The organism is Streptomyces sp. NPDC057939 (genome assembly GCF_042887545.1).
Taxonomy (GTDB): Bacteria; Actinomycetota; Actinomycetes; order Streptomycetales; family Streptomycetaceae; genus Streptomyces.
The window spans coordinates 41,880-98,254 of record NZ_JBHVPG010000026.1 but is presented as its reverse complement, the minus strand read 5'-3'; the positions used below and the strand labels follow the sequence as shown (position 1 = coordinate 98,254).

49 protein-coding genes and 1 pseudogene are annotated in these 56,375 nt (G+C 74.0%); 23 read left to right on the top strand and 27 right to left on the bottom strand.

The window, feature by feature from the left end; translation table 11 throughout:
- Window positions 1-28 precede the first annotated feature (28 nt).
- The 4 genes from ACFVS6_RS25910 to ACFVS6_RS25895 form a co-directional block, all read right to left on the bottom strand.
- On the bottom strand, window positions 29-1,153 hold the full coding sequence (locus ACFVS6_RS25910; protein ID WP_389707329.1) for a cation diffusion facilitator family transporter: 1,125 nt from the start codon (window positions 1,151-1,153) through the stop codon (window positions 29-31).
- A 148-nt stretch (window positions 1,154-1,301) separates the two neighbouring features.
- A complete protein-coding gene (locus ACFVS6_RS25905; RefSeq protein WP_389707327.1) occupies window positions 1,302-2,153 on the bottom strand; it encodes a hypothetical protein in 852 nt (283 codons plus the stop codon).
- Between the two features lie 153 nt (window positions 2,154-2,306).
- Window positions 2,307-2,831: a GNAT family N-acetyltransferase gene (locus ACFVS6_RS25900; protein ID WP_389707325.1), complete on the bottom strand. Its 525-nt coding sequence runs from the start codon at window positions 2,829-2,831 to the stop codon at window positions 2,307-2,309.
- A 142-nt stretch (window positions 2,832-2,973) separates the two neighbouring features.
- Entirely contained in the window at window positions 2,974-3,507 is a 534-nt protein-coding gene (locus ACFVS6_RS25895; protein ID WP_281206863.1) for a hypothetical protein, read from the bottom strand.
- Between the two features lie 380 nt (window positions 3,508-3,887).
- Here ACFVS6_RS25895 and ACFVS6_RS25890 point away from each other — a divergent pair, with 380 nt between their 5' ends.
- Entirely contained in the window at window positions 3,888-5,459 is a 1,572-nt protein-coding gene (locus tag ACFVS6_RS25890) for an alpha/beta hydrolase (protein WP_389707323.1), read from the top strand.
- A gap of 63 nt (window positions 5,460-5,522) precedes the next feature.
- Here the strand turns inward: ACFVS6_RS25890 and ACFVS6_RS25885 are convergent, their stop codons facing one another.
- Window positions 5,523-6,038 (bottom strand): DoxX family membrane protein, encoded by a 516-nt coding sequence (locus ACFVS6_RS25885; RefSeq protein WP_389707321.1) that lies wholly within the window; start codon window positions 6,036-6,038, stop codon window positions 5,523-5,525.
- A gap of 226 nt (window positions 6,039-6,264) precedes the next feature.
- Between ACFVS6_RS25885 and ACFVS6_RS25880 the strand changes: the two genes are divergently transcribed.
- The gene (locus ACFVS6_RS25880) at window positions 6,265-7,467 is read left to right on the top strand and encodes a serine hydrolase domain-containing protein (protein WP_389707319.1); all 1,203 of its coding nucleotides are present in this window, start codon (window positions 6,265-6,267) and stop codon (window positions 7,465-7,467) included.
- Window positions 7,468-7,610: 143 nt separating this feature from the next.
- On the opposite strand, the gene ACFVS6_RS25875 is transcribed toward ACFVS6_RS25880, so the two are convergent.
- Window positions 7,611-8,270 carry a DUF4360 domain-containing protein gene (locus ACFVS6_RS25875; RefSeq protein ID WP_389707317.1) on the bottom strand — a complete coding sequence of 220 codons (660 nt, stop codon included), beginning with the start codon at window positions 8,268-8,270 and terminating at the stop codon, window positions 7,611-7,613.
- A 312-nt stretch (window positions 8,271-8,582) separates the two neighbouring features.
- Here ACFVS6_RS25875 and ACFVS6_RS25870 point away from each other — a divergent pair, with 312 nt between their 5' ends.
- Window positions 8,583-9,953 (top strand): FAD-binding oxidoreductase, encoded by a 1,371-nt coding sequence (locus tag ACFVS6_RS25870; protein ID WP_389707315.1) that lies wholly within the window; start codon window positions 8,583-8,585, stop codon window positions 9,951-9,953.
- A gap of 18 nt (window positions 9,954-9,971) precedes the next feature.
- Here the strand turns inward: ACFVS6_RS25870 and ACFVS6_RS25865 are convergent, their stop codons facing one another.
- Window positions 9,972-11,498, bottom strand: a complete 1,527-nt coding sequence (locus ACFVS6_RS25865) for an MFS transporter (RefSeq protein WP_389707313.1) — start codon at window positions 11,496-11,498, stop codon at window positions 9,972-9,974.
- A gap of 53 nt (window positions 11,499-11,551) precedes the next feature.
- Between ACFVS6_RS25865 and ACFVS6_RS25860 the strand changes: the two genes are divergently transcribed.
- A complete protein-coding gene (locus ACFVS6_RS25860; protein WP_389707311.1) occupies window positions 11,552-12,421 on the top strand; it encodes a helix-turn-helix domain-containing protein in 870 nt (289 codons plus the stop codon).
- A gap of 101 nt (window positions 12,422-12,522) precedes the next feature.
- Complete coding sequence (locus tag ACFVS6_RS25855; protein ID WP_389707309.1) at window positions 12,523-13,374, top strand: oxaloacetate decarboxylase; 852 nt, start codon at window positions 12,523-12,525, stop codon at window positions 13,372-13,374.
- A gap of 30 nt (window positions 13,375-13,404) precedes the next feature.
- On the opposite strand, the gene ACFVS6_RS25850 is transcribed toward ACFVS6_RS25855, so the two are convergent.
- Window positions 13,405-14,463, bottom strand: coding sequence for a polyprenyl synthetase family protein (locus ACFVS6_RS25850; RefSeq protein WP_389707376.1), 1,059 nt, complete (start codon window positions 14,461-14,463; stop codon window positions 13,405-13,407).
- Window positions 14,464-14,733: 270 nt separating this feature from the next.
- Here ACFVS6_RS25850 and ACFVS6_RS25845 point away from each other — a divergent pair, with 270 nt between their 5' ends.
- From ACFVS6_RS25845 to ACFVS6_RS25835, 3 genes are all read left to right on the top strand, one after another.
- Complete coding sequence (locus ACFVS6_RS25845; RefSeq protein WP_389707307.1) at window positions 14,734-15,591, top strand: peptidoglycan recognition family protein; 858 nt, start codon at window positions 14,734-14,736, stop codon at window positions 15,589-15,591.
- Window positions 15,592-15,696: 105 nt separating this feature from the next.
- Complete coding sequence (locus tag ACFVS6_RS25840; RefSeq protein WP_389707305.1) at window positions 15,697-16,239, top strand: FABP family protein; 543 nt, start codon at window positions 15,697-15,699, stop codon at window positions 16,237-16,239.
- Window positions 16,240-16,361: 122 nt separating this feature from the next.
- Window positions 16,362-17,036: a DUF2278 family protein gene (locus ACFVS6_RS25835; protein ID WP_389707303.1), complete on the top strand. Its 675-nt coding sequence runs from the start codon at window positions 16,362-16,364 to the stop codon at window positions 17,034-17,036.
- Window positions 17,037-17,084: 48 nt separating this feature from the next.
- On the opposite strand, the gene ACFVS6_RS25830 is transcribed toward ACFVS6_RS25835, so the two are convergent.
- From ACFVS6_RS25830 to ACFVS6_RS25790, 9 genes are all read right to left on the bottom strand, one after another.
- The gene (locus ACFVS6_RS25830; protein WP_389707301.1) at window positions 17,085-18,338 is read right to left on the bottom strand and encodes a pyridoxal-phosphate dependent enzyme; all 1,254 of its coding nucleotides are present in this window, start codon (window positions 18,336-18,338) and stop codon (window positions 17,085-17,087) included.
- Between the two features lie 82 nt (window positions 18,339-18,420).
- A complete protein-coding gene (locus tag ACFVS6_RS25825; RefSeq protein ID WP_389707299.1) occupies window positions 18,421-19,212 on the bottom strand; it encodes a class I SAM-dependent methyltransferase in 792 nt (263 codons plus the stop codon).
- Window positions 19,213-19,269: 57 nt separating this feature from the next.
- A complete protein-coding gene (locus tag ACFVS6_RS25820; RefSeq protein WP_389707297.1) occupies window positions 19,270-20,232 on the bottom strand; it encodes an aldo/keto reductase family oxidoreductase in 963 nt (320 codons plus the stop codon).
- Between the two features lie 144 nt (window positions 20,233-20,376).
- Complete coding sequence (locus tag ACFVS6_RS25815) at window positions 20,377-20,739, bottom strand: hypothetical protein (RefSeq protein ID WP_389707295.1); 363 nt, start codon at window positions 20,737-20,739, stop codon at window positions 20,377-20,379.
- Between the two features lie 85 nt (window positions 20,740-20,824).
- Entirely contained in the window at window positions 20,825-22,909 is a 2,085-nt protein-coding gene (locus ACFVS6_RS25810; RefSeq protein WP_389707293.1) for a SpoIIE family protein phosphatase, read from the bottom strand.
- Between the two features lie 114 nt (window positions 22,910-23,023).
- Window positions 23,024-23,869 (bottom strand): RICIN domain-containing protein, encoded by an 846-nt coding sequence (locus tag ACFVS6_RS25805; protein WP_389707291.1) that lies wholly within the window; start codon window positions 23,867-23,869, stop codon window positions 23,024-23,026.
- Window positions 23,870-23,904: 35 nt separating this feature from the next.
- The gene (locus tag ACFVS6_RS25800) at window positions 23,905-25,128 is read right to left on the bottom strand and encodes an anhydro-N-acetylmuramic acid kinase (RefSeq protein ID WP_389707289.1); all 1,224 of its coding nucleotides are present in this window, start codon (window positions 25,126-25,128) and stop codon (window positions 23,905-23,907) included.
- Entirely contained in the window at window positions 25,125-26,597 is a 1,473-nt protein-coding gene (locus ACFVS6_RS25795) for an MFS transporter (RefSeq protein WP_389707287.1), read from the bottom strand. Before ACFVS6_RS25795 ends, ACFVS6_RS25800 begins: the two co-directional genes overlap by 4 nt.
- Before the next feature lie 104 nt (window positions 26,598-26,701).
- Complete coding sequence (locus ACFVS6_RS25790) at window positions 26,702-28,150, bottom strand: Ig-like domain-containing protein (RefSeq protein WP_389707374.1); 1,449 nt, start codon at window positions 28,148-28,150, stop codon at window positions 26,702-26,704.
- Window positions 28,151-28,377: 227 nt separating this feature from the next.
- On the opposite strand from ACFVS6_RS25790, the gene ACFVS6_RS25785 reads away from it, so the two are divergent.
- From ACFVS6_RS25785 to ACFVS6_RS25735, 11 genes are all read left to right on the top strand, one after another.
- Window positions 28,378-28,998 carry an L-threonylcarbamoyladenylate synthase gene (locus ACFVS6_RS25785; RefSeq protein WP_389707285.1) on the top strand — a complete coding sequence of 207 codons (621 nt, stop codon included), beginning with the start codon at window positions 28,378-28,380 and terminating at the stop codon, window positions 28,996-28,998.
- Between the two features lie 509 nt (window positions 28,999-29,507).
- Window positions 29,508-31,160 (top strand): BTAD domain-containing putative transcriptional regulator, encoded by a 1,653-nt coding sequence (locus tag ACFVS6_RS25780; RefSeq protein WP_389707283.1) that lies wholly within the window; start codon window positions 29,508-29,510, stop codon window positions 31,158-31,160.
- Between the two features lie 109 nt (window positions 31,161-31,269).
- Window positions 31,270-33,468 (top strand): TOMM precursor leader peptide-binding protein, encoded by a 2,199-nt coding sequence (locus ACFVS6_RS25775; RefSeq protein ID WP_389707281.1) that lies wholly within the window; start codon window positions 31,270-31,272, stop codon window positions 33,466-33,468.
- The gene (locus ACFVS6_RS25770; RefSeq protein WP_389707279.1) at window positions 33,458-35,422 is read left to right on the top strand and encodes a TOMM precursor leader peptide-binding protein; all 1,965 of its coding nucleotides are present in this window, start codon (window positions 33,458-33,460) and stop codon (window positions 35,420-35,422) included. The genes ACFVS6_RS25775 and ACFVS6_RS25770 overlap by 11 nt, the downstream gene beginning before the upstream one ends.
- A 40-nt stretch (window positions 35,423-35,462) precedes the next feature.
- Window positions 35,463-37,025, top strand: coding sequence for a SagB family peptide dehydrogenase (locus tag ACFVS6_RS25765; RefSeq protein WP_389707277.1), 1,563 nt, complete (start codon window positions 35,463-35,465; stop codon window positions 37,023-37,025).
- A 30-nt stretch (window positions 37,026-37,055) separates the two neighbouring features.
- Window positions 37,056-39,854, top strand: a complete 2,799-nt coding sequence (locus ACFVS6_RS25760) for a lantibiotic dehydratase (RefSeq protein WP_389707275.1) — start codon at window positions 37,056-37,058, stop codon at window positions 39,852-39,854.
- The gene (locus tag ACFVS6_RS25755) at window positions 39,851-40,924 is read left to right on the top strand and encodes a lantibiotic dehydratase C-terminal domain-containing protein (protein ID WP_389707372.1); all 1,074 of its coding nucleotides are present in this window, start codon (window positions 39,851-39,853) and stop codon (window positions 40,922-40,924) included. Before ACFVS6_RS25760 ends, ACFVS6_RS25755 begins: the two co-directional genes overlap by 4 nt.
- Window positions 40,921-42,048, top strand: coding sequence for a peptidase M50 (locus ACFVS6_RS25750; RefSeq protein WP_389707273.1), 1,128 nt, complete (start codon window positions 40,921-40,923; stop codon window positions 42,046-42,048). The genes ACFVS6_RS25755 and ACFVS6_RS25750 overlap by 4 nt, the downstream gene beginning before the upstream one ends.
- 145 nt (window positions 42,049-42,193) lie before the next feature.
- Window positions 42,194-43,153: an ABC transporter ATP-binding protein gene (locus tag ACFVS6_RS25745; protein WP_389707271.1), complete on the top strand. Its 960-nt coding sequence runs from the start codon at window positions 42,194-42,196 to the stop codon at window positions 43,151-43,153.
- Window positions 43,150-43,905, top strand: a complete 756-nt coding sequence (locus ACFVS6_RS25740) for an ABC transporter permease (protein WP_281206827.1) — start codon at window positions 43,150-43,152, stop codon at window positions 43,903-43,905. The genes ACFVS6_RS25745 and ACFVS6_RS25740 overlap by 4 nt, the downstream gene beginning before the upstream one ends.
- Window positions 43,902-45,863 carry a TOMM precursor leader peptide-binding protein gene (locus ACFVS6_RS25735; protein ID WP_389707269.1) on the top strand — a complete coding sequence of 654 codons (1,962 nt, stop codon included), beginning with the start codon at window positions 43,902-43,904 and terminating at the stop codon, window positions 45,861-45,863. The genes ACFVS6_RS25740 and ACFVS6_RS25735 overlap by 4 nt, the downstream gene beginning before the upstream one ends.
- A 68-nt stretch (window positions 45,864-45,931) precedes the next feature.
- On the opposite strand, the gene ACFVS6_RS25730 is transcribed toward ACFVS6_RS25735, so the two are convergent.
- Window positions 45,932-46,105, bottom strand: coding sequence for a thiazolylpeptide-type bacteriocin (locus ACFVS6_RS25730; protein WP_037917023.1), 174 nt, complete (start codon window positions 46,103-46,105; stop codon window positions 45,932-45,934).
- Between the two features lie 175 nt (window positions 46,106-46,280).
- Between ACFVS6_RS25730 and ACFVS6_RS25725 the strand changes: the two genes are divergently transcribed.
- Complete coding sequence (locus tag ACFVS6_RS25725) at window positions 46,281-47,555, top strand: amidohydrolase (protein WP_389707266.1); 1,275 nt, start codon at window positions 46,281-46,283, stop codon at window positions 47,553-47,555.
- Between the two features lie 67 nt (window positions 47,556-47,622).
- Here ACFVS6_RS25725 and cynS read toward each other — a convergent pair whose 3' ends face one another.
- Both cynS and ACFVS6_RS25715 read right to left on the bottom strand, forming a co-directional pair.
- Window positions 47,623-48,093: a cyanase gene (cynS, locus tag ACFVS6_RS25720; protein ID WP_389707265.1), complete on the bottom strand. Its 471-nt coding sequence runs from the start codon at window positions 48,091-48,093 to the stop codon at window positions 47,623-47,625.
- A 151-nt stretch (window positions 48,094-48,244) separates the two neighbouring features.
- Window positions 48,245-48,814, bottom strand: coding sequence for a carbonic anhydrase (locus ACFVS6_RS25715; protein ID WP_389707263.1), 570 nt, complete (start codon window positions 48,812-48,814; stop codon window positions 48,245-48,247).
- A gap of 125 nt (window positions 48,815-48,939) precedes the next feature.
- Here ACFVS6_RS25715 and cynR point away from each other — a divergent pair, with 125 nt between their 5' ends.
- The gene (gene cynR, locus ACFVS6_RS25710) at window positions 48,940-49,863 is read left to right on the top strand and encodes a transcriptional regulator CynR (protein ID WP_389707261.1); all 924 of its coding nucleotides are present in this window, start codon (window positions 48,940-48,942) and stop codon (window positions 49,861-49,863) included.
- A gap of 7 nt (window positions 49,864-49,870) precedes the next feature.
- Here cynR and ACFVS6_RS25705 read toward each other — a convergent pair whose 3' ends face one another.
- Entirely contained in the window at window positions 49,871-50,515 is a 645-nt protein-coding gene (locus ACFVS6_RS25705; protein WP_389707259.1) for a MerR family transcriptional regulator, read from the bottom strand.
- Window positions 50,516-50,616: 101 nt separating this feature from the next.
- Between ACFVS6_RS25705 and ACFVS6_RS25700 the strand changes: the two genes are divergently transcribed.
- Window positions 50,617-51,180 carry a DUF4188 domain-containing protein gene (locus tag ACFVS6_RS25700; protein ID WP_389707257.1) on the top strand — a complete coding sequence of 188 codons (564 nt, stop codon included), beginning with the start codon at window positions 50,617-50,619 and terminating at the stop codon, window positions 51,178-51,180.
- A gap of 67 nt (window positions 51,181-51,247) precedes the next feature.
- Here ACFVS6_RS25700 and ACFVS6_RS25695 read toward each other — a convergent pair whose 3' ends face one another.
- Together ACFVS6_RS25695 and ACFVS6_RS25690 are read right to left on the bottom strand one after the other, a co-directional pair.
- Complete coding sequence (locus ACFVS6_RS25695) at window positions 51,248-51,655, bottom strand: MmpS family transport accessory protein (RefSeq protein ID WP_389707255.1); 408 nt, start codon at window positions 51,653-51,655, stop codon at window positions 51,248-51,250.
- A 65-nt stretch (window positions 51,656-51,720) separates the two neighbouring features.
- On the bottom strand, window positions 51,721-51,960 hold the full coding sequence (locus ACFVS6_RS25690; protein WP_389707253.1) for a DUF6296 family protein: 240 nt from the start codon (window positions 51,958-51,960) through the stop codon (window positions 51,721-51,723).
- Window positions 51,961-52,155: 195 nt separating this feature from the next.
- Here ACFVS6_RS25690 and ACFVS6_RS25685 point away from each other — a divergent pair.
- A pseudogene (locus ACFVS6_RS25685) lies at window positions 52,156-52,296 on the top strand (OmdA domain containing protein); the annotation flags it as partial.
- An 18-nt stretch (window positions 52,297-52,314) separates the two neighbouring features.
- Here ACFVS6_RS25685 and ACFVS6_RS25680 read toward each other — a convergent pair.
- From ACFVS6_RS25680 to ACFVS6_RS25665, 4 genes are all read right to left on the bottom strand, one after another.
- Entirely contained in the window at window positions 52,315-53,205 is an 891-nt protein-coding gene (locus tag ACFVS6_RS25680; RefSeq protein WP_389707251.1) for an RNA polymerase sigma-70 factor, read from the bottom strand.
- 107 nt (window positions 53,206-53,312) lie between these two features.
- Window positions 53,313-53,903, bottom strand: coding sequence for a HutD family protein (locus ACFVS6_RS25675; RefSeq protein ID WP_389707249.1), 591 nt, complete (start codon window positions 53,901-53,903; stop codon window positions 53,313-53,315).
- Between the two features lie 31 nt (window positions 53,904-53,934).
- Window positions 53,935-55,368 (bottom strand): VWA domain-containing protein, encoded by a 1,434-nt coding sequence (locus tag ACFVS6_RS25670; protein ID WP_389707247.1) that lies wholly within the window; start codon window positions 55,366-55,368, stop codon window positions 53,935-53,937.
- Window positions 55,369-55,415: 47 nt separating this feature from the next.
- Entirely contained in the window at window positions 55,416-56,174 is a 759-nt protein-coding gene (locus tag ACFVS6_RS25665; protein WP_389707245.1) for a hypothetical protein, read from the bottom strand.
- Window positions 56,175-56,375: the final 201 nt, after the last annotated feature.

Genomic DNA, 56,375 nt, shown 5'->3' with positions numbered 1-56,375 from the left:
CGAGCGAAAGTAGAACTCACACCCGATATCAGCCCATTTGTTCGAGCATCTCCGGCGGGGCCTGGGCGTGGTGGGCGAGCGCCGCGTGCGGGTCGGGGGCCGTCGGGTCGGGCCGGGCGTGGTCGGTGTGGACCGTGGCCGCCGTCAGTCGGGGGATGGCGTGGATCAACGCGTGCTCCGCCGCGAGCGCGAGCGCGTGGGCCCGGACCACGGTGAGCCGCGGATCGACGACGATGTCGGCCTCCGCCCGCAGGGTGTGCCCGATCCAGCGCAGTCGGACGCGGCCCGTGCCGAGGACACCGTCCACCTGCCCCAGCGCGTGTTCGGCGGCGTCCACCAGGGCCGGGTCGACCGCGTCCATCAGCCGTCGGCAGACCTCTCGGGCTGCCGCGGCCAGGACGTACAGGATGGCGAGGGTGATCAGGAGGCCGACGACCGGGTCGGCCGCGGGCACCCCGAGGGCCGTGCCCGCGGCGCCGAGGAGCACGGCCAGGGAGCCGAACCCGTCGGTGCGGGCGTGCAGTCCGTCGGCCACCAGCGCGGCCGAGCCGATGCGCCGACCCGTGCGGATGCGGTATCGGGCCACCCACTCGTTGCCCACGAAGCCGACCAGGGCGGCCGCGGAAACCGCCCACAGGTGGGTGATCCCGCGCGGGTTGACCAGCCGGTCGACGGCCACGTAGGCCGCGAGGGCGGCGGAGGCGGCGATGGTGGCCACGATGACGATCCCCGCGAGGTCCTCCGCGCGGCCGTAGCCGTACGTGTAGCGGCGGTTGGCGGCCCGCCTCCCGAGGACGAAGGCGACGGCCAGGGGTACGGAGGTCAACGCGTCGGCGGCGTTGTGGACGGTGTCGCCGAGCAGGGCGACCGACCCCGAGAGGGCGACGACCAGGGCCTGGATCAGGGTCGTCGCCCCCAGGACGGCCAGCGAGATCCAGAGCGTGCGCATCCCGTCGCGGGATGCCGTCATGGCCGCGTCGACCTTGTCGGCGGCCTCGTGCCGGTGGGGCCTGAGCAGGTGGCCGATCCGGTGCCGGAGCCGCCGGACGGGGCGCGATCCGTCGGAGCTCCGGCCCGGGCCGGGGGCGTGGTCGTGACCGTGGTGGGGGTGGTGTGGGTGGTCGGCTTTCCGCGTGTGCTGATTCGCCTCCATGGAGCCCACCGTGACATACGGAACGCATTGCGGCTACGGCCGTCATACCGGCTCCGACCAGGTGCGATTCACGTGCAACTGCGCGCGGACACCGGCAGCGGGACGGTCTCGGTCGGCCGGTCCCCGCGGGCGGGCCGCGGGGCGGGGTCTACGGGGTCTCGTAGTGGGCGACGTTCTCCACGATCGCCTCCCGCAGGGGTTCGAGCCGGTCGACCAACTGCTGGAAGTCGGCCGTGCGGCCGTCGGACCACTGCCCCAGGCCGACGACCATGACGCGGTCGTACATGCTGAACAACTGCACCATGCCGCTGTCCGGCGGCAGGGTCGGCAGACCCGAGGCGGGCGGCGGGGCCTGCGCCGCGACCTGGTAGTCGTCGTAGGCCGTGCCCAGTTCGTTCACCAGGGTGAAGGTGTCCCGGGGGTCCTTCATGGTGAACAGGACCACGTTGAACTGGTTGTCGCGGGCGTCCTTGTAGAGCGCGACGTGTTGGCCGAGGCACCCCTTGCCGCCGGCGATCAGGTCCGCCAGGCGCGGGCCGACCGTGCCCGGTTGGGCGCACGAGGCGAGTGCGGCGGAACCGACCTTGGTGTAGGTGCCGCCGGCTCCGTCCGGTACGGAGGCCGGAAAGGCGTCGGCCGGCGGGATCGGCGGGCGGGCCGCGACGCCGGCGGGCATCGCGGGTGCCCCTGGCGCGGAGGACGTGGCGGGTGTTGCCGGTGTTCCCGAAGCGGCCGGTGAGGCAGGAGCCGCCGGTGAGGCAGGAGCTGCCGTCGGCCTCCCCGTGCCCTCCTCGGACGCGTATCCCGCGAGCTTCAGGACTCCGAGGGCGACCACCGCCGCCGACAGGGCCATCACGGTGTTGCGCACCCACACCCGTCGGAGTGCGGGATGCTCGGGTTCGGGGGCCGCGCCGCCGCGCTCGTATTCCGCGAGCAATGCGTTCCACTTGTCGTCGTCCGGTGTGTTCCGGCCCGGCGGTATCTCATCGTTGTGCGCCACGGTGGCACCGTAGCGATCACCGTGGCCGAAAAGAACAGCCGCAGGTCACAGCCTCATCACTTTGATCCGACGACTGTCCGGCGGTCATTCGGCGGGTGGTCGGCGGGGATTCGGCGGGACGCGGGCCGCTCCTCGTAGGACCCCGACGGGGTCCTACAGGTCGATCCAGTACCTGCGCTTGGGCCCGATGAGGGTGTCGCGGACGTCTTCCAGTACGCCGCCCGCCCGCTCGATGGTCCTGATCGAGGCGGTGTTGTCGGGGTCGCAGGTGAGCAGGACCCGGTCCATGCCGAGCACCCGCGCCTCGTGCAGCACCGCGGTCAGGGCCCGCCCGGCCACTCCGCGTCCGCGTGCCGAGGGGCGCACGCTGTAGCCGATGTGTCCGCCCGCGTCGAGCAGGAAGGCGTTCAGGTAGTGCCGCAGGTCGATGGCGCCGAGGTAGGTGTCGCCCTCGACGATCCACCAGTACGTGGCGTGGACACGGCCCTGTTCGATCGGCAGCGTGCGGTCCGCGTAGCCGCGCAACCGCTCGACCCACGCCGCGAATCCCTCGGGGGTCTCGACGTCGTCGTCGGAGCCGAGACCGGCTCCGTCCATGTGCGCGTCGTCGCCCCATTCGGCGCGTGCGGCGAGCCAGGAGGAGTGCAGCCCGGCGGTGGGTGCGATCAGTTCGGGCATGCCCCGCACGATAACAGCCGGTCATCCTGCCTGGTCGCGGCGGCCCTGGGGCCTGTCGTCGAAGTCCCGTTGTCGACCGGAGGGCGAGCGAGGCGGACGGGACCTCGACGACAGGTCCTGGGGCGCGGGCGGGCCACGGACGTCAGCGTGCGCGCCGGGGGCCGCCGCGTTGTGGCCGACGGCGGGCGGGCGAGGCCTCGGGGGCGGCCTGCGGCGAGGAGAAGCCGCCCGGCACCGCCGTACGGGACTGCTGGGCGACGGCGGGGGCGGCGACCGGGGCCCCTGCGGCGGCGGGGCGTTGGGCCCGGCCGAGGACCGAGAGGTTGCCGATCAGGGGCGCGCAGGACTGGCAGACCTCCGCGAGGGTCCACACCTGACCCACGGCCGGATTGTGGACGAGGACGAGCAGCGGGGTGCCCGCGCAGGAGGCCCTGCTGCCCTCGTGGTAGGCGCATTCCGCGGCTCCGCAGGCGCACGCGGCGTTGGGGCGCACGGTCGCGAGGCGGGCGTGCGCGCGGGCGTGCTCGGCGGCGAAGCGTCTCATGGCGCCGGTGTCCTTGGACCGGGGCGGCATCCGGCAGGCCTCGACGCTGCAGGTGACGGAGACGCTGTGGTCGCCGTGGCCGATCAACCGGACGGTCCAGGTCCGACCGGGTACGCGGGATCCGGGAATCATCGTCAAGGGTGGGCCGTCCGTTCACGTATGCGGTGGTGTGCCGGGTTTTTGACGTCTTCACGACCGGGGACGGCGGGCTTCGCGCCGAGCGGCCTCGCTCCGGGGCGCAGCGCGGGGGCGGGCAGGTCGCGAGGTGAACGTCACATCGAGGCGAAGACGGTCGGGGAGATGGGGCACTTCGGCCGAACACGGCCTCAATGTCTTTGTCGCACGCGGCCGGGCGCACTGTCAACGGGACGTCACCGCGTACGTCACCACACCGTTCGACCGGCCGGTGGGTCCCCGGCGAACCGGAGTGGGCCGTTCGGTGGTCCTGAGCTCAGTCAGTAGCGCTTATCGTCTGCTTACCTCACCAGGACCCTTCGCGCAGGAGCACCACCATGGCCCACCTCATACGTCGCCCCGCCCGAGCGGCGGCCCTCGCCACCGCCGCCCTGCTGGCCGTACCCGCCCTCGCGGCCTGCGGCGGGGAGGCGAAGGACAAGGCCGACCCGAAGCCGTCCGCCTCGGCCCCGGCTAGTCCGGAGGCCAAGCCGGCCGTCCTGCCCGCGGCGCTGACCGGGCAGAAGCCCGACTGGCAGAAGTGCCCGGCGCCGTCCGCCGCGCAGGGCGGCGGCAAGGCCCCCGGCAGCGGCTGGGAGTGCGCCACGATGAAGGCACCCCTCGACTACGCCAAGCCGGACGGCGAAACCCTGGACATCGCGCTGATCCGCAAGAAGGCCACGGACACGGGCAAGCGCGTCGGCTCGCTGGTCTACAACTTCGGTGGGCCCGGCGGTTCGGGCGTCGAGACGCTCCCGGGCGCCGCCGACGAATACAAGAAGCTGAACGCGGCCTACGACCTGGTGAGCTTCGACCCGCGCGGGGTGGGCAACAGCGCCGGAATCACCTGCCTGGACGACAAGACGTTGGACCAGGCCGTCGAGAGCGCGGACCCGCTGGTGGACGTGCGCACGTTCACCGAGGCCTGCAAGAAGAACTCCGCGAGGGTCCTCCCCCACGTCGGCACGGTCAACGCGGCACGCGACATGGACCTGTTGCGACAGGTCCTCGGCGACCAGAAGCTGAACTACTTCGGCATCTCCTACGGCACCCAGCTGGGCGGCGTCTACGCCCACCTGTTCCCGGCCAACGTCGGCCGCACCGTGCTGGACGCCGTCGTCGACCCCACCGCCGACGAGGTGCAGGGGGCCCTCGGCCAGGCCAAGGGCTTCCAGCTGGCACTGGACCACGCGATGAAGTACTGCCGGGACAAGTACACGGCCAACTGCCCGACCGGACCGAGCGACGCCGAGGGCAACAAGCGGATCGCCGCCATGCTGGAGAAGCTGACGACCAAGCCCGCCTCCACCGAGGGCGGTCGCAAGCTGACCTCGGAACTCGCCCTCACCGGCATCGTCGCCACCCTGTACGACAAGGAGGGCTGGGAGTACCTCGTCCAGGGCCTCGGCGAGGTGATGAAGCTCGGAACGGGCAACATGCTGCTGGCCATCGCCGACGGCTACAACGGGCGCGGTGAGGACGGCCGCTACAGCAACCTGCACGCCGCGAACATGGCCATCAACTGCGCCGACACCAGCCGCCGTCACACGGTGGAGGAGACCAAGGCCCAGGAGCCCGCGTTCCGCGCGGCGTCCCCGGTCTTCGGCCCGGACATGGCGGAGGGCCTGCTCGGCTGCGCCGAGTGGCCGGTGCGCGGCACGACGGACAAGCCTGTGGTCGACGCGGCGGGCGCGGCGCCGATCCTGGTCATCGGCAACGCCGGTGACCCGGCCACCCCGGTCGAGGGCGCGAAGCGGATGGCCGACGCGCTCGGCAAGGGCGTCGGCGTGAACGTGACGGTGCAGGGCGAGGGCCACGGCACGTACGGCACCAACACCTGCGCCACCAGGACGATCGACACGTTCCTGCTGGACGGCACCGTTCCCGCGGACGGCACCGTCTGCAAGTAGCCGCACCGGCCCGCGGGACGCGTGGCGCACCACCGGTGCGCTCCGCCCGTCCCGCGGGTCCCGCTACTCGGCGTCCGCCTGCTCCTTGGCCCGTTTCGTGAGCACCGCGGCGGCCGCGAGGGCGCTGCCCGCGAAGGCCAGGGCCAGGGTCCAGGGCCGGTCGAAGGTGTGGCCGGTGGCGTGGTCGACGGAGTACCGGCCCGCCCCAGCGAGGCCCACGGCGGCCGCCGTGAACCCCAGGAACGCGGGGTACTCGTAGCCGCCCTCCTGGGCGAAGAACCCTGCGGGCGCGTGCACGGCCACCGCGCCGGCCATGGCGCCCGCGGCCGCCGCTCCCGCCGCCGGCGTGGCCAGGCCCAGCACCAGCAGGGCGCCGCCCCCGGCCTCGCCGAGCGCGGCGGCGACGGCGCTCCGCCGGCCGGGCGTGAAGCCCATGCGCTCCATCCCGGCCGCCGTGCCGTCCAGGCCGGCGCCGCCGAACCAGCCGAACAGCTTCTGCGTCCCGTGCGCCATCAGCACCGCGCCGGTGCCCGAGCGCAGCGCCAGCAGGGCCAGGTCTCGTCGGTTGATGCAGGTCATGGATGAACCTCCGGGTCGGTGCCGTTCACGAAGCCGTACCCGACATGCGTATCCCCCGGGGCACCGGCTCCCCCGGATCCGGCCGCGGATCCGCCATACGGTCGCGGCCGGGCGGTACGGGTCCGGATGGAGCACCGCGCACGGGCGCGCGGTCGTGTCGCCGGCCGACCGCGCCGGGGCCCTGCCATCGTGACCGGGCGCCCGTCCCCGATCCGGAGGTACCTCCATGTCCCCACGGTCGAACCCCGCCGGCAACCGGGTCCGCCCCGCGCGGCGCCTCCTCGCGACCGCCCTGATGTGCGCGGCAGCCGCCGGTGTCCTCGTACCGCCGGCGCACGCGGGCACCGACCGCGATCCGGGCGGCCGCGGGTCCGCGGCCCTGCGGAAGGAGCTCCAGGAGCTGGTGACCACGCCCGGTGGGCCGCCCGGAGTCATCGCCGTCCTCAAGGACGGCGACCGTACCGAGGTGTACCGGGCCGGGGTGGCCGACCTGGAGACCGGACGCCGGCCCGCGCCGTCCGACCACATGCGGATCGCCAGCGTCGCCAAGGCCTTCAGCGGGGCGGTGGCCCTCCGGCTCGTCGACCGGGGCCGGTTGCGCCTGGACGACACGATCGGCAAGGTGCTCCCCCGGCAGCCCAAGGCCTGGCACGCGGTGACGCTCCGTCAACTCCTGGGCCACACCAGCGGTCTGCCCGACTACTCGGCATCCACCGAGTTCCGCGGGATCGTCTCCGCGGACCCCCGGCACCGGTTCGACTCGCGCCGGCTTTTGGGCTTCGTCGCCGGGAAGGACCTCGCGTTCCCTCCGGGGAGCCGCTACCAGTACTCCAACTCGGACAACATCGCCGTCGCCCTCATGGCCGAGGCCGTCACCGGACGCAGGTACGAGGACCTGCTGCGGGACCTGGTGTACGAGCCGCTCGGCCTGAAGCGGACGAGCCTGCCCGGCGGCTACCGCCTGCCCGTCCCGTTCCTGCACGGCTATGTGGTCGAGCCGCCCGAGGAGCCGCAGGACGTCAGCGAGGCCATCGGCGCTTCCGGTGCCTGGGCCTCGGGCGGCGTCGTCTCGACGCCGCAGGACCTGACGGAGTTCATCCGGGCGTACGCGGGCGGCGCACTGGTCTCGGACCGGACCCGGCGCCGGCAGTTCACGTTCCTGCCCGGGGGGCTCTCCCAGCCCCCCGGCCCCGGACGCACCGACGCGGGCCTGGCGATCTACCGGTACACGACCCGCTGCGGGGCGGTGTACGGCCACACCGGGAACACCCCGGGCTACACCCAGCTCGCGGCGGCCACGGCGGACGGGCGGCGCTCCCTCACCTTCACGGTCACCACGCAGGCCTCGCTCACCTACAAGCCCGAACTGATCGAGCGGATCCGCGAGGTCCAGGAGGACTTCGTCTGCTCCCTGCTGCGCCACCGCTGACCCCGGGAAGACGAACGGGAACGGGGAGGTATCGGGGGCGGTACGGGGGCGGTAACGCGAACGGCCCGCCAGGTGCTCGCGCACCGGGCGGGCCGCCGGTCGGTCGGGCGGACCGGTCAAACGGGCCGGTCAAACGTGCCGGCTCAGCGGGCCGGGCACTTCTTCCACTGGAAGTGGTAGACGCTGTTGATGCTGCCGTCGGTGGAGTCGAGGGCCATGTAGCTGGTCCTGCTCGCGTCGGAGGTCCCGACCGCGGCGCGCAGCTCGGTGTTGATGTTGAAGTTGCGCAGTTCGCCGCAGGGGGCGAAGACGAGCGCCTCGATGCCGGTGGTGTCGGTGGCCTGCCAGTTGTCGTTGAGCGCGCCGCGGAACGTGTGCGTGCGGTACTCGGTCTGCTTCATGCCCTGGAAGTAGTAGCTGGCCTTCTGCGTGCCGGTCGCGCCCCGCTGCAGGCTGCCGAAGCCCCGGTAGTCGACCTGGGCGACCGCGTAGGTGTAGCCCTGCGGGACGTGGACGTTCAGGGAGAGGAGACAGTTCTTGCGGCCGTCGGTCGCGGTGCTGTTCCCGCCCGCGGAGGCGACGTACTCGCTGTAGGTGACCGTGAAGGCGGAGTTGTCCTCGGCGACGGCCACGGCGGCGCTGCCCGGGCGGCAGCCCGAACCGTTGACGGTGGCGACGTCCACCGTCACCCGGTCCGGGGGCGCGATGCCCGAGGAGGCGCCGGCCGCGGGGGCGAGGCCGAGGCTGAGCAGGGTTCCGGTCACGGCGGCGGCGCTGAGCGCTACGCGGAGCGATGTGATCACGGGGCCATGGTGGGCGGACCGGGCGCCGCGGGCGGTCCGGGGCCGGGGGAACGCGCGCGGGCGTCACTCCGATGGGCCGGCCCTCCCGCTGGAGAAACGATCCGGCCGAGCGTTCGGCACCCCGGCCGGGGGCCGGGTCCCACGGGCTCGGGTTGATGCTCCGGCCCATCGGCGTAGCGTGAAATGAGGCCCGCTCCAGTGGCAGGCGGCAGCGGTGTCCTCCGGGGGCGGTCCCACTGTGCCGTCGCGCTGCCACCGAGGCGGTTCCCGCCGAGCGCACCGCGCGGCGGCAGGCCACGAGGAGCAGGAGCCATGGGCAAGCTCACGATCGACCACCTCCGCGAGCGGGTCCGCGGTGAGGTCGTCACACCGCAGGACGGGGCCTACGAAGAGGCGCGCAAGGTCCACAACGCCATGATCGACAGGAGGCCGGCCGTCGTCGTGCGCTGCGTCAACGCCGGCGACGTCATGGCCGCCGTCGGCTTCGCCCGCGAGAACGACCTCGACCTGGCGGTCCGGGGCGGCGCGCACAGTGTGCCCGGCTTCGGCACCTGCGACGAGGGCGTGGTCGCCGACCTGTCCGGGATGCGCGGGGTGCGGGTCGACCCCGTACGCCGCACCGCGCGGGCCGAGGGCGGCGCCACCTGGGGCGATTTCAACGCGGCGACCCACGCCTTCGGCCTGGCCACGACCGGCGGGATCATCTCCACCACGGGCGTCGGCGGGCTGACCCTGGGCGGCGGCATCGGTTACCTCGCGCGCGGGCTGGGCCTGAGCTGCGACAACCTGGTGTCCGCGGACGTGGTGACCGCTGACGGCGAGCTCCTCCTCGTCGACGAGGAGCAGCACCCGGACCTGTTCTGGGCGCTGCGCGGCGGCGGCGGGAACTTCGGGGCGGTGACGTCCTTCGAGTTCGGGCTCGCGCCCGTCCGGGACGTCTACGGGGGGCCGATGCTCTTCGAGCTGAAGGACGCGGGCGCCGTCCTGCGGGCGTTCCGCGAGCTGATCGCGGACGCGCCGGAGCAGCTGGGGGCGTTCCCCGCCTTCCAGATCGCCCCGCCGTTGCCGTTCATCCCGCAGGACCGGCACGGCGAGCCGTTCATCCTGGTCGTGGCCTGCTGGGCGGGGCCGGTCGACGAGGGCGAGGCCGCCCTGCGTCCCTTCCACGAGATCGCCCCGGTGGTCGCCGAGCACGTCGGCCCGATGCCGTACCCGGCGTTGAACTCCGCCTTCGACGCCCTCGTACCGCCCGGGCTCCAGCACTACTGGAAGGCGAACTTCGTCACCGAGCTGACCGACGAGGCGATCGAGGCCCACCTGCGGTACGGTCCGCGCGTGCCGGTGGTGAACTCGACCGTGCACATCTACCCCATCAACGGTGCCTGCCACCGGGTGGCGCCCGATGCCACCGCCTTCGCCTACCGGGACGCCTCCTTCGCGACGGTCATCGCGGGGATGTGGCCCGACGCGGCCGACAACGAGGCCAACACGGCCTGGGTGCGCGACTACTACGCGGCCACCGCACCGCATTCGCAGGAGGGCGGCTACGTCAACTTCATGGCCGACGACGACCAGGACCGGATCCGGGTCAACTACAAGGGCAACTACGACAGGTTGGTCGAGGTGAAGCGGCGCTACGACCCGGGGAACCTCTTCCACCTCAACCAGAACATCGCCCCGTGACGGTGGTCCTTGCACGAGTCAGTCCATGACGCGCGGCAGGCGCAGGCTGAGCAGGGTGGTCAGGGCGATCAGCCCCAGTTGGACGAGGAGGGTGATCAGGAGGGCGTCGCGCATCCCCAGGGAGGTGGTCAGCGCGAGGAAGAGGCTGCCCAGGGTCGCGACGCCGAGGGCCAGGGCCGACTGTTGGGTGGTGACCATGACGCCGCCGCCCACCCCGGCCCGGTCGGCCGGTACGTCGGACAGCACCATGCGGATCAGTACGGGCAGTTGGAGGCCCTGGCCCAGGCCGGCGACGGCGACGCCGGGGGCGAGCGCGGCGAGCCCGACGGCGAGCCAGCCCTGGCGGAGCTCGACGAGGAGCAGGCAGATGCCGAGGGCCTGGAGGACGCCGCCCGCGGTGACGACCCGGCTGCCGAAGCGTCCGATGAGGCGCGGTCCGGCGAGGGAGGCGGCGAAGAAGGTCAGGGCCATCGGTACGAGCGCGAGCCCGGCCCGTACGGGCCCCATCGCCAGGCCCTGTTGCAGGGCCACCGCCATCACGAACATGAACCCGCTGAAGCCGATGGAGAACGGCACGACCATCACCAGGCCCCGCCGCAAGGAGTGCAGCCGCAGCAGGCTCGGCGGGACGAGCGGGGTGCGGCCGAGCCGGTCGGCGCGGCGCTCGGTGAGGTAGAAGGCCGTGGCCGCGAAGGGGAACGCCGCGAGGGACAGCACGGTCCACAGCGGCCAACCCGCGGCCCGGCCCTCGGTGAGCGGGAGGAGCAGGGACACCAGGGACACGGCGAGCAACAGGGTGCCGGGGACGTCGACGGAGGCGGGACGGGGTGAGCGGGTCTCCGGGACGAAGCGGACGGCGAGGAGCAGGCCGAGGAGCACGAAGGGGATGTTGACCAGGAAGACCGCCCGCCAGCCCGTCCCGGCCGGGTCGGCGGCGACGAGGACGCCGCCGAGGATCTGTCCGGCGACCATGGACAGTCCGGCGGTGGCCCCGTACAGGCTCATCGCCCGGGCCCGGCGCGGGCCCCGGGTGGTGGCCTGGATGGTGGCGAGGACCTGCGGCAGCATCAGCGCGGCGGCGGCTCCCTGCGCCACCCGCGCGCCGACGAGCGTCCAGGCGGTGGGGGCGAGTCCGCAGGCCAGGGAGGTGATCCCGAAGGCGGCCATGCCGATGAGGAAGAGCCGGCGCCGACCGGCCGTGTCCCCGAGGCGGCCGCCCACCACCAGCAGGACGGCGTAGGCGACGCCGTAGCCGCCGACGACGAGTTCCAGGAGGGCCGGTCCGGCGGCCAGGTCGGCGTCGATGGCGGGCAGGGCCACGTTGACGATGAAGAAGTCGATCAGCGGGAGGGCCGCACCCAGGAGCACGGTGAACAGGCCCAACGGGCGCAGTGCCGAAGGGGACGACGGGGACGACGGGGCGGGCGCGGGGGTGTCGGCGGAGCCGGGCGGTGCGGTCGGGGGTGCGGAGGGCGTGCGTACGGTGGTTTCGTTCACGAGGACGACGATGCTCCGACCCTCAGCCTGGTACCAGAGTCTCCTCATCCTGGTATCAGGAGTACCTGGCAACCGGCTGCGGGGTACGGCAGGCTGGGACCATGACCATGGTGGCTCCCCCCTCCGATGTGCGCCGGCGCGAGCTGGCGGAGTTCCTGCGCAGCCGCCGGGAGCGGATCACTCCCGATCAGGTCGGCCTCGTGCGCGGCCGCCGGCGGCGCACCCCCGGGTTGCGGCGGGAGGAGGTCGCGCAGCTCTCGGCGGTGGGTGTCACCTGGTACACGTGGCTGGAGCAGGCTCGTGAGATCCAGGTGTCCGCCCAGGTGCTGGACGCCCTCGCGCGCGCCCTGCTGCTGGACCGGAGCGAGCGGGCGCACCTGTTCGCGCTGGCCGGCAGCGTCGATCCGGCCCCGAACACGCCCTGTCCGAGCGTGACGCCGGAGCTGCGGGTGATGCTCGACCAACTGGGGCCCATCCCGGCCTGCGTGCAGAACAGCCGCTACGACATCCTCGCGTACAACACGACGTACGGGCGGCTGCTGTGCGATCTGGACCGGCTGCCGCCGGAGGACCGGAACTGCCTATGGCTGGCGTTCACGGACCCCGACTGGCGGGCCTGCACCGTGGACATGCCCGAGGCGCGCCGGCTGATGGCGGCGAGGTTCCGCGCGTCGATGGCCGAGCACCTGGCCGAGCCCGCCTGGAAGGCGCTGCTGGCCCGGTTGGAAGGGGCTTCGGCGGAGTTCCGCGAGATGTGGGCGCGCCACGAAGTGGTCGCGCAGGGCGGCAAGACGAAGTACATCCGGAACCCGCTGGTGGGGCTGCTGCACCTGCGGCACACCGACCTGTGGCTGGGGCCGGCGGCGGGCCCGCGACTGGTGGCCTACGTCCCGCTGGACGAGGAGACCCGCAGCCGCCTCGAACGCCTCCGGACCCTGTCCCCGACGGGCGCGGGCCTCCCGCAGGGGTGAACGGCGCGCGGACACGCGCGGCGGGATCGTTCCTGCACCCGGCGACCCGGCGAGGATCCCCGGACCGGGGCCGGTACGGGTCCCGCTCACGAGGAGGCACAGTGGTCCGGCACTACGGAAACACCCTTCGGGAGTCCCTGGCGGGTGCGGGTACGACCCCGCTCATCGGGGTGTACGACATGTACTCGGCCTCCGTGGCGGCCGGACACCACGACGCGCTGTTCGTCTCCGGGTTCGGCTTCGCGGCCTCCCACTACGGGCTGCCGGACGTCGGCTTCATCGCCTGGCCCGACATGGTGGCGTTCACGGAGCGGCTGCGGTCCGCCTTTCCCCGCCACCACCTGTTGGTGGACATCGACGACGGGTACGGCGACCCGGAGGTCGCCGCGCACGTCGTGCGGCGCCTGGAGGCGGCGGGGGCCTCGGGCGTCGTCCTGGAGGACCAGCGGCGCCCGCGCCGCTGCGGCCACGCGGACGGCAAGCAGATCCTGCCCCTGCCCCAGTACCTCGCCAAGCTGCGCCGGGTCCTCGACGCACGCGGTGACCTGTTCGTGGTGGCCCGCACCGACGCCACGGAGGAACCCGAGATGCTGTTGCGCGCCCGTCAACTCGCCGCGGCCGGAGCGGACATGGTGCTGGTGGACGGCGTACGGAGCACCGCGCAACTGAAGCTGATCCGCGAGGCGGTCGGCGACACGCCGCTCCTGTTCAACCAGATCGAGGGCGGCCGCTCCCCCCGGCTCTCCCTCACCGAACTGGACGGCCTCGGTGTGGACGCCGCCGTCTACAGCACCCCGTGCCTGTTCGCCGCGCACCGGGCGATGGACGCCGCGCTCCGCGAGTTGCTGTCCCGCGACGGCCTGCTGCCGGAGCCGACGCCGCACTCGGTCGGCGTGGCCCGCGCCACCGAGCTACTGGCCCGCAACCTGGCCCCCGGCACGGCGCCGCAGTAATCCCGGGTACCGGGGCTTTCGCCCCCGGGCCTACCCGAGGCCGGCCAGTACCTGTAGCGGCAGGGCCTCGAAGAAGGTGACCGCCTCCTCCCGCCAACGGGGGCGCCAGCGCGCCGCCTCGGCGGCGGCCCGTACGGCGTGCCGCTCGACGCCCGCGCGCAGGCGCTCCTCGGCGCCGCAGCGGCGCCCGATGTCGCGCACCGCCTCGACGGTGTCGGCCGAGCAGCCCGGGTCGCCGAGCGCCGCCTCGACCACCGCCAGGTCCCGGCCGCCGGCAGCGGCGAGGACGGCGGTGACCGCGTAGCTGCGGCGGCCCTCGCGCAGGTCGTTGCCCGGGGGCTTGCCCAGGGACCGGGCGTCCCCGAAGAGGTCCAGGTGGTCGTCGCGCATCTGTCCGCAGATCCCGACCAGGCGCGCGTAGCGGCGCAGCTCCGCGTCGAACGCCCGGGGGTCCTCGCCGGCGGCCAGCAGGCCCAGTTGGAGCGGGGCGAGGATCGAGTAGCGGGCCGACTTGTACTCGGCGACCTCGTGCAGGGTCTGCTCGTCGGGGAGCGCGGTGAAGTCCCGTTCCAGGTCGGCCATCTGGCCGAGGAGGGTGGCCGTGGCCGCCCGGGTCTGGACCTCCAGCATGGCGTGGCGCAGCGGGAGGGGCGCGGCGGAGTCGAGCAGGACCTGCTGGGAGAGGAACGCGGCGAGGTCTCCGGCGAGGACGGCCAGGCCGAGGGCCACCTGCGGGTGTTCGGGGAAGCGGGCGCGGTAGGCGTGGTGGGTGGAGGGGCCGGAGCGTCGGGTGGGGCTGTTGTCGATGATGTCGTCGTGGATGAGGCCGTGGGTCTGGAGGAGTTCGATGCTCAGTGCGGCGTCGTCCAGCCCCGGAACGGGCTCGGTGGTGACGAGCCTGGCGGCCTCGTGGATCAGGGCGACCCGCAGGCGCTTCCCGCCGCGCAGGGACAGGTCCCGCAGCAGGGTCAGGCATTCGGGGGCGAAGGCGCTGTGCGGGGGCGCGTCGAGGGTGCGTTCGAGTCCGTCGAAGTATTCCGCGAAGACCCGCGCGAAGTGCCGCTCGTACCCGGCGAGCCGGCCGCGCATCCGGTCGGCCCGGTCGGCCCGCTCGGGCGGGGCCACGCGGTCCGACGGGTCGGGCCGGTCTGCGGTGCCGGTCATGTGCGGGCTCCCCTGGGCTGGTTCCGGGCGGCCCGGGACGGGTCCGACGGGGATGATCATACGTTCGCGTGGACGTCCGAACGGGGGCAATGGCTCCCCCGTCCGGCGGTGAGGTCGTTGCCGGGTGATCGTCGGCTCGTTGGGCGGTGGGCGCCGCGGCCCGCGGCGTCCCGTCCTCGTCAGAAGGAGCTCCCCATGCGCGCTCGCGCCCTCGCTTCGCCCGGCCCCAGCCGTCGGATGGTCCTGGCCGGTGCGCTCGGGCTCGGGGCGGCGGCCGGGTGGCCCGCGGCCGGACCTGCCCACGCGGCGGCCGGCGGTCCCACGATCTTCGGCTGTGAGGCGTGGGGCGCCCGGCAGCCGTCCGAGTCCGTGGTCGTCCTGGCCGCGCCGCCGAAGCAGATCGTGGTCCACCACACGGCGACCCGGAACGTGGACGACTACTCGCAGCAGCGGGCGTTCGCCCTGTCGCGGGCGATCCAGAACTACCACATGGACATCCAGGGCTGGATCGACACCGGCCAGCACTTCACCATCAGCCGCGGCGCCTTCGTCACCGAGGGCCGCCACCGCAGCCTCGCCGAACTGGATTCGGGCCGGCGCCAGGTGCGTTCGGCGCACTGCGTGGGCCGCAACGACGTTTCCGTCGGCATCGAGAACGAGGGCACCTACACCAGCGAGGAGCCGCCCGCCCAGCAGTTCGAGGCCCTCGTCGCGCTGTGCACGCACATCTGCGACCGGTACGGGATCGCCCCGACGGAGATCCACGGCCACCGGGACTTCAACGACACCGCCTGCCCCGGCGACCGGCTGTACGCGCTCCTCCCCCGCCTGCGCAAGGACGTGGCCGTGCGGCTGGGCGTCCGCCTGGGCGACCCGGAGCGCCCCGGCTTCCCCGACTTCCCCGTGTACGAGGACCGCGACGCGTGGGCCGGGCCTGCGGAGTACCTGCCCCCGGGTGCGCTGGACCGGGAGCTCGCCCGCTGGACCGGGCGCGGGGCCACGGGCCGGGGCACGGGCGGGGCCGGGCGCACTCCGCGCCAGGGCGTGTCCTAGAAGTCCCGTTGGCGCCCGGAGGGCGGCCACGCCGCGAGGCAGGAGGAAGTTCGACGACAGGCACTAGGCTGCGGCTCGCGCGACCCCGTACGAACGAAGGTGAACATGATCGAGCCGGTGCAGGACAATCCGTACCCCGACACCCACGTCCTCGGCGAGGGCCCGGCCCCGCATCCGCAGTTGGGCCCCGTGCTCGCGCTGCTGGGACGCTGGCACGGCCGGGGCGAAGGCGAGTACCCGACCCTCGACGCGGACTTCCGCTACGAGCAGGAGATCACCTTCAGCCACGACGGACGGCCCTTCCTGCGCTACGAGGCGCGCGCCTGGCTGATCGACGGATCCGGCGCCCCGGTGCGGCCCGCCGGCCGTGAGGCCGGGTGGTGGCGGGTGTTGCCCGACGCGTCCCTGGAGGTCGTACTGGCGCACCCCACGGGGATCGTCGAGACGTACGTCGGGCAGGTGGAGGGGTCCGAGATCGAGATCCGGACGGACGAGGTGACGTTGACCCCGAAGGCCAAGGAGGTCACCGCCACCCGGCGCCACTACACCCTCGGCGACGGGGAGCTGACGGTGGTCCACGACATGGCGGCCGTGGGGCAGCCGCTCCAGCACCACCTGACGACGCGTCTGCGCCGCAGGCCGTCCTGACGGCGGCCGGTGCCCCCGCGGCCGGCCGGACCACCACGCGTTGCAGGCACGCGGGCTCCGGGCGCGGGGGCTCCGGGCGCGGGGCCGGGCGCCGGGGCGTGGCCGGTGGTTGACTGGTCGGCATGCCATTCGACGCCTACGGCGTGCTGTCAGGGACCCTGCACCGCCACTTCCGCGACCGGCCCGACGACCAGGGCGCCTGGTACCACGTCAATCTTGAGGTCGACGCCCCGGACGGACGGTACCGGTGCGCCGTCGACGTGGACAGCAAGCAGTCCGCCACCGGGGTCCGGTGGAAGACGCTCGTCCTGGCTCCCTCGGTGCTCGATCCCGTGCCCTCCCTGGCTCCGGGGTACCACGAGCTCTCCATGAGTTCCGGTTCGGGCGCCCTGGACCACCTGCGGCATCCGGCGCTCGCCGAGCGTCGGGGCTGCCTCGTGCCGCGTCGCCCTCCGGGGTGGCTCCGGTCGCTGGCGGAACGGTGGAGCCCGCCGCGGCCGTGGGTCACGGGCTCCAACCTGGACGCGGCCCGGGCGTTGGAACCCATGCTGGTGCCCGGGAGGCCGGTCCTCGTCTTCGGGGAGCCCTTCACCCACCACGGCCTCGGCATGCACAACATCCATCAGAACCAGGGCGATCCGTTCGGCAGCCGGTGGTGGGACGACAACGGGACCTGGCAGGACGGCGCGGCCCTCACCCGGCGGCCGGACGGCTGGTACGACGTCTTCCTGAACAAGTTCTCCACCCAGTCGGACCCGACGGACGACGACGGGCACCCGGTGACGCCCCACGGGTGATCGCGGAACCGTCCCGGGGCCCCCGTCCCGGGGCCCCGGTCGGCCGGGTCAGCCGATCCCGGCTTCCTTCAACACGCGGGAGACGGCGTCCCACTCCGGGGTGACGGGAGCGAGGGAGGTTTCACCGACCCCGCGGTCCTTGAAGCCGCCGGAGGTGGACACGCAGACCACGGGCCCGTCGAACTCCTCACCTGCGGCCAGCCGTTGGCGAAGGCCCGCCAGGCCCGCCGCGGCGGACAGCTCCGCCCACAGCCCTTGCCCGGCAAGGGCGCGTTGGGCTCCGGTGAGTTCCGCGTCCGTCACCAGGAGGGCGGCTCCGCGGCTGTCGAGGACGGCTCGCACCCCGCGGTGTCCGCCCGCCGCGCAGTCGATGGCGTACGCGTCGGTGGGACCGACCGGTACGACGGCGGCGGGGGTCCCGGTCCTGACGGCTTCCGCCAGCGGGCCGCCCGCGGCCGGTTCGCACCCGAACATGCGGGGCACCCGGTCCGTGACGCCGAGGCGGCGCAGTTCCGCGAAGCCCTTCCAGACCCCGAACAGCAACTCGGCGTACCCGCTGGGGACGAACACGGCGGCGGGGACGCCGAGCTCGGCGTGGATCTCGTAGGCGATGGTCTTGTAGCCCTCCGCGCCGAACGGGTGTCCGGTGTGGGTGCGCGTCAGGTTGCTGACGGGGTGGAAACCGAGCCGGTCGGTGATCTCGTTCAGCAGCGGCCAGCGGTCGGCGGCGGGGACGGGCAGGACGACGGCTCCGTAGGCCCGCAGGAAGGACACCACCGCCGGCGGCGCGCCGGCGGAGGCGAGCACCACGCAGCGCAGCCCCGCGCGGGCGGCGTACGCGGCGGCGGAGGCGCCGTGGTTGCCCGACGAGGCCACGGCGATGCCCGGCGCGCCCTCGTGCACGGCCGCGCCGACGGTGACCCGGTTGAGGCGGTCCTTGTGGCTCCATGTGGGGTTCTGCGACTCGTCCTTGATCCAGACTCCGTCGCCGAAGGACAGCAACGGGGTGGCGCCCTCCCCCAGCCCGGGTGCTTCGAGCGGGGGCAACAGCGGTGCCCAGCGCTCCAGTCCGCCGCGCACGGGGGCGTCGAACAGGTCGGCGGGGGTGTCCTCGTAGGCGTAGTCGACCTCCAGCGGGAAGTCGGTCAGTGCCGTACGGGTACGGGGGCAGCCGCGCGGCAGCGGCGGCCACAGCGGGTACTCCAGGCCCGGGTCGCCCAACGAACGCTGGGATCTGGCCAGCGAGCCGCCGTGGTTCCTCGGCGTGGGGGCGGCTGTCGGGGCGGGCGGGGTCGCTGTCATGCGGCCATCCTAAGGATGTGCCGGGCACCGGCTCCGGGAGTCCACCGGAGGACAGCCCGACTCCCGGCGGGGCCCGGGCCGGTCAGACGGCCGCCGCGCTCGTCACGACGAGGGGCGGCGCGACGCGTTCGGCCTCCCACGGGCGGCTGCGGACGAGATCGGGGTCCGCCACGGTCATCGCCTCGTCCACGGTGGGTCGGTGCTGGGCGACGTTCCCGAACCCGGCCCGTTCCAGCAGGCCCGGAAGGACGTCGACGGGCCAGGCGTGGTTGCGCATCTCCTCCCAGGATCCGTCGGTGCGCAGCAGCCGTACGGTCAGCGGGTCGCCGGGCCCGTACTCCTGCCCCGGTTCACCGATGCGCAACGAGGCGTACTCGATGCCGCCGCGCGCGGGGTCGGTGCTCAGCAGAACGAGGAGGCCGCCGGGACGCAGGAGGCGGCGGATCTCCTTGAGGACGTCGAGCACCGCCTCCCGGGTGGGCAGCGAGGCCAGTACGTGGTTGCACATGACGGCGTCGGCGCAGCCGTTCGCCAGCGCGGTGACCCGTCCGTCCTCGACGAGGTGGAACTCCGCGACCGCGCCGGCCCCGGTGCGGGCCAGTGCCAGTATCTGCGGCGAGATGTCGACGCCGATGACGTAGGCGCCGAGCCTGCGGGCGGCGCGGTCGGCGACCTTGCCCGGGCCGCAGCCGTAGTCCACGAGGACGGATCCGGTTCCGATCCGGCGGGACAGCGTCCCGAAGACGAACGGGTAGCCGAGGAGCCTGTTCGTGCCCGCGTCCATCGCCGCGTAGGCCTGCGCACCCTCGCTCCCGGACCAGGCCGCGCCGCCCGTTCCACCGGCCGGGCCGGGTCCCTCCGCGCTCTCGCTCACAGCCCCACTATCGGCCCGGGGCCGCCGCGCGGGGGTGTTACGACACGGCGGTACTCCCTACGGCAGCGGTACCCCGCGGGCGGTGGTCCACAGTTCGTACCACTCCTCGTGGGTGAGGTCCGGCTCGCGCAGGGCCGCGTCGCGGCAGGCGCGGATGCGCTCCGGGCGGGCACTGCCGACGACGGGTGCGATGCGGGCGGGGTGGCGCATCAACCACCACAGCAGGACGGTCTCCGGTGTGGTCCCCTTGCGTCGGGCGAGGTCGGTGAGGAGGTCGGCGGTGGCCCGTTCGGCAGGGGTCTCCTGACGGCCGGTGAAGCGGCCCTGCGCCAGCGCGCCCCAGGCCTGGAGGCGGATGCCGTGGTCGAGGCAGTGCTCCAGCGTGCCGAACGGGAAGCCGTTGGCGGTGGCCCCGCCGGTGTTGAGCAGGACCCCGGCCTCGACCCAGTCGCGGCTGTGCAGACTCATCTCCAGCTGATTGGCCACGAGCGGTACGTCGAGCCGGGCCTGGAGCCCCGCGATCTGCGCCGCGCCCATGTTGGACACGCCGAAGGCGCGTACCAGGCCCTGCCGGTGCAGGGACGTCAGTGCCCGGGCGATCTCCTCGGGGTCGGCGAGGGGGTCGGGGCGGTGCAGGAGCAGGACGTCGATGACGTCGGTCCGCAACCGGATGAGGCTCTCCTCCACCCGTCGGGTGATGCTGTCGCCGCGCAGGTCGTACCGGCCCGGGCCGTCATCGTCCGCGAGGCGGATGCCGCACTTGGTCTGGAGGGTGACGCGTTCGCGGAGCCCCGGTGTCCGGGCGAGGACCTCTCCGAACACGGCCTCGGCCTTGCCGTGCCGGTAGATGTCGGCGTGATCGAAGACGGTGATGCCGCTGTCGAGCGCCGCGGACACGGCCGCCTCGGCCGCGTCGATGTCGGACGGCTCGTAGGGTTCCGGGCCCCAGCTCCCGCCCAGCCCCATGCACCCGTACAGCACCCGGTATCCGCTCGTTCGCACGTTCGCTTCGATCGTCACGCGCCCACCCTATGACGTGGGGCGGCCCGGGCCGTGACGTCCCGGGCCGGGGATCGTTGAACGACCGGTCAAGCGAAGTGACCGTACGAGGCCCCGGGGCCGAGAAGCCCCGGGGCCTCGTGCTGTCGGTGGCCGGGGAGTCCGTCAACCCCGGCCCTTGATGTGGTCCACGACCTCGGTGAACTCGCGCGTCGGGGAGAAGTCGACGTACTCGCAGTCCTCCAGGGCGACCGGGACGTGACCGGCGGGCCAGTGGAAGGCCTGCCCCGCCTCGTAGACCTCCTCGCCGTCCTTCGTCACCATCTTCAGCCGGCCCTTGAGCAGGTATCCCCAGTGCGGGCAGGGGCACATCCCGTCCGGCATGCCCCGGAGGGCGGGCGTCATGTCGGTTCCGGCGGGGAAGCGGACGAAGGCGACGGACAGGCCGCCCCCGATCTCCCGGGTCCGCAGCTCGACGCCGCCGCCCTCGATCTCCACCGGTGTGCTCTCGCGCGTGGTCGCCGTCATGGGTCCTACCTCGCTCGCCTCGGTCGGCTCGTGCGGTGCTCCCCCCTCCACCCTGGACCCGGCGGGCGCGCCGCGCGAGCGCGCGTCACGGGGACGCTTCCGGGTCCGTTCGGGGGGCGCGGTGGACGCGGGCCAGGACGAGGACGGTGTCGTCGGCGGGCGGGGCGGGCAGGAGGCCGGCCAGGACGCGGTCGGCGACCGCCTCCAGCGGGTCCGCCGGACCGGCCGGGCGGGCGAGTTCGGCGCGCAGGGCGTCGAGCCCGGCCTCGATGTCGCGGCCGCGGGCCTCGATGAGCCCGTCGGTGTACAGGGCGAGGACCGCGTGCTCGGGCAGTTCGATCTCCGTCGTGCGGAAGGGGAACCCGCCGACGCCGAGCGGTACGCCGAGCACCTCCGCGACGGTCCGTACCGTGCCGTCGGGGTGGCGGACCAGGAGCGGCGGGTGGCCGGCGCTGGCGATCCGGGCCCGTCCGCTCGTCGCGTCGTAGACGAGGTAGAGGCAGGTGGCCAGCTCGATGCCGGCTTCCTGCGCGAGCGCGTCGAGCTCGCCGAGCATGGCGGCCGGTTCGGCGTTGTGCCGGGCCAGGGCCTTCGTGGTGATCCGCAGCCGGCCCATGGCGGCTGCGGCCGGGACCCCGTGGCCCATCACGTCGCCGACCACGAGGGCGACCCGGTGGTCGGGCAGCTCGATCACGTCGTACCAGTCGCCCCCCACCTCCGTGATCCGGCCGCCCGGGACGTAGCGGTGCGCCACCTCCGCGTAGGGGCTGTTCGCCTGCGCACTGGGCAGGAGGGCGCGCTGGAGGGTGAGCGAGATGTCCTGGACCCTGCTGTAGAGGCGGGCGTTGTCCAGGCAGATCGCGGCGCGGGACGCCAGCTCCCCCGCCAGGGCCAGGTCGTCCTCGGTGAAGGCCGGGCGCTGCGCGGAGCGCCCGAACAGGGCGATCCCCTGGACGGTGCCGCGGGCGATGAGGGGGGCGACCAGGATGCAGGCGACGCCGCTCTCGGCGATGAGGCGGGCGCGGTCCTCGATGACCACGGTGCGGGCCAGGAACGCCTCGTCGACGACGGACGAGACGGGTCGTCCGGTGCTCAGCATGTCGTGGATCGCGGAGCCGGGCGGGTAGCGCACCCGCTCCACCCCGCCGACGAGTTCGTCCGCGGGCGGCGGCAGGATCGTCCCGTGGGCGATGCGACGGGTGAGCAGCGGGCGGGCGGGGTCGAAGAGCTCCGACTCGTCCATCCATTCCACGACCTCGACCACGGCGCCGTCGCAGAATTCGGGCATCGCGACCTCGACCAGTTCCCCGGCGGTACGGACGACGTCCAGGGTCGTGCCGATGCGGGTGGAGGCGCGGTCCAGCAGGGCGAGTCGGCGACGGCCGGCGGCGGCTTCCAGGATGGCCCGTTCCCGGTCGGTGACGTCCATGATCAGGCCGCCGAGGCCGGGCGGGGTGCCGACGGCCCGGCTCAGGGGGAAGAAGCTCACCGAGCGGACCTGGTCCTGGTCGGGTCGGCCCAGGGGGCGCAGGGCCGTCAGCGCCCCGATGACGGGCACGCCGTCGTCGGCCACGCCCTGGAGCATGCGCCGGAACTCGGTGGTGTCGGACACCCGCATGACCTCGTCGATGCCCCGACCGAGGTGTTCCGCGACGGACAGGCCGTCCATGTCGGCGAGCGCCTGGTTGAGGTGGACGTAGCGGAGGTCCTCGTCCAGCATGACCAGGCCGATGGGGCAGGTCACGAAGAGGGCGTCGAGGAAGGCCAGGTTCGTCTTGACCCGGTCGAGCTCCTCACTGCGGCTGGCCAGGCCGAGGACCTCCGAGCGGCCGGCGGCGCCGGTGACGGGGAAGACCCGGAAACCGCACGCGAAGTCCGTCCCGTCGCGGTGGCGGGCCGTGAGCCGCCCCCGCCAGTAGCCGCGGGTCCTGGCCCGTTCGGTCAGGCGGGCGGCCGCCTCGGGGCCCTCGGCGAGGAGCATGCCGGCGGGGCGGGAGAGGACCTCCTCGGCCTCGTGGCCGAAGAGGTCGCGGGCTCCCGGCCCCCAGTGACAGACGCGGCCGTCCTCGTCGATGCCGAAAACGGCGACGGACACGTGTTCGAGCAGGGTCCCGGGCTCGGACGGGAAGGGGCCCTGCGCCTGCTCGCCCCCCGGCCGTACCGATGGCACGAGACGTCCCCTTCCACCTGCCGGTTCCTCCACTCACTATGCGGACGGCAGCCGATTACGGCGAGGCGGGGCCTCGGGGCGGGCGGGAGTGTGTTCGGTGGGATGGGGGGCGGCTCAGGGGGCGACGCGCCAGTCCTGGGCCGCTCGGCCGTCGCACGGGAGCTGGACGACGGCGGCGGCGGCCTCGGTGCTCGCCTCGCGGACCGCGAGGCACTGGCCGCTGTTGCCGTTGACGATCCGGTGCCGTGCCCGGCCCGTGGCGTCGACCGACCGGTACTCGATCCGCCAGTAGTGGTCGGGGTGGTCCCCGCAGGGGAACTGGTTGGCCTGGGTGCCGGACTCGGTGCTCGCCCCCGGTACGGCGAGGCACTGGCCGCTGTTGTCGTTGACGATCAGGTGACGGGCCCGGCCCGCCCCGTCCTTCGCCGCGTGCTCGACCCGCCAGAAGTGGTCGGGGTGGGGCCCGCACGGGAACTGGTTCACCGGCACGGCCACCTCCGTACTCGCGGCCGGTACGGCCAGACACTGGCCACTGTTGGCGTTCACCACCCGCACCGGCGTCCCGGTGACGACCGGCTCCGGGGACCCGGCGGCCGACCGGCTCGGAGCGGGGGCGGGCGGCGGAGCGGGCGTCTCGGCGGGCACGGACGGCTTCGCGGGCGTCGACGGCGTCGGGGGCTGGGTCGTGGCTCCCGGGCTCGCGAAGGTGGGCGGCGGAGCCGAGGCCGCCGTCGCGGAGGGCGACGCCGACGCCGGGGCCGGAGCCGGGACGACGGCGCCCGGCGCGGGCGCCGCCACCGGCGGCGCGGGCATCCGCCACGGCGCCGCGTACAGGGTCACGAGGACCCCCACCAACGGTACGAGCACACCGACCACCCACCAGGACCACCGGGGCGGATGCCCCGGCGCCACCGTGGTGACCGGCCCCACGCCCACGGGCGGATCGTCGTCCACCGGCATGTCGGCCTCCCCCCAAGAAGCTTTCCCTCCAACGATTATGACGGAGCATCAACACCGTCGGACCTGCCCCGCGGGGTCGCTGCCGGGGTGACGACGAGGGAGTGCGGCGCTCGGGACGGCCGGGCCGGCAGGTCCAGCGGGCGCCGCCCCGGGGTGAGGGAGCCGAGGATCCGGGGACCCCGGGCGCCCGTGCAGGCGGGGGCGTTGCCGGGCAGCCCGTGGAGGGCCAGGAAGCCGAGTACGGCGAAGGCGTACGCCTCCTTCGCCCCGGCGGGCAGGCCCAGCAGTCCGGAGTCCAACAGGGCGGTGTGTGGCGGTAGTTCCTCCCTGAGGGCGGACATCAGGGTCGGATTGCGGGTGCCGCCGCCGGAGGCGAAGACCTCGGTGACGCCGAGCGGGCGCAGGGCGTCCGCGACGGTCCGCGCCGTGAGGCGGGTGAGGGTGGCGACGACGTCCTGCGGGGCGAGGTCGCCGGAGCCGGCCAGGGCCGTGTCCAGGTATCCGGGGTGGAACAGTTCCTTGCCGGTCGTACGGGGCGCGGGCAGCGCGTAGTACGGCTCGGCCAGCAGTCGGCGCAGGAGCGGCTCGTGGACCCGTCCGGCGGCGGCCAGCGCGCCGCCCTCGTCGTATCCCGGCCCGCCCGGTCGGAATCGCCGTACGGCGGCGTCCAGCAGGGCGTTACCCGGTCCGGTGTCGAAGGCCAGCGGCGGTCCGGCGGCGGGAACGGCGGTGACGTTGGCGATCCCGCCGATGTTCAGGGCGGCGGGCGCACCGGGCCGACCGCGCAGCAGCATCAGGTCGATGAGGCTGACCAGCGGGGCGCCCTGGCCGCCCGCCGCGACGTCGCCGGGTCGGAAGTCGGCGACCACGGGGCAGCCGGTGGCCTCGGCGATCCAGGCGGGACGGCCGAGCTGGAGCGTTCCGTGGACGACGCCGGCCGACGCCCAGTGGTAGACGGTCTGTCCGTGCGAGGCGATCAACTCCGCCGAACCCGAGCAGAGTTCGCGGTCGGCCCGGACGGCCAGCTCCGCGAAGGCCTGTCCGATCCGCGTGTCGAGGACGCACACGTCGGCGAGGGTGGTGGGCGCGGGTGGCAGCGCCGCGGTGAGCGCGGTGCGCAGGGTGTCCTCGTACGGTGCGCTGATCATGCCGAGCGGCACCAGGCGCAGGGTCTCGCCGCCGTCGGCGAGGGTGAGTTCCGCGGCCGCGGCGTCGATCGCGTCGTGGGAGGTGCCCGACATCAGGCCGACGACCCTCATCGCAGGGGTCGCAGGTGGTCGTCGCGGCGCAGGCTCGCCAGGGCGATCGCGCTGAGGGCGCAGGCGCCGGCGGCGTAGTGGGCGGGGACGTCGGTGTCGCCCGTCGCCGCGGTCACGGCCGTGATGAGGAGGCCCGCGCAACCGGAGAACACCGCGTTGGCGAGGGCGTAGGCGAGTCCGAGCCCGGTGCAGCGCACGGACGCGGGGAACATCTCCGCGAGCATGGCCGGCCCGGGTCCCGCGAGCAGGCCCACCGCGGCGCCCGCTCCGAGGAGGGCGGCCGCCTTGGCCGGGGCGGGGGCGCCCGGGTCCTGGAGGAGGTGCAGCAGCGGCAGGGCGAACACCGTGACGCACAGGGCGCCGCACAGCATGACGGGGCGACGGCCGACGCGGTCGCTGAGGATGCCGGCGGGCAGGATCGTGGCGGCGAAACCGAGGTTGGCGACGGTGGTGGCGATCAGGGCCTCCTGGAAGGACGCGCCGAGGGTGGCCTGGAGGTAGGAGGGGAGCACGACGAGGAAGGTGTACCCGGCCGCCGACCACCCCATGATCCGGCCGATGCCGAGCACGACGGCACGGGCGGTGCCGGGCACGGTCGGGGCGGCGGGCACGGGTGGGGCGGGTGCGGTCGGGGCGGGCGGGGGCGAGGCGGGCACGGTTGAAGCCCGCGCGGTCGGGGCCGGCACGGTTGAGGCATGGGGGGTCGGGGCGGCCGGCGCCGTCCGGGCCGGATTCGGCGACGACCAACGGTCCGGTGGGCCTGCCGGGGTGGGGGGTTCGGGGCCTCGCGGCGATCCGGGCGGCTCGGCAAGGCCGGTCCGCAGCCACAGCGCCACCGCGCCCAGCGGCAGGGCCAGCAGGAACGGGATCCGCCAACCCCAGTCGTACAGGGCCTCCTGGGAGAGCGCGGTGGCGGCGGAGGCCGCCGTACCGGCGCCCGCGAGCAGGCCGAGGGCGACGGTGAAGGACTGCCACGCGCCGTACCGGCCGCGCCGCCCGGGCGGTGCGTACTCGGTCATCAGCGCGACCGCGCCGCCGAACTCCCCTCCCGCGGAGAGGCCTTGCAGGGCGCGCAGCAGGGTGAGCAGCCAGGGAGCGAGCTCCCCGACCGTCGCCCGGGTGGGCAGCAGGCCGATCAGGGTGGTGGCGGCGGTCATGAGGCAGACGACGAGGATCAGGGCGGGGCGGCGCCCGACGCGGTCCCCGAGCCGGCCGAACAGCAGGGCTCCGACGGGCCGGAAGAAGAAGGCCACCGCGAAGGAGGCGTAGGTGGCGAGGAGCGGCCCGGCTCCGGCCGGGCCCGTCGCGGTGTCCGGAGTGAAGAAGCGGGCGGCGATGACCGTGGCGAAGCAGCCGTAGACGCCGAACTCGTACCACTCGACGAAATTGCCCGCCGAGCCCGCGAGCAGGGCGCGGCGCGGGTGGCCGGCGGCCGGCGGGGCGGGGCTGCGCAGTTGGAGGGGGGTCACCGGTGGTGGGTGCCCGGTGGGCGACGCGGGGATGCCTCGGGGCCGTGTGGTTCAGCACATCGGCCCCGGGCGGGCGGGAGAGTGGCGGGGCCGGCGCGGCTCCGTCAGGTCGTCGGGTGGAGCCGGGACGCCCGGAGCGGGTCGGTCGCCCGGGCGGGTGCGGCGGCCGGGCCGGCGGCGAGGGCGCTGCCCGACAGCCAGGCGCGCCAGTCCAGGTTCCAGTCGCCGATGCCGTTGCTGAAGGGGGGCATCGCGTCGCCGCCGCTGTTGACGACCTCCACGATGTCGCCCTCGCGCACGGTCTCGAAGAACCAGGCGGCGTCCTCGGTGCTCATGCCCGTGCAGCCGTGGCTGACGTTCTCCTCCCCCTGCGCCTCGACCGACCAGGGCGCGGCGTGGACGTACTCGCCGCTCCACGTCACCCGGGTCGCGTACTGGACGGGCAGGTCGTAGAACTCCTTGGTGCCGCGCCCGATCCCGACGGAGTCCCCGCGCATCCGGACCTTGCGTTCCTTGCCCAGGACGACCTTGATGCCGCTGCGGGTCAGGAAGCCCGCCTTGCCGGTGGTGACCGGGATCGTCCTGATGACCCGTCCGTTGCGGCGTACGGTCATCTCGTGCGCGGCCGAGTCGGTGACCGCCTCGATCCGGTCCCCGACGGTGAACTCGACGGGCTCGGAGGGGCCTCCGTGGCCCTGTTCGCCGAGTTCGACCCCGTCGAGGCCGCTGCGGACGCGGACCACCGTGTGGGCGGGCCAGTAGGAGCGGGGCCGGAAGTGGAGCGTCGAGTCGTCGACCCAGTGCCAGGCGCCCTCGACGTGCGGCTCCGACGTCACCTGGAGGGCCTGCTCCAACCGGCTGCGGGCCCTCCTGTCGTCCGCCGGGACGGGCCGGCTGAGTTCGGCGGTGACGATCTCGCCCGCGCCGTAGGTGCCGGGCCGGGGTCCGAAATCCACGGTGAGGGGGACGCCGGCGACGGCGGAGGCGGCGGGGCGCGCGGTCCTGAACGCCATCGTCGCGGCGACCGGCGCGCCGGATCCGTCCTGGGCGCCGACGCGCACGGTGTAGTGCTCGCCCGCCCGCAGCGGCTCGGTGTTGCGCCAGCGCCCGGTGTCGGGGTCCGGTTCGCCGGCCAGGTGACGGCCGTGGGAGTCGTGGACGGTCACGTCGGTGAGCCGTCCCGGGGCCTCGGCGGCGATCTCCAGCGGGCCGTCGGCGTCGGTCGGCAGGACGTCCCCGGCGACCGCGTACGGGCCGCGCAGCACGGCCCCCTCGCCGCGGGCGGTCGCCAGCACCCGCTGCTCCCGCCAGGCGCCGCACAGGCCCGCCCGGAACGTTCCGGCGGTGCAGCGCGCCCCGCCGGTCCCGGTCCCGCGGCCCACGTCGAGCGCGCGCGAGACCAACAGCGTCACCGCCGCCCCGGGGGCCGTACCGGCATCCGCTCGCGGGGTTCCCGCCGCGGGTGCCCTGCCCGGGGCGACCGCCGTGACCAGCACGGCGCCCGTCACCGCGGCCACGACGCTCCAGGCCCTCGTCCGCTTCGTCCGCGGCATAGCCACGCAGGCCTCCCAGATCTCGTACGCCGGATGGCAGCATCAAAACGATCGGGAGCCAAAACGATGATCACAAACTCGGTTCTGGGGCCGAACGGGTTCCCGAAGTGAACCCGGACGGAGCACTTCCGCTTGCGGGAGCGGTCGGTTCGCGCCGGCGCCGGTCGCGCCCGGGGCCCGGTCGGCGAGCGGCCGAACGGAAGGTTCCGGTCCCGTAGGCTCGGTGGATGGCGAAGTATTTCGACGTGCACCCCGAGAATCCTCAGCGGCGCACCATCAGCAGCGTGGCCGACAGCATCCGTTCCGGGGCGCTCATCGCGTACCCGACCGACTCCTGTTTCGCTCTCGGATGCCGGCTGGGCAACCGGGAGGCGCTCGGCCGGATCCGTTCCATCCGCGACCTCGACGACCGGCACCACTTCACCCTCGTGTGCCAGAACTTCGCGCAGTTGGGTCAGTTCACGCACGTGGACAACGACGTCTTCCGCGCCATCAAGGCGGCGACGCCCGGCCCCTACACCTTCATCCTGCGGGCGACCTCCGAGGTGCCCCGCCAGCTGATGCACCCCAAGAAGAAGACCGTCGGGGTCCGGATCCCCGATCACGTGGTGACGCAGGCACTGCTCGCGGAACTCGGCGAGCCGCTGGTCTCCAGCACCCTGCTGCTGCCGGACGAGGAAGAACCGATGACGCAGGGCTGGGACATCAAGGAGCGCCTCGACCACGAGGTGGACGCGGTGCTCGACTCGGGCGACTGCGGCACCCGCCCCACGACCGTGATCGATTTTTCGAGCGGCGAGGCCGAGATCGTGCGCCGGGGCGCGGGCGACACGACGCGATTCGAGTAACCGCCTCTCGTCCCCATCAGGGCGGATTCCGGTTCCAGGGCCGGAATCCGCTGGGCGGAGTGCTTCAATCCGGTCACGGCGGAGTATGCGCGAGGCAAATTGCTCCATTGAAACTCCAGCGATCCGGCCATCGGAACTCGTTTACGTATGAACAGTCTTGGTGCATCGGCAGTAACTCGGTGAGGCGCCGGGGTTACCGAGGAGGGAAGTCCGTATGCAGGGTTCGAATTGAGCCGACCCACGACTCGACTTTCACAAGATCCGTTATGTAGGGTTCCAGTCATTCACCGCCCAACGGGGGGCGGCGAGCAACCCCATGCGCTGGTCCGGACTATTTCGGCAGTGTGTCAGGGGCGGGGCTCGGCGACCACCACCCCCCGGCCACGCTCCATCGACACATTCGTGACCCGACACGGGGGACCATCATGCGGTTCCAGCTATTGGGGCCCCTGAGCATTGCGCACGGCCCCGAGACAGTAGTACTCAAACCGTCCAAGCCGACCAGTTTGTTGGCCGCGCTCCTCCTTCATCCCGGTACGGTCGTTTCCACCGACTACCTGCTGCGCGCGGTATGGGACGAGGAACCGCCGGCCACGGCCCGAGCGGCCCTCCAGACCTGCGTGCTCCGGCTGCGACGGCTATTCGCGAAATACGGCATATCCGCGACCACCATCGAGGCCGTGCCCGGTGGATACCGCATGCACAACGACACGGGGACGCTGGACCTCGTACTCTTCCGCTTACTGGCCGCCAAGGCGCGGGCCGCCGCCGGGACCGACGAGGAGCTGTACCGGCTCAGGGAGTCCCTCTCGCTCTGGCAGGGCCAGCCGTTGGCCAACGTCGCCTCGCGCATGCTCCAGCGGGACGCGGTGCCCGCGCTGGAACAGGAGCGGCTGCGCGTGCTGGAGCGGATATGCGACCTCGAACTCGCCGCCGGGAACTGCCACCAGGTCCTCGTCGACCTCTACGAGAGCGGCCGCCGGCACCCCGTGAGGGAACGGTTCACCGAGCAGCTCATCGAGGCCCTGTACCGCACCGGCCGGCAGGCCGAGGCGCTGGCCGAGTACCGCACGGTGCGCGACCGGCTCCGCGACGAGCTCGGCGTCGACCCCGGGCCGGGCCTGCGCCGCCTGGAGCTGGCGATCCTGCGCTCCGAGGAACTGGGGCCGCCGCGCCCCGAGGAACAGGCGGCGCCCCCGGCGACGCCACCGCTCACGCTGCCCCCCGTACGTCCCCCGGGGCACGGCGGACTGCCGTCGGTGCCCGGCTTCGCCGGGCGGGCGACGGACCTTCGGACGATGGCGCTGCGGCTCACCGACGCGGACGGACCCCGGCTGCTCGTCGTCTCCGGCGCCCCCGGGATCGGCAAGTCGGCGCTGGCCCACCAGTGCGCGCACCAGGTCCAGGACGCCTTCCCCGGTGGGGTGTTCAGCATCGACCTGGGCGGGGCCGAGCGCAACGGCGTCACGGCGGAGGAAGCCCGGGAGCTGCTGCCCGAACCGGGCGACGGGCGACGGCTGCTGATCCTCGACAACGCCACCGGCGCGGGGCAGGTGCTGCCGCTGCTGCCCGCCTCCGGTGACGTGTCCGTACTCGTCACCAGCAGGCGCGGCCTCGCGGCGGTCGTCGCCACGCACGGCGGCGCGGTCCACCGGCTCGACGTGCTCGGCCCGTCCGAGGCGCACGGGCTGCTCGCCGGACTCGTCGGGGCCGACCGGATCGCCGCCGAGGAACACGCAGCCCGTGAACTGGCCTCGGTGTGCGGGTACTTCCCACTGGCCCTGCGCATCGCCGCGGGGCGGCTGCTCACCCGTCCCGGGCTGTCCGTCGCGGACTGCGCGGCCTGGCTGTCGGAGGACGCCCCGGGACGGCTGGCCCTCGCCGAGGACGCACGGCTCTCCGTACCGGAGGTCTTCGGGCAGGCCCTCAGCACCCTGCCGCCCGAACTGCGGGAGACCTTCCTGCGGTTCGGCTCCCTGGACCCGGGCCCCGGGCCCTGTTCCGCCGGATCCGGCGTGGTGCTGGAACAGCTCGTGGAGGCCGGGCTGCTGGAGGACGGACCGCCCGGGCAGCCGTACCGGATCCATGCCTTCCTCCGGGTCTACGCGCGGTGGTTGTCCCGGGGACGGGACGGCGCGCCCGCGCTGCCCGCGGCCCGCTGACCCACCCTCCGTTTCCCCCCGCCCGCTCCGGGCGTCGTTCCCGCACACCCTCCAACGGCATTTCCCACCTCGCATCACCGTCCCGACAGACCGCAATCAGAGGTGTTCCATGTCTCAAGCCAGCTACGAAGCCGTCGCCACGTCCCGACCCCGGATCCGCCGGGACGTGCTCTTCACGCAGACACCCGAGGGTGTGCTGTTCCACAATTCCGACGGCGGGTTCCGTCTGAACGCCAAGGCGGCGTACCGGTTCGCCACGCTGATCGTCCCGCACCTGACCGGCGAGCACTCCGTCGCCGATCTCTGTCAGGGCTTGGGCGAACCCCAGCGCGCGATGGTCGGCGACCTCGTCAAGACCCTGTACGAGAGGGACTTCGCCAGATCGGTCGCGGAACCGGGGCCCGCGGCGTCCGCCGCCCCGGACCCGGACGTCGCGCGCCGGTTCGCCCCGCAGATCGCCTACGCCGACCACTACGCCGACGACGCCGAGGCCCGCTTCCTGCGGTTCCGCGGCACCCGCGTCGCCGTCCTCGGCGAGGACCGGGTCGCCCACTGGTGCGCCCTGAGCCTGGTCCGCAACGGATGCGCCGAGATCGGCCTGCTGCCCGGACTGGACCCGGCCGGGATCCTCGCCGAGGCCGAGGAGGCCCGGGCGGACGGTGCCCCCGTCGACGTCCGCACCCTGCCCGACGCGCGGGATGCGCTCGACTGGGACCGGTTGGAGGGGTACGACTTCGTCGTGGTGACCGGCGGGGCGGCCGCTCCGGGCCGGCTCCTCCCGCTGCTGCGCGCCGGCATACCCGAGGGGCGCACCCTGCTGCCGGCCTGGTCGTACGGGGACGACTGCGTCGTCGGCCCGTTGATGACCCGGGGCACCGCCGGCTGCTGGGCGTGTGCGGCGCTGCGCCTGGGCGCGGCGCGCGGCGGTGCGGGGGCGGCCGAGCTGTGGAGCTCCCTGGCGCTGCCGGACGCGGCGCCGGCCGCCGGTCCCGTGCCGGGCCGGCCGCAGGCCGCGATGATCGGGAACCTGCTCGGGTACGAGGTGTTCCGCGCGACGTCGGGAGCGCTGCCGGCCGAGACCGCCGGGCGGCTCCTCGTCCAGGACACGGCCTCCCTGGACGTGGCGGCCGAACCCCTGTTCCCGCACCCCCGTTGCCCGTTCTGCGTTGAGGGGGAACCTGCCGCGCCGATCGACCTCGCCGCGGCCGGGAGCACGGACACGCCCGCGCTGCCGACGCTGGAGACCGCCCGTGACGCGGACGACCTCGTCGCGGAACTCAACCGGCGCTCCGCCGTGGTGCAGCCGCTCGCCGGGGTGTTCACCCGGTACGCGGACGAGGAGTTGACGCAGATCCCGCTGAAGCTCGGGGTCGTGGAGCTGGGCATCGGGCACGCCGGACCGCGCGCGGTGGCCGCCTTCGACATCCACCACGTGGCCGGGGCCCGGATGCGCGCCCTGGACGCGGCGGCCCTGGTCCACGCCGAGCACGTGGTGCCCGCGCGGGAACTCGTCACCGACGCGGGGGACGAGCAGGTCGTGCCCTCCTCCGCGCTCGCCACGTCCAGCGGGATCCCCGGTGGGGTCGAGGTGCTCCAGCGGGCCTTCTCCCTGCTGACGAAGGAACCCGTCCTGGTTCCGGCCGGCGCGGTGCGGCCGTTCGGCCCGCACAACGCCGGGCGGCTCTTCGAGCGGACCCGGGCCGGGGCGGGAGCGGGCCCCTCCCCCGCGGACGCCGCCGCGGCGGGCCTGTTGTCGGCGCTGGGCCACGCCGCCCTGATCAGGGCCGTACGGGGCGCCGCCGCGACCTCGGTTCCGCTGCCGGATCCGGACGGCGATGACGCCGAACTCGGCTTCCTCGTAAGGTCGGCGGACCGGCTGGGGATGGAGCCGGAGCTGCTGGACCTCGGTGAGGGGGCGCGCAGCGGGGTGCAGGTGCTGCTGGCCCGGTCGGGCGCACGCTGGGCTCTCGGCGAGGGCCTGGACCGGCGCACCGCGGCCGTCGCCGCCCTGCGGGAGCTGCTGGGCGTGGCCCAGTACGAGGCGGACGGGTCGCGCGGCGGCCTGCCGGCCGACACCGGGGATCCGCTGCTGCGCGACCTCGACGCCCGGGCCCTGGCGGTGTCGGGTGCGGCCCGCCCCCTGGACACCGAGCCCCCGCTCGCGTGGGACGGGGTGCTGGAGCGGCTCGCGGCGGCCGGGCTCGACGCGCACGTCGCGGTGACGGGCTCGCCGGAGCTGGCCCGGGTCGGCATCCACACGGTGCGGGTGCTGCTCGCGACGGTGCGGGAGCCGGGCGATGACGCGTAACGGCCGGCGCCCGCTGGTGCGGGTCGGGGCCCGCGTCGCCGACGGGCTCGGGGCGGACGCCGCAGGGCGGTTCGCCGCCCTGTTGGAGCGGTCCCTGGCGGCCCTGGACGGGCCGCCGGTGGCCCTGTCGGTGCTCGGCCTGCGGAACGCCTTCACGGCTCCGGCGCCGGCCGCCGGGGCGGACGACGACGGCGTGCCGGTGGGTCTGTACGGCCACCAGGCCGTGGTCGGTCCGCTCGCTCCCGCGGCGGGCGGGCCCGGGTGCGCCCGGTGCCTGGAGCGGCGTTGGCAGGCCGTGCGGTCCGTCGCGCTGCGGGACGCGCTGGAATTGGGCGGGGGGACCCTGCCGGCGGGCGAGTGGCCGTACGCGCACGCCTTCGCCGCCGACGCGCTGGCGGCGCTGGTCTCGCTCGTCGTGTCCCGGGCCGACGGGGGCGCCCCCGAGGGCTCCGGTCCGTCCGGCGGGGTGTTCCCCGAGGTGCGGCTGTTGGACCTGCGCGGCGGCGCCGTCCGGCGCTACCCGCTGGTGCCCGACCCGGAGTGCCCGGTATGCGGCGCGCCCACGGTGGACGCGCCGGTCGAGTTCGCTCCGGAGCCCGCGCCCAAGTACCGGCCGGGGGCGTTCCGCACCCGGCCCGTGGAGGCGTACGACATCGACGTCGCCGCCTTCGCGAACCCGCTGTGCGGGGCCCTGGGTCCCTCACTGGTGCAGGACGTCTCCTCGACCTCCACCTCGGCGACCATCGGCTGCTTCTCGATGCGTTCGGGCGAGTACCTGCGCGAGACGTTCTGGGGCGGGCACACCGACACCTTCGACCGCAGCGCCCGCGTCGGGGTGCTGGAGGGGTTGGAGCGGTACGCGGGCATGCGCGCGCGGTCCCGTACGACCAGCGTGACCGGTTCCTTGCGGGAGTTCGGGGCGGCGGCGGTCGATCCGCGTTCGGTGGGCCTGTACAGCGACGCGTTCCACCGGGACAACCCGAGGGTCCGCCCGTTCGATCCCGACCGGACGATCCCGTGGGTGTGGGGGTGGTCGCTGCGCGACCGGGAGCCGCGCCTGGTTCCGGAGGTGTTGACGTACTACCACGCGCCCGGCCTGGAGAACCGCTTCGTCCAGGAGAGCTCCAACGGGTGCGCCTCGGGCGGCAGCGCCGCCGAGGCCTGCTACTTCGGGCTGATGGAGGTCGTCGAGCGCGACGCCTTCCTGCTCGCCTGGTACGGGCGCCAGCCGTTGCCGGAGATCGACCCGACGACCAGTTCCCGGGCGTCGACCCGGGCCATGGTCGACCGGCTCGCGCTGTACGGGTACCGGGCGCGGTTCTTCGACACCCGGATCAGCTTCCCGATCCCGGTGGTGACCGCCGTCGCGGAACGCTTCGACGGCGGGCCGGGGCGGATGTGCTTCGGGGCCGGTGCCGGGCTGGACCCGGAGTCGGCGCTGGATTCGGCGCTGTGCGAGATCGCGACGGACGCGGTGAACCTGGCCGGGCGCACCGAGCGGGACGAGGAGCGGCTGCGGGCCATGGCCGCCGACTTCGACCTGGTGACCGCGCTGCACGACCACCCGTTGGTGTACGGGGTGCCGGAGATGGGCGCCCACGCGGACTTCCTGCTGCGCGGCGGGACGGGTGGGCCGTTGCGGCCCGTGTCGGCGCTGGCCCCTCCCGGGGGCGTGGCGTCCGACGTCCGTGAGGACCTGGACCGGTGCGTTCGGGCCGTCGCCGCCGGGGGCTTCGACGTGGTCGTCGTCGACCAGACGCTGCCGGAGCAGCGGGCGCTGGGCCTGCACACGGTGAGCGTGTTGGTGCCCGGGCTGCTGCCGATCGACTTCGGCTGGTCGCGGCAGCGGGCGCTCGGCATGCCGAGGCTGCGGACCGCGCTGCGCGAGGCGGGACTGCGGGAGCGGGACCTGGAGCCCGCCGACCTGAACCCCGCCCCGCACCCCTTCCCCTGACCCGGCAGCCGTCGTGTCCGACATGAACCGAGGAGGACTTGTGGGCTACGCCCATGACTACGCCAGCGCCATCATGCACCGGGGCCGGATCCCGATGGAGCCCGTCGACTTCGTGCCCGACTGGTCCGACCGTCCCCGCAAGGCCAAGTTCTACCCGGAGGCGGAGACCCTGCCGCTGCCGGAGCCCGTCCGCGCGGTGGATCCCGCGAGGGCGGCCGACGGGTTCAGCCTGCCGCTGCTGTCCGGGATGCTCCAGGACTCGTACGGGCTGAGCGGACGCCGGCTGGGGGTGCAGGCCAACACCGACCTCGCGGCGCTCCCCCACTACACGCAGGCGAACTGGTCGCGGGGCACCTCCTCGGGGGGCGGGCTCTACCCGGTCGGGGTGTACTGGGCGGCCGGCCCGGGCGGCCCGCTCACGCCCGGGGTGTACCACTACGCGCCGCACCAGCACGGGCTGCGTCGGCTGCTGACGGGTGACGTGACCGGTGACGTCCGCGAGGCGCTCGGCGGGGGCCCGGAGGGCGCCTCGCAGTACCTGGTGCTGAGCGTCAAGTACTGGCAGAACGCGTTCAAGTACAACAGCTTCTCCTTCCACGCCGTGAGCATGGACATCGGTACGGTGCTCCAGACCTGGCGGTTGTGGGCCCGGGAGCACGGGCTGCGGATCGCGCCCGCGCTCTGGTTCGACGAGGAGCGGCTGGCCCGACTGCTGGGCGTGGCCCCCGAGGAGGAGGGCGTCTTCGCGGTCGTCCCGCTGGAGTGGGAGGGCGGGGCGCCGTCCGGCGGGGACGAAGGAGCGACCGTCCCCGCCGAACGGCCGCGGGTGCGCCACCGGGACGCGGAACGCTCCCGTGAGGTGATCGCCTTCGAGACGCTGCGGCGGATCCACGGGGCGACCCTCGGGCACGCCGCCGACCGTCCGGCACCCGGCGCCCTGGACGCGGCGGCCGCGTACCCGCCCCGCGGCACGGACCCGGTGGCGCTGCCCGCGCCGGCGGCGGCCGGACTGCCGGTGGCCGACGCGCTGCGGGCCCGCCGCAGCAGTTTCGGCCGGTTCGACGCGACCCGGCCGCTGCCGGCGGAGGGGTTGGCCGCCGCCCTGGCGGACTGCGCCGCGACCGTGGTGGGCAGTGAGGCGGAGGGCCCCGACGGGCCCCGGCTCACCTCCCTGTACGTGTTCGTCAACCACGTCGAGGGGATCGCGCCGGGCAGCTACGCCTACGACCCGCGGGCCCACGCCCTACGGCTGGTGGTGCCGGGAGCGCCCGGCCCCTTCCTCCAGAGCAACTACTTCCTGTCCAACTACAACCTGGAGCAGGCCGGCGCGGTGCTCGTGCCCACCGTCCGTACGACCGCCGTCCTCGACGCCGTGGGCGACCGCGGCTACCGACTGGTGGGCGCCGCCGTCGGGGCCGTCGCGCAGACCTTCTACACCACCGCCTCCGCGCAGGGACTCGGCGCGGGCGTGGCGCTCGGCTTCGACAACATCGCCTACCGCGAGCAGTTGGGGCTGACGGAGACCGACGAGGCCCCGCTGTTGATCATGCTGCTGGGTCACGAGCGGCCGCAGCCCGCCGACTTCCGCCACGAGATCGCCTGAGCGGGCGACGAGAGAAGCAGGAAGACCAGGATGAACACCACCACCCAATGGCACGCCGGCGATCGTTTCATGCTGCGCGTGGCCGGCCTGCCCCTGTCCGCGGCCGATGCGCTGCGCTGTCCGGACACCGGCCGCTGGGCGGCCGACGTCCTCGCGGCCGAGGAGGTGCTGCGCACGGACGCCCAGTGCCTGAGCGAGGTCCTGCACCGCGCGGTCGGCGCCACCGACCCGGAGCCGGGCGGGCCGGGCGCGGCGCTGCGCCGGGACCTGCTGAAGCTGCGCCGGCAGATCCACAACGGCAGGCTGCCGGCCGACCCGGACGCCGCGCTGCGCACGGTGGCGGCCCTGGGCGGGCCGGACGCGGACGCCGTCGGCGAGCGGCTGGCCGGTTGGCTGAACCGGCTGCGCGAACTGGAGAAGCTGCTGGCGGAGGGCGAGCCGCTGCTGGCGGCCGACCTGGGCCGGGGCCGGGAGGCGCTGCGGGAGCTCCTCGGTGACGAGCGGCTGCGGCACGGGCTGTTGCTGGCCTCCCCGGTCCTGGAGGGGCAGCTCGACGCCTACGCGGCGGCCACCGCGGCGGGCCGCGTGCCCGGGGGCCGGGCGCGCAAGGCGGAACGGTCCGTGCTCTCGTACCTCTACCGCACCGCCTGCAAGACCAGCCCCTTCAGCACCTTCACCGGGGTGGCGACGGGCCGCTTCACCGACGGGGAGCCGGCGGCGGATGACCCGGCGGACGGGGTCCGGGTCGAGGACCGGTGGGAGAGCCACGTCCGGCTCAACGTGGTCGTACTGGCGCGGCTCGCCGAGCTGATCCTCGCCGACCCGGTGCGCCGGCGGGACCTGCCGCTGCGGCCGGCCTCGGGCTGGGGTCGCGAGGACGATCGGATCCGGTACGTGCGCCGACAGGTCACGGCCGGCGACGACGCGGCCGCGGTCACCTTCGACGCCGTCAAGGACCGACTGTTCTTCCTGCGCCGCAGCGGCACCCTGGACCGGCTGCTGGCCCTGTTCGCGGAACGGGCCGAGCAGCCGGGCGGGGGCGACCTGCGCCACCAGGAGCTCGCCGACTGGCTGGCGCGGGAGCACGACGCGGAACCGGCCGAGTGCGAGGCCTACGTGGGCGCCCTGCTGCAACTCGGCATGGTCCGGGTGCCCTGTCTGGACACCGAGGTGCACGGCGGCGATCCGCTGCGTGCCTTCCAGCGGTCGCTGACGGGGCTGGAGCGGCCCTGGGCCGACCACCTCGCGGAGTTGTTGGAGGAGCCCGCCCGCGTGCTGGAGCGCTACCCGCGGGCGGAGCGGGACGAGCGCGCGGAGCTCCTGCCGGCGCTGCGCGCGGGTCTGCGCCGGGCCCAGGAGGAACTGGGCGCGGCGCCGGACACCCCGCTTCCGCAGACCTTGGTGTACGAGGACGTCAGCGCGGGCCGTGACCTCACCGCGCGACGGCCCGCGTGGGCGGGGGCCGGGGGCGGTGCGCTGCGCTCGGTGGAGCGGATCCTGCCCGCGTTCGACCTGACCCTCGCGCAGCGGATCACCTTCGAGGGGTTCTTCACCGCCCGCTACGGTCAGGGCGGTCGCTGCGAGGACCTGCTGGGACTGGTCCACGACTTCCACGAGGACTTCTTCGACCAGTACCTGTCGTTCTCGGCCCGGCGCACCCCCTTCGACGCGCAGGGCGAGTACGTGCCGGAGGAGAACTGGCTCGGTCTGCCGGGCATCCGGGCCCTGGACGCGGCGCGGCGGGCCTTCGTCGGCCGGATGCGGGAGCACTGGGCGGCGTACGAGGAACACGGCGGGGGCGAACTCCAGCTGCTGGAGGCCGACATGACGGCCGTCGCGACCGAGCTGGAGTCGGTGGTGCCGGGGTTCGCCCCGCGCTGCCACCACCTCCAGTTCGCCCGCGACCCGGGTACGGGCGGGCGACTGACCGTACTGAACCGTTCCTACGGCGGTCTGTCCTTCCCCTTCAGCCGGTTCACCCACGTCTACGAGGAGCAGGACGGACGGGCCGCGCTCGACGGGCAGCTGCGCGCCACCGCCACCGAGGTCACCCCTTCCGGAGCGGTGTTCGCCGAGGTCACCGGGGGTCCGGTCACCACCAACCTGAACCTGCACGGGCGCCTCACGGACTACGAGATCGTCTGCCCGGGCGAGAGCGGCACCCTGCCCGAGGAGCGGCTGCTGCGGCTCGACGACCTGTACGCGGAGCACGTGCCGGCCACGGGACGGGTCGTGCTGCGTTCGCGTCGGCTCGGGGTGGAGGTGATCCCGGTCTACCTGGGCTACCTGGTGCCGCTGGCCCTGCCAGCCGTACCGCGCACCCTGCTGCTGCTGTCGCCGTCGTCGATGTCCCCGCTGGACGTCTGGGCGGGCGTGCCCGAGGCCGCGTCGCACGGCGGGGTGAGCGGGCGGCCCCGGGTGGTGCACGGGGACCTGGTCCTGAGCCGGCGCAGTTGGAGCACGACGGCCGGCGAGTTGCCGGCGCACGGCGCGCGGGACGCGGCGCACTTCCTGGAGTGGCAGCGCTGGCGGCGTGCGCACGGGCTTCCGGAGCGCGTCTTCGCGACGGTGTCGGCCGGCCCGTCCGCGCTCGGCGCCAAACCCCAGTACGTGGACTTCGCGAGCCTGCTGTCGTTGGCCGCCTTCGAGCCGCTGTTGCGGGAGCCCGGCCACCGGGTCGTCTTCCGCGAGATGCTCCCGGATCCCGGCGGCCTGCAGACCCGTTCGGCGCGCGGGGAGCACGTCGCCGAACTCGCCGTGGAGACCTTCACGACGACCACGAACGCAATCATCCCGAGCCCGGAGGACGGTCCCCGATGTCAGAGATGACCCCGACGCGCGGCGCGTGGCAGGCGATGCACGTCTTCTACGCCGCCAATCCGCAGCCGCTGCTGGTCAACTGCGTGCGCCCGCTGATCGCCTCGCTCACCGAGGACGGGCTGTTGGCCGGGCACTTCTTCATCAACTACTGGCTGGAGGGGCCGCACGTGCGGCTGCGGCTGCGTCCGGTGCGCCCGGAGGCGGAGCCGGAGGTCCGTCGCCGCGCCCAGGAGGCGGTGTCGGCGTTCCTCAAGGCCCGGCCGGCCCTCTACGAGGTGGATTCCGGCTTCCTCAACGAGTTCTACAACACCCTGTTCGACATCGAGTTCCCCGAGGGCGACCGCGCCGCCTTCATGGGCGCCGACGGCAGGATGAACCTGCGGCCCAACAACTCCTACAGCTGGGAGCCGTACGAACCGGAGTACGGGAAGTACGGCGGTCCGGCCGGGATCGAGCTGGCGGAGTGGCACTTCGCGCACTCCAGCGACCTGGTCATGGAGGCGCTGGGCGGGATGAACCTGCACGTGCGCACGGTCCTGCTGGGTACCTCGGCCCAGTTGATGATGGTGATGGCCGGGGTGTTCCTGCCCGACCGGGAGGAACTGGGCGGCTACCTCGACCGGTACTACCAGTTCTGGCACCAGGCGTTCCCCGGCACCGGGTTCATCGGGTCGGCCGAGTACGACCGCACTTACGCGCAGACGGGTCCGGGCCTCGGGCGTCGTTTCGCCGCCGTGCTGGAGGCCGTCGGCTCCGGTGAGACCGGACGGCTGCCCGGGTTCCTCGCTGGTTGGGCCGAGCACTGCCGGGAGTTGCGCCGGCGGGCCGAGGCCCTCGCCGTCTCGGGCGAGCTGGTGTTCCGGTCCTGGGACGGCTCCCGGGACGAGAAGGTGACCGACCCGGCGGTGGCGCTCCCGCTGCTGCTGTCCCCGTACATGCACATGACCAACAACCGGTTGCACGTGACCATCCGTGACGAGGCCTACCTGGCGCACCTGCTGGGTCGGGTCCTGCGCGAGGGCGAGGCCGCCGCGACGGGCTCCGCCGGGGGCGCGGCGGCCGGGGCGGTCGGGTCGTGAGCTCCCCGTCGCCCGCGCCCTCCGGGATGCTGGAGCACCGCCCGGCGCTGCGGGCGGGGATCCTGCTGTCGCCGCCTCTGCTGAACGGCCCCGCGGTCGTGCACCTGGTCAAGGACCCGAGGTCCGGGGCCTCGTTCGAGATCGGGCCGAAGGAGTACTTCCTGGTCTCGCGCCTGGACGGGTCCCGCAGCCTGGCGGAGATCGGCGAGGCCTACGGGGAGGCCTTCGGGCGGCGCCTCGGCGAGGGCAACTGGAAGCAACTGCTGGGGCTGCTCGGCAGCCGCCGGCTGCTCGCCGGCGGCCCGGACCCGGGTCCGGCGGCCGGACCGGGCCCGCAGCGCACCGGGACCCTGCTGAAGGGGACCTTGCGGCTGGTCGCCGACGCCGACGCGACGACGGCCCGGCTGCACGCGTTCCTGCGACCGGTGCTGCGGCCGGTCGTCCTGGGCCTCCTGCTGCTGGTGTGCCTGGCCGTCGAGGGCGTCCTCGCGGCCTCCGCCGGCCGTCTCCTCGGTGACCTGTGGTGGCTGCTGGGTCGGCCGGTGCCGCTCGTGGCGGTGGCCAGCCTGCTGTGGCTCAGTACGGCCGTGCACGAGTTCGCACACGGGGTCGCGGCCCGCCACGTCGGGGGGACGGTCGGGGAGATCGGGCTGCGCTGGCGGCTGCCCGTCGCGATCATGTACTGCACCGTGGACAACTACCGTTACCTGCGGCGCCGTCGGGACCAGCTGGCCGTGGCCGGAGCGGGCGCCTTCGCCAACCTGCTGTTCCTGCTGCCCTTCTTCGCCTGGTGGACGGCCCTGCCGCCGGGTGACGCGACCGGCCGGGTGCTGGGCGCGCTCCTGCTGCTCGGCAGTGCGCAGGCCCTGGTCAACCTGGTTCCGTTGCCGCCGCTCGACGGTTACACGATCCTCGGGCACGCCCTGCGCGTGACCCGGCTGGCACCGGCCGGTTCGGCCTACCTGCGGCTGCGGCTGCGCGACCGGTCGGCGGCGGCCGCCTACCCTGCGCGGGCCCGCCGGATCTACCTCGGCTACGTGATCGGCTCGGCCGTGCTCGTCCTGCTCCTCGCCGGGGCGGCGGTGACCGCCGTGCTCCTGGCCATCGGCCGCGCGGGCCCCTGACCTCGCGCCCCGTCCTCCGTCCCCATTTCCGTCCCCCTCCCGCCCACTTGTCCCCTTCCCCTCCTCCGTCCCCCGTCACCGACCGCTCCACCGTTCCGACCTCCCGCCCGACACACGTCCCGACACCGAGGGAACCGCACCGCCCATGACGACTCACCACACCCCACCGCCCGAATCCCCCGCCGTCTCCGTCCACGAGGTCCGCAAGCGCTACGGCGACCGCCAGGCCGTGGACGGGATCTCCCTCGACGTGCGTCGTGGCGAGTTCTTCGGCCTGCTCGGCCCCAACGGTGCGGGCAAGACCACCCTCATCGAGATCATCGAGGGCCTGCGCCAGGCAGACTCGGGCACGGTCCAGGTGCTCGGCCACAGCCCCTGGCCCCGCGACACGGCCCTGCTGCCGCGCATCGGCGTCCAGACGCAGGCCTCGGCCTTCTTCGTCCGGCAGTCGGCGCGCGAGCACCTGGCCACCGTCGCCGGGCTCTACCGCAAGGACGCGGCCGCCGCCGACCGCACCCTGGAGACGGTCGGGCTGACCGAGCAGCGCGACGTGATGGTCGAGAACCTCTCGGGCGGGCAGCGCCAGCGGCTCGCCATCGCCTCGGCCCTCGTCCACGACCCCGAGCTGATCTTCCTCGACGAGCCGACGGCCGCGCTCGACCCGCAGGCCCGTCGCGACCTGTGGGAGGTGCTGCGCGCCCTCAAGGGCGAGGGCCGCACCATCGTCTACACCACCCACCACCTCGACGAGGCCGAGGCCCTGTGCGACCGGGTGGCCATCCTGGTCGCCGGCCGCATCGCCGCCCTCGACTCCCCGCACCAACTGGTCAGCGCCGCCGGCGCGCCGGCCCGACTGCTCGTTCCGGCCGGCCGGATCGCGCCGGACGAGGCCGCCGCGCTGCCCGGCGTGGACCGGGTCACCGAACAGGGCGGATCGATGGTGCTGGAAACCTCCGCACCCGGCCGCGTCCTCCAGGCCGTCGACGCCCTGACCGGACTCGACGGGGTGATGACCCGGACGGCGACCCTGGAGGACGTCTACCTGGAACTCACCGGCCACACCACGGGCCACACCACCGCACACACCACGGAGCACCGGGCATGAGCGCATACACGGCACTGACCGCCGCCGGCTACCGGGCCCAGGTCCGGGACAAGGCGACCCTCTTCTTCACCTTCGCCTTCCCCCTCCTCTTCCTCGTCGTCTTCGGCCTGATCTTCAGCGGCCAGGACGTGGAGGAGAGCGGCCGCCCGTACATCTCGTACATCGCGCCCGGCGTGATGTCGTGGGGCGTCGCCAACGCCGCCGTCTTCGGGATCGCCTTCACGCTGATGCAGTGGCGCCGCGACGACCTGCTGCGCCTGATCCGGCTCACGCCCACGCCGCTGACGACCGTCCTGGCCTCGCGGTACGTCCTGGCCCTGGTGGTCGGCGTCGTGCAGGCCATGGTGTTCGTGGCCGTCGCGATGCTGCCCGGCTTCGGACTGGAGCTGGACGGGCGTTGGCCGCTGGTGCTGCCCGCGCTGGTCCTCGGCATCACGGCCTTCATGGCCATCGGGGTGATCGTCGGAACGTACGCCAACACGCCCGAGGCCGTCGCCGCGATCGCCAACTGCATGATGGTGCCGATGGCGTTCCTGTCCGGGTCCTTCCTGCCCCTCGACATGATGCCGTCCTGGCTGCAGGGCGTCTCCCGGGTGCTGCCCCTGCGCTACCTCAACGACGCGGCCACCGGGGCCCTCACCGGCTCGGGCTCGATGTCCGCCATCGGCATCGGCTGCGCCGCGCTGCTCGGCTTCGCCCTGCTGTTCGGGGGCATCGGCCTGAAGACGTTCCGCTGGAGCAACTCGTCATGACGACGACCGAGTTGAGGCCCGTGCGGGCCGAAGCACATGACGGCACCCCCATGGAGACGGCCCGGCGCCACCTGGAAGGGGCCCTGGCGGGCTCCGGCCCGGGGGAGCCTCACGTGGTCACCCTCGGCGTGCACGACGCCCTCGGCCCCCGCGCCGCCGACCCCTTCGCGGCGGTGCGGCCGGGTGCCACCGTCCACCTGACGGCCCGGGCCGTGCTGATCGGCCCGTGGGGCGGCGACGGCTCCGCTCCCGCCTGCGGACAGTGCCTGGCCATGCGCTGGCAGCGGCTGCGCAGCCGGAGCGAGCGGGACGCGCTGGAGACGGGCAGCGGTCCGGTCACCGCCGTCGCCGCGGACTGGCCCCGGCTGTCCCCGTACGCGCTGGACGCCACGTCGGCCCTGCACGCCGCCGTCCACGGCCCCGGCTCCCCCGTCCTCGCCCCCGGCCCGTCGGCCGCCGACCGGGCCCTGCCCCAGGTGTCCCGGCTTGACCTGGAAACCCTCCAGGTGCGGACGTATCCCCTCGCCGCCGACCCGCTCTGCCCCGACTGCGGGCCGGGCGGCGCCGACGGCCCCGCTCCCTTCACGCCCGCCTCCCGGCCCAAACCCGCCCCGGGCGCGCAGCGCCTGCGGAAGGCCTCCTCGTACCCGATGCCGCGGACGGCGTTGGCCAATCCGGTGACCGGCGTGCTCGGCGGGGGGACCTGGATCAACGTCACCTCACCGACGACCGCGCCGGTCGCCGGGAGCGTCTTCATGCGGGGCTACGCCGGGCTGACGGACGTCACCTGGAGCGGTCAGGCCAACAGCTTCGCGGCCAGCCGTGACCTGGCCTTCCTCGAAGGACTGGAGCGGTACGCGGGCACCCACCGGCGCACCGGCGCCTCGGTGCTCACCGCCTCGTACGCGGAGTTGGGCGAGCGGGCGCTGGACCCGGCGGAGTGCGGCCTCTACTCGCCGGAGACCTACCGCGACGACCCGCTGGTCTCGCCCTTCGACCCGGATCGGCCGATCCCCTGGGTGTACGGGCATTCCCTGCGCGACGACCGACCGGTGCTGGTGCCCGCCCGGCTGGCGTACTACAGCGCCGGGCTCGCGTCCGACAACTTCGTCTTCGAGTGCTCCAACGGCTGCGCCATCGGCAGTTGCCTGGAGGAGGCGCTGCTCGGCGCCCTGCTGGAACTGATCGAGCGGGACGCCTTCCTGCTCGCCTGGTACGGCGGACAGCGCCTGACGGAGATCGACCTGGCGTCCGTACCGGGGCCGGCGGTACGGATGATGGTGGACCGGGCGGCCCTCCAGGGGTACGACGTCCACGCCTTCGACAACCGCGTCGACCTGGCGGTCCCCGTGGTGACCGGCCTGGCCGTGCGGCGCGACGGCGGCCCGGGCCTGTACTCCTTCGGCGCGGGCGCGGCGCTGGATCCGGCGACGGCGGTGGAGGCGGCCCTCTCGGAGGTGCTGACGTACATCCCGCACCTGCCGGGCCAGGTCGCCGAACGGCAGGGGGAACTGGAGGCGATGAGCCGGGACTTCGGTCTGGTCAAGCACCTCAAGGACCACGCCCAGCTGTACGGGCTGCCGGCGATGGCCCCGCACGTGCGGACGTACCTGGAACCGACGGGCTTCGCACCGATGGCGGACCTCTACCGGGAGTGGGAATCGGCGCTCCGGCCCGCGGGCGGGGACCTGCGGGATGATCTGCTGCTGTGCGTGGGGCAGTTGACCGGCGCGGGGCACGACGTGATCGTCGTCGACCAGACGACGCCGGAGCAGCGCGCGATGGGGCTGCGGACGGTCTGCGCGGTCGTTCCGGGGTTGCTGCCGATCGACTTCGGCTGGTCGCGCCAACGGGCGCCGTTCATGCCGCGGCTGCGGACGGCCGCCCGGCGGGCCGGCCTGCGGGACTCCGACCTGACGCGGGAGGAGATCCGCCTGGTGCCGCACCCCTTCCCCTGACCGGCCCGACGCCGAATGCCCCGGACCCCCGCCTGCGCGGGGTCCGGGGCATCGGTGTGGCGCTGGGGTCAGGCGCTGCAGGAGGTGGTGCTGGTGGTGGAGGAACACGTCGAGGTGGAGCTGCAGCTCGTGGAACCGGCGAGCACGACCTCGCTGGCGTCCGAGTAGTCCGAGATCTCGAAGGTCTCCGACTCCAGCTCCAGGATCTCGTCGGCGAGCGAGGCCAGAGGCGACTTCTGCATGGGGACTCCTTGGGTAGGCGGTCACCGGGTGGTGTCCGTTGCCTTGGTGCTTCGGCGTGCCTCCAGCAAAGCCGGTCCGACCGTCAAGTCACCTGTCCCCTTCCTGTCACACCGCTGACATGAAGTGTCAGCACCCTGACGTCCGCGGTCGGAGCGGGTGTCCGAGGATAACGGTATGACCGTCACCTCCGCGTACGCCGGACTGCCCGCGCTCCTCAGGCCGCTGACGGCCTTCTACCTGGACCTGCACCGGCATCCCGAGCTGTCGGGCGAGGAGGCCCGTACGGCCGACCGGTTCGCCGGCCGGTTGGAGTCCGACGGGTACGAGACCTTCCGCGGGATCGGCGGTCACGGCGTGGCCGGGGTGCTGCGCCGGGGCGCCGGCCCGACGGTGATGCTGCGCGCGGAACTGGACGCGCTGCCCGTGCGGGAGACGACGGGGCTGCCGTACGCGAGCGAGGGCGAGGTGGCGCACGCCTGCGGGCACGACCTGCACCTGGCCGCGGCCGCCGGTACGGCCTCGCTGCTGGCCGGTCCGGACGCCCCGCGCTGGGAGGGCACCCTGATCGTGGTGGGCCAGCCCGCCGAGGAGACCCTGGAGGGCGCGCGGGCCATGCTCGCGGACGGGCTGTACGAGCGCGTCGGCCGCCCCGACACCGTGCTGGCGCAGCACGCGGCGCCGCTGCCGGCGGGCATGGTCGCGCACGGGTACGGGCCGATGACGGCCGGCAGCGTCACGTTCCGGGTCGTCGTCCACGGACGCGGCGGGCACGCGGGGGCGCCGCACCTGACGGTGGATCCGGTGGTGACGGCCGCGCACCTGGTGACGCGGCTCCAGACGGTGGTGGCGCGCGAGGCGGCCCCCTCCGAGCAGGTGGCCGTCACCGTGGGCTCGTTCCGGGCGGGCGAGCGGGCGAACATCGTGCCCGACCGGGCCGAGCTGGGCATCACGGTGCGGGCGGCCGGGGAGGCGGCGCTCGCCCGGGCGGCCGCGGCGGTGGAGCGGATCGTCCGCGCCGAGTGCGCGGCCTCGGACTGCCCCCGGGAGCCGGAGATCGTCCGTGAGCGCGCCTCGCCCGTCACCCACCCCGATCCGGCGACGACGGCGGCGGTCCGGGACGCCCACACGGCGCGGTTCGGGGCGCAGCGGGTGGCGATGTGGCCGCCGTCGCTCGCGACGGAGGACTTCGGGCTGTTCGGTGACGCCGGACTGGAGGTGCACGGGGCGCGGGGCGTTCGGCTCGCCTACTGGATGCTCGGCTCGATCGGTCCGGCGGCCTGGGCGGCGGCGCCCGGGGAGGGCGCGGCGGGCAAGCTGGCGGCGCTTCCCGCCAACCACGCCCCGGACTTCGCCCCGGACGTCCGTACGGCCCTCCCGGCGGGGGTCACCGCGCTGACGGAGGCCGCGCTGACCGTTCTGGCCCGGGGGGACCGGGCCGGCCGGGACTGATCCGGCCGGGGTCGCGTCCGCGGTGACGGGCCGGGTCCGCCCGGCCGCCGGGCGCACCGACGGCTCCTCAGAAGGGCTTGGTCGGCAGGTACTTCCCGTCCAGGGTGATGACCGCGCGCTCGCCGCCCTCGGGGTCGGCGACCTTCTTGACGTCCAGCCGGAAGTTGATGGCGCTGATGATGCCGTCGCCGAACTCCTCGTGGACCAGGGCCTTGAGGGTGGAGCCGTAGACCTGGAGCATCTCGTGGAAGCGGTAGACGGTCGGGTCGGTGGGCAGGGCGCCGGGCACCCCGCCGCGCGTGGGGATGGTCTGCAACCACAGGGCGGCGTCGTCGTCCAGGCCGAGGAGTTCGGCGACGGCCCGGGCCGCGGGGGCGGGCAGCGGGTGCTGGCCGAGGACGGCTGCCGTGACGAAGGCCACGGACAGCCCGGTGACATCGGCGATCTGCCGCCACGTCAGGTTCTTGCGGATCTTGGCTTCGACGGCCGTCTCGGCGAGGCGGCTGCGGACGGTGTTGTCGAACTGGGCGTGCGGCATGGGAAGGGGTGTCCTTTCGACGGGGGCGGTCGCGGCGACGGTGCCGCGCTCTCTCCCGAGGCGGGATGCGACGGGCGTCGCGGGCGGGACGATCGGGTAGGGCGGGTCGAGCGGGTCGGGCGGGGGTGGTCGAGCGGGTCGGGCGGGAGACTCAGGCGGCCACCGGGTCGAGCTGTTCGACGGCGCCCGTGGGGATGTCGTAGACCCATCCGCGCAGGGTGAGGGTGCCCGCCGCGAGGGCGCGGGCGACCGAGGGGTGGGTGGCCAGGTTCGCGAGCTGGGCGCGCACGTTCTCCCGTACGAGGGAGTCGAGCCCGCCCGAGCTGCGGGCCAGGGAGGCGTCGGCGTGCCGGAGCCAGCCCGCGACGGCCGGTGCGGCGCTGAGGTCGTGCCGCTCGGCGAGGGCGGTCATGGCTCCGCAGGCGGAGTGCCCGCACACCACGGCTTCGGTGACGCTGAGGACGGAGACCGCGTATTCGATGCCGGCCGCGACCCCGTCCGGGAACGGGGTGTGGGCGGGTACGAGGTTGCCCGCGGTGCGGATGACGAAGAGCTCACCCGGCTCGCTCTGGGTGATCAGTTCCGGCACCACACGGGCGTCGGAGCATCCGATGAACAGGGCGGGCGGGCGGTGGGTGTGCGCCAGGTCGGCGAAGAGCTCGGCCTTGGCGGGGAAGACGTCGCGCCGGAAACGGGCGGCGCCCTCGATGAGATCGTGCATGGTCACTCCCTCCGTACTGGGATCCACCCCGTGGGGCTGACGCGTTCCACCATGCATGAGCTGCGGTCATAGTGTCCAAGACGTAGATCGCATGCACCCCATCGATGGCATCTATAGTTGGTTCCATGGCTCCGGAACTGCGTCACCTGCGCTACCTGCTCGCGGTCGCCGAGCACCACAGCTTCACCCGCGCCGCCGAGGAGCTGCGGATTTCCCAACCCACCCTGTCCCAGCAGATCAAACAGCTGGAGAGCGCCGTGGGTGTGCGGCTGCTCGACCGCGGTGGCCGTACGGTGCGCCTCACCGACGCGGGCGAGGCCTACGCGCACCACGCGCGCCGCGCGCTGCGGGACCTGGCGGCGGCGGAGCGCGCCGTCCACGACGTCGCCGACCTGTCCCGCGGCCACCTGCGGCTGGCGATGACGCCCACCTTCACCGCGTACCTGCTGGGCCCGCTGCTGGCGGCCCTCCACGAGGCCCACCCGGCCGTCACCGTGGACGTGCGGGAGATGCCGCAGGACCGCATCGAGGCCGGGCTGCTGGCGGACTCCCTCGACCTCGGCATCGCCTTCGCGGGCCCCCACCCGCCCGGCATCGCCGCCGCGCCGCTCCACACGGAGACCCTGGGCCTCGTCGTCGCCGGCTCCTCCCCCGACCGACCGACGGCCCCGCTGCCCGTCGCGGAGCTGGCCGGGCTGCGACTGGCCCTGCTCAGCGGGGACTTCGCCACCCGGACGCACATCGACGCGTACCTCGCCGCGCACCGGGTCCGGCCGCGGATCGCGGTCGAGACGGATTCCGTCCAAGCCCTGACCGAGCTGGTGCGGCGGACCGGGCTGGCCACCGTCCTGCCGGACGCCATCACGGACGACCATCCCGGGCTGACCCCGATCCCGCTGGTGCCGGCCCTGCCACCGCGCACCGTCACCCTGTTGCGGCGCGAGGGCGGCTATCTGAGCGCCGCCGCCCGCGTCTTCACCGCCCTGACCCGGGAGGTGGTCCTGGCCCGCGGCTACGCCCCGGCGCGGGACGCGGCCGACGGGGTGTGACGCGGCGTCAGTCGAGCCCGTACCGGCGTACCGACTCCTCCTGTTGCGCCAGCCGGTGCATCGCCTTGAGGGCGGGGTCGAAGAGCACGGCGGAGGCCACGGCGGCCTCCGCCATGTCCGCGTCCGAGGCACGGGTGTCGATGTAGTCCAGGTCCCTGACGGCCACTTCGTGCATGAGCCGGGCGTACGGGGCCATCCGCTCGGCGTCCCAGGAGTAGCCCAGCCGCAGCAGCGAGGCGACCGCCACGACAAGCGAACGGTGGTCCGGCGAGAGGTCGGCGAGTTCGCGGGCGGTGGACCAGCCCAACGTCTCCAGCAGCCGGTCGACCTCGCGGCGCGCGGTGACGACGGCCTCGTCCGACTCGTCGGGTTCGGGAACCTGCGGGAGCGCCCACAGGGCCGCCCCCATCCGCATGGTGCGACCCAGGGACTCGTCATCGATGTGTCGGAGCACTTCCCGCGCCCCGGCCACCGATACCTGGCCGACCTGGATGAGCGTGCGGACCAGGCGCAGCCGGTCCAGATGGCCCTCGTCGTAGTCGGCCGTCGTCGCCGCGACCCGGCGGCCGGGACTCAACAGCCCCTCCCGAAGGTAGTACTTGATCGTCGCGGTGGACACACCACTGCGCTCGCTCAGTTCGGCCAGCCGCACCCTTGTGCCTTTCCTTGGAGAGCGCCACTATCTAACCACCAGCGCGTGGACGGTGCCGCCATCCAACCCTGTCACCGCCCACCCGGACCACCGGAGGTCGCGTGTTCGCCAAGCCGATTCCCGGCCGCACCACCGCCGCCCACGAGGGCGACGCCGTGGTGCTGCTGATCGGGATGCGCATCAACCACTTCTGGGCGGCGCACCATTGGGTGCCGGTGCTCGCGGCCATGCCCCGGATGCTCCGCGAGCTGAGGCGCGACCGCGGTCGCGGCCTGCTGGGCCACGTGCTGCTGACGGCGTCGCCCCGCACGTACTACGTGGTCCAGTACTGGGAATCCCAGGAGAAGTTGTACGCCTACGCCACCGCGCCGGACGCCCTCCACCACCGGGTGTGGGCGGCCGTCAACCGCAAGGAGCGCGCGGGCAAGGTGCGCGGACACGTGGGCATTTGGCACGAGGCCTACGTCTCGCCCGAGGGCTCGTACGAATCGATCTACGCGGACATGCCGCCCTTCGGGCTGGGAGCGGCCACCGGGGTGCTCCCCGTCGAGCGCCGCGGCCGCCGCGCCGCCGACCGCTTCGCCCACCGCGGCACCACCGACCCGGCCGACCCGGCCGACCCGGCCGACCCGGCCGGACCGGCCGGACCGTACGCCGGTCGGTGAGCCGCTGCCGCGGGTCCGCGCCGCGGGCCGGTCGGCCGGCCGGTCGGTCGGTCGGTCGGTCGGTCGGTCAGCCCACGATCGGGGAGACGGCCACGCAACCGCCGGCCGTCACGAGGCCCTGCCCGGTCTGCTCGGCGATGACCTTGCCCTTGTAGGTGATCCGGCAGGTCACCTGTCCGCCCGTCACGTCAGCCGCGACCGGCACCACCGACGCCGGCATGATGCCGCGGAGGGTGACCGTCTTCGTCCAGGGCAGCGCGGGGGCGGACACCGTCTCCGCCTTCGGCGCGCCGGCGGTGCCACCGCCCGCGGAGAACTCGATGGAGTCCACACCCTTGCCGGTGACCTCGTACGTCACCTCGTAGGTCTCGTCCACGGCCTTGTCGACCTGGTCGACGGCGTCGGCGGCGGAGCAGGCGGTGGCACCCAGGAGGAGCGCGGCGGCCAGGAGGGAGGTACGGACGGGGCGGAGCATGGGTACGGGGTCCTTTGCGATAAACCGGTGATCAACCCGTACGGAATCGTAAAGACCCGGCAAAGTCAAACGGGATCCTCCGGCAGCGGACGGGCCTCGACCCGCCGCAGCGGCGCCTGCTGGCCGCCCGACGCCAGCATCCGGACCTCGCCCCGGTCGCTGATCTCGGCGCGCACGATGCCGGTCGCGTCCGTGTAGACCGGATGACCGCCGGGGCCCTTCGCCCCGGTGCGGTCCACGACGACGACGTCCTGGCCGGTCCCGTCGTGATCGGGAAACACCAGCTCGTACCGTTCCGCGCTCATCCACTCACTCCCGTCGCCGCCGGCCCTCCCATGCTGGCGGCCGGCTCCGGGCTCCGCACGGTGTGATGGGCCACGCGGGCGCCGCCCCCCACGGCGACCCGACGGGCGCCGTGGAGCGGCCGACCGGGGCCGGCGCGGCACGGGGGTGCGGGCCGAGGGCGTGCGGGTCAAGGTGGGGAAGAAGAAGTCCGGGCCCGGGAGGCGTTCGAGGCACTGGACAGGACCGGCCGCCACCAGCTGATCCTGCCCCTGCTCCAGGCCCTCACCCCGCGGGCGAGGCGGGCCCGCCTCGCCCGGGTCCTGCGCTCCCTGACGGACGGCGCGGGATCCCCATGACCCCGCGCCGGTGGGGCGTCACACCCGGTCGGGTCCCGGCGGGGTCAGACCGCGGAGCTTGTCCGGGTTCATCTGCAGACGGAGGTTGCGGATCCGGCCGTCCTCCAGGTCGAAGGTGGCGGCACCCATGGGGGCGTCGCCGGCGAGGACGAGCAGACCCAGTTCGCCGTTGACCAGGGTCGGGACGGTGCTGATGGGGACCGCGGTGGGCTTCGCCAGCACGCCCAGCAGCCAGCGCGCCACCCGGTCGGGCCCGTGCAGCGGACGGAGCGCGGCACGGACCTTGCCGCCGCCGTCGGACCACGCGGTGATGTCGGGGGCGAGCATTTCCATGACGTCGTTCAGGTCGCCGCCGGCGCAGGCGCTCAAGAAGCGCTCCGTGATCCGTTCGCGCTCCGCCGTGTCCGTGTCGTAGCGGGGGCGACCGGCCCGGACGTGCTTGCGGGCACGGTGGGAGATCTGCCGGACCGTCGGCTCCGGGCGCTCCAGCACCTCGGCGATCTCCCCGTGGGAGTAGCCGAACACCTCGCGCAGGACGAACACCGCGCGCTCCACGGGCGCGAGGGTCTCCAGGACGACCAGCATCGCCGTCGACACGCTCTCGGCGAGTTCCTGTCCCTGCGCGGCGTCCGGCTCCGTCAGCAGGGGCTCGGGGAGCCAGGGGCCGACGTACTCCTCCCGGACGGCACGGGCGGAGGTCAGCCGGTTCAGGGACAGGTTCGTCACGGTGCGCACCAGGTACGCCTTGGGGTGGCGGACGTCCGAGCGGTCGGCCTTGTTCCACGTCAACCACGCGTCCTGGACGATGTCCTCGGCGTCGGCGACGCTGCCCAGCATCCGGTAGGCGGTGGCGAACAGGAGCCTGCGGTTCTCGGCGAAGGCGTCCTGGTCGGTCGGGGATTCGGTCACCGGGCGATTGTGCCCGCACGTCCTCCCACCGGCAACAACGGTCCCCCTCGCACTCGCACTCCGCCCCGCGGCCCTCAGGCCCGCACTCGCACTCCGCCCCGCGGCCCTCAGGCCCGCAGTCGCACCAGCGCGGCGCGGCCCGTGGTGCGCACGAGGGCGGTGAGGGGGCCGTCGGTCAGGAGCGCGTCGTACGGGGCGAGTCGGGAGGGCGGGCCGGCCTGCTCGTCCGTGCGGTCCACGGTCGCCGGGCCGTCCAGGGCGACGACGAGGACACTCTCCCCGGGTGCCACGGTGAGCTCGAACTCGCCGCGCACGACGGCGGTCAGGGCTTCGGCACGGTCCCGCCGGTACATCACGTTGAAGTTCACGACGGGGCCGTCGAGGAGCCGGCAGTGGGTGGGACGGTCGCCGGGGAAGTGCCGCGGTGCCCAGCGCTCGTCCACGAGGCGGTGTTCGCCCTCGACGGTGAGGTCCATGCCCGCGCCCTCGGCGAGGGTGAGCGTCCGGTCGACGCCGGGGAAGACGGAGAAGGGCCCGTCGGCATCCACCTCGGCGAGGCTGACGCGCCAGGCGAAGTCTCCCGTCCCGGACGGCGCGGGCCGTGCGGCGATCTCGCGGGTGACTCCCCCGCCGTTCTTCCAGGGCACGGCCGTACGGTCGGCGGCGCGCAGGATCCTGAGGCCGGCGGGGGTGGTCACGAGGGGGTTCCTTCCTTCGGGCGGGGCGCGTTCAGCGCAGGATGCCGGCCTGCCGGGCGGCGCGGAGCCATGACGGGAACTCGGACAGCAGCCGGTCGTACAGCTCCGGGTCGGAGACCTTGTCGATGTCGTCGACGGCGAAGAAGCCGACGTTGTCGACGCGGCGGCCGGCCATGGTGTCGAAGCGTTCCAGCACACCGAATCCGGCCCGGCCGAGGCCGACGAACTGCCAGAACACGGGCTCCTCGACGGCCGCGCGCAGTTCCCGTTCGATCTCGTCGTTGCGGTAGACGCCGCCGTCGGAGAAGAACAGCACCAGCGTCGGGACGGACGGCGACTGGGTGCGGGCGAAGGCCCGCACCTCGGCGATGACCTTCTGTTCCTCGTTCTGGAAGCCGACCGCGCGCATGTCGACCTGGCCGGGCTGGAGTCCCTTCGGCGGCTTCTTGCGGCCGAAGAGACTCATCTGGCCCACGCGCACGTGCAGGCGCAGCCAATCCGGCAGGTCGCCGATCGCCAGGTCGGGCAACCGCGCCGGGTTCGTGGCGAAGGTCCACGCCTGCATCTCGCCGTCGTCGTCGAGTTGGGCCGCGACGGCCGCCATCCGTTCCACGACGTTCGCCACGGTGCCCCGCGAGTAGAGGGCGCTCATCGACCCGGACGCGTCGAGGACCAGGATCACCCGGGCGGTCACCCCGGTGGCGCCGGCCTTGCTCAGGCTGACGGCGACCTGCTGCTTGCGCAGCGAGAGCCGCTTGCGCATGTCGACGGGCAGCCACTCCTCCCCCTTGACCAGCCGGACGGCGGCCTCGGTGGGCGGTCCGCCGGGCAGGGTGGGCGGTCCTGTGGGCGCGGCCGGCGCGGCGGGCGCGTACGGGGACCGGGCCGGGGTGGGAGCCGGCGCGGGCCGGTGCACCGGGGCGGGTGCGGGTGCCACCGCGGCGGGCGGCTCGTCGTCCACGGTGATCCCGAAATCGGTGGCCAGGCCCGCGAGGCCGCTCGCGTAGCCCTGCCCGACCGCCCGGAACTTCCACGCGCCGGCCCGGCGGTAGAGCTCGCCGCTGACGAACGCGGTCTCGGGCCCGGCGGTCATGTCGAAGCGGGCCAGCTCGGCTCCGGAGGCCGCGTCGAGCAGCCTCAGGTGCAGCCCGGGGACCTGCCCGAACACGCCGCCGTCGGCGGAGGCGCACAGGGCGATGCGCTCGATGTCGCCCTCCAGGGCGGTCAGGTCCACCTCCAGGGCGTCCGCGCCGGGTTGCTTGCCGAGGTGTCGGACGGTTCCCGAGGAGTGTCTCGGCTGGTTGTAGAAGACGAAGTCGCCGTCGGTACGGACGCGCCCGCTGCCGGTCAACAGCAGCGCCGACGCGTCGACGTCCGGTACGCCGGGTCCGGCGGACCAGCCGAGGACGGCGCGGACGGAGGGTGCCGCGACGGGCAGGTTGGCGCCTTTGCTCAGTGTCGTCACGACGGACAGTCTGCCCGCAGGGTGCCCCTCCAGGTAGCGGTAGGGGCTCAGGAGGCCCGTCGGGTGGTGTGCGGGAGCGAGATCCGGGCCGGCCGCTCGCGCGCCTCGCCCGCGCCGGCCGGGGCGTCGGTGTCGAGGAGACGGACCTCCAGCGGTGAACTCCCGGTGGGCCCGCCGGAGGTGGCGCGCAGCCGGTACCGCTCGGTGCGCACCGCGTCCCGGTCGAGGGGCGAGCCGCCCTCGTACAGGTGGTACGGCCGGAAGTCGTTGGCAATGCGCAGGTCCGCGGGGCTCCAGCGGCCCGTCGCCGGGTCCCGGTGTTCGAGCACGACGGATCGGTCCGGGCCGGGGCGGTCGCCGGGGGACGGGCCGAAGGCCTCCATCTGGAACGTGAGCAACAGGCGTGCGTACGACCGGGTGTTGCCGTTGCGCAGGGTCAGCGTGAACTCCTGGGCCGGGCCGCCCCGTACGAGGCGGATCCGGCCGCCCGGCGTGTCGACGGACATGGTCAGGCGGGTGGCGGGGACCGGCGAGGGGGCGGCTGCCGGGCTCGTCGTCACGGCACCGCCGCCGGGCGGACGCGGTGCCGGCGACGCGGTGACCGCGACAGTGGCGGGAGCGGAAGGGCCGGTGGTGACGGCCGCCGTGGCGGAGGGGGACGGTGACCCGGTCGACGCAGGGCCGGTGGTGCCCGCCGACGGGGCCGGGGCGGAGGTGGTCTGCGTCGTCGCCGATTCGGCGCAACCCACCAGCAGCACGGGCAGCAACACGAGCGAGGTCGCGAGGAGACGGGGTGCGACGTGCATGGCTGCCTCCTACGGGCTCCGGGTGCGGGAGAACGTAGCAAGGGGGCGGGGTGCTTGCGCAGGTCGGGGCGGTGACGCTTCGGTCACGGTACGGACAGCGACGAGCCGGGGGGCCCCCCCCCAGGGGGGGGGCCCCCGCCCCACGGCCCCGCCGCCCCCGCGGCACGCCGGGAACCAGGGAGACCCCCCCCCGCCCCACAG

What these genes read in the sequence shown, in the direction of transcription:
- ACFVS6_RS25850 (WP_389707376.1), bottom strand. Translation starts at nt 14,463, where the DNA reads ATGCGCGGCCGGCTCGCCGGGTACGAGCGGCACTTCGCGCGGGTCTTC.
- ACFVS6_RS25760 (WP_389707275.1), top strand. Translation starts at nt 37,056, where the DNA reads ATGAACACCACCACCCAATGGCACGCCGGCGATCGTTTCATGCTGCGC.
- ACFVS6_RS25800 (WP_389707289.1), bottom strand. Translation starts at nt 25,128, where the DNA reads ATGAGGGTCGTCGGCCTGATGTCGGGCACCTCCCACGACGCGATCGAC.
- ACFVS6_RS25860 (WP_389707311.1), top strand. Translation starts at nt 11,552, where the DNA reads ATGACCATGGTGGCTCCCCCCTCCGATGTGCGCCGGCGCGAGCTGGCG.
- ACFVS6_RS25790 (WP_389707374.1), bottom strand. Translation starts at nt 28,150, where the DNA reads ATGCCGCGGACGAAGCGGACGAGGGCCTGGAGCGTCGTGGCCGCGGTG.
- cynR (WP_389707261.1), top strand. Translation starts at nt 48,940, where the DNA reads ATGGCTCCGGAACTGCGTCACCTGCGCTACCTGCTCGCGGTCGCCGAG.
- ACFVS6_RS25835 (WP_389707303.1), top strand. Translation starts at nt 16,362, where the DNA reads ATGCCATTCGACGCCTACGGCGTGCTGTCAGGGACCCTGCACCGCCAC.
- ACFVS6_RS25665 (WP_389707245.1), bottom strand. Translation starts at nt 56,174, where the DNA reads ATGCACGTCGCACCCCGTCTCCTCGCGACCTCGCTCGTGTTGCTGCCC.
- ACFVS6_RS25730 (WP_037917023.1), bottom strand. Translation starts at nt 46,105, where the DNA reads ATGCAGAAGTCGCCTCTGGCCTCGCTCGCCGACGAGATCCTGGAGCTG.
- ACFVS6_RS25715 (WP_389707263.1), bottom strand. Translation starts at nt 48,814, where the DNA reads ATGCACGATCTCATCGAGGGCGCCGCCCGTTTCCGGCGCGACGTCTTC.
- ACFVS6_RS25885 (WP_389707321.1), bottom strand. Translation starts at nt 6,038, where the DNA reads ATGACCTGCATCAACCGACGAGACCTGGCCCTGCTGGCGCTGCGCTCG.
- ACFVS6_RS25845 (WP_389707307.1), top strand. Translation starts at nt 14,734, where the DNA reads ATGCGCGCTCGCGCCCTCGCTTCGCCCGGCCCCAGCCGTCGGATGGTC.
- ACFVS6_RS25745 (WP_389707271.1), top strand. Translation starts at nt 42,194, where the DNA reads ATGACGACTCACCACACCCCACCGCCCGAATCCCCCGCCGTCTCCGTC.
- ACFVS6_RS25785 (WP_389707285.1), top strand. Translation starts at nt 28,378, where the DNA reads ATGGCGAAGTATTTCGACGTGCACCCCGAGAATCCTCAGCGGCGCACC.
- ACFVS6_RS25910 (WP_389707329.1), bottom strand. Translation starts at nt 1,153, where the DNA reads ATGGAGGCGAATCAGCACACGCGGAAAGCCGACCACCCACACCACCCC.
- ACFVS6_RS25815 (WP_389707295.1), bottom strand. Translation starts at nt 20,739, where the DNA reads ATGACGGCGACCACGCGCGAGAGCACACCGGTGGAGATCGAGGGCGGC.
- ACFVS6_RS25725 (WP_389707266.1), top strand. Translation starts at nt 46,281, where the DNA reads ATGACCGTCACCTCCGCGTACGCCGGACTGCCCGCGCTCCTCAGGCCG.
- ACFVS6_RS25870 (WP_389707315.1), top strand. Translation starts at nt 8,583, where the DNA reads ATGGGCAAGCTCACGATCGACCACCTCCGCGAGCGGGTCCGCGGTGAG.
- ACFVS6_RS25880 (WP_389707319.1), top strand. Translation starts at nt 6,265, where the DNA reads ATGTCCCCACGGTCGAACCCCGCCGGCAACCGGGTCCGCCCCGCGCGG.
- ACFVS6_RS25895 (WP_281206863.1), bottom strand. Translation starts at nt 3,507, where the DNA reads ATGATTCCCGGATCCCGCGTACCCGGTCGGACCTGGACCGTCCGGTTG.
- ACFVS6_RS25695 (WP_389707255.1), bottom strand. Translation starts at nt 51,655, where the DNA reads ATGCTCCGCCCCGTCCGTACCTCCCTCCTGGCCGCCGCGCTCCTCCTG.
- ACFVS6_RS25690 (WP_389707253.1), bottom strand. Translation starts at nt 51,960, where the DNA reads ATGAGCGCGGAACGGTACGAGCTGGTGTTTCCCGATCACGACGGGACC.
- ACFVS6_RS25865 (WP_389707313.1), bottom strand. Translation starts at nt 11,498, where the DNA reads ATGAGGAGACTCTGGTACCAGGCTGAGGGTCGGAGCATCGTCGTCCTC.
- ACFVS6_RS25830 (WP_389707301.1), bottom strand. Translation starts at nt 18,338, where the DNA reads ATGACAGCGACCCCGCCCGCCCCGACAGCCGCCCCCACGCCGAGGAAC.
- ACFVS6_RS25735 (WP_389707269.1), top strand. Translation starts at nt 43,902, where the DNA reads ATGACGACGACCGAGTTGAGGCCCGTGCGGGCCGAAGCACATGACGGC.
- ACFVS6_RS25840 (WP_389707305.1), top strand. Translation starts at nt 15,697, where the DNA reads ATGATCGAGCCGGTGCAGGACAATCCGTACCCCGACACCCACGTCCTC.
- ACFVS6_RS25740 (WP_281206827.1), top strand. Translation starts at nt 43,150, where the DNA reads ATGAGCGCATACACGGCACTGACCGCCGCCGGCTACCGGGCCCAGGTC.
- ACFVS6_RS25775 (WP_389707281.1), top strand. Translation starts at nt 31,270, where the DNA reads ATGTCTCAAGCCAGCTACGAAGCCGTCGCCACGTCCCGACCCCGGATC.
- ACFVS6_RS25805 (WP_389707291.1), bottom strand. Translation starts at nt 23,869, where the DNA reads ATGCCGGTGGACGACGATCCGCCCGTGGGCGTGGGGCCGGTCACCACG.
- ACFVS6_RS25890 (WP_389707323.1), top strand. Translation starts at nt 3,888, where the DNA reads ATGGCCCACCTCATACGTCGCCCCGCCCGAGCGGCGGCCCTCGCCACC.
- ACFVS6_RS25755 (WP_389707372.1), top strand. Translation starts at nt 39,851, where the DNA reads ATGACCCCGACGCGCGGCGCGTGGCAGGCGATGCACGTCTTCTACGCC.
- ACFVS6_RS25900 (WP_389707325.1), bottom strand. Translation starts at nt 2,831, where the DNA reads ATGCCCGAACTGATCGCACCCACCGCCGGGCTGCACTCCTCCTGGCTC.
- cynS (WP_389707265.1), bottom strand. Translation starts at nt 48,093, where the DNA reads ATGCCGCACGCCCAGTTCGACAACACCGTCCGCAGCCGCCTCGCCGAG.
- ACFVS6_RS25770 (WP_389707279.1), top strand. Translation starts at nt 33,458, where the DNA reads ATGACGCGTAACGGCCGGCGCCCGCTGGTGCGGGTCGGGGCCCGCGTC.